The organism is Enterococcus sp. HMSC076E04 (genome assembly GCF_001814285.1).
Classification (GTDB): domain Bacteria; phylum Bacillota; class Bacilli; order Lactobacillales; family Enterococcaceae; genus Enterococcus_B; species Enterococcus_B lactis.
Map to the genome: position 1 here is coordinate 1 of NZ_KV815613.1, position 57671 is coordinate 57671.

Genomic DNA, 57671 nt, shown 5'->3' on the forward strand with positions numbered 1-57671 from the left:
TTCTTTTTTAACGACTCAGTTATCTTATCATGTCGTTAGCAACATGTCAATAACTTTTTTGTTATGTTTTTGAAGAAATATTTCCTTCTGTCTTTTGGACAAGTAATAATATACCAACTAAATTTATCTTGGTCAACGAATTTTTTGTATTTTTTCAAGTTTTTTTCAATAAGCGATTATTCATTACTTTTCTTTCTTTATCGTTCGCTTTCGGCTCCATTAATGTCTGCAATATTTGATAACAGCTTTTGAACATTCGTTGTTGTTTGTTGCTTTCTACATAGCAAAAGCTGCCTAAGGAGTCCCCTAGACAGCTTTTATTTGATTATCTCATTGTTGGGAATAGTAGAACGTCCCGAATGGATTGAGCGTCAGTTAGCAGCATCACTAATCTGTCAATCCCGATACCTAGACCACCAGTTGGCGGCATACCGTATTCTAATGCTTCCAAGAAGTCTTCGTCTACACCGTGAGCTTCATCGTTCCCTAGTTCACGTTCCTTTTCTTGTGCTTCAAATCGTTCTCTTTGATCAATTGGATCGTTTAGTTCTGTAAAGGCATTAGCAAATTCGCGTCCTACGATAAACAGTTCGAATCGGTCTGTGAATCGAGGATCTTCTGGATTTTTCTTCGCTAAAGGCGAAACTTCGACTGGATGTCCGTAAACAAATGTCGGTTGTGTCAACGTTTCTTCAACAAACGTTTCAAAGAATTCATTGATAACATGTCCGACTCCCATCGCTTCTGTTACTTCTACGTTATGCTTTTCAGCTAAGGCTAATGCTTCTTCCAATGTCATTTCTTTCCAGAAATCTACACCAGTTTGTTCTTTGATCGCATCTACCATATGGATACGTTTAAAGTCGCTTTCTAAGTCAACAGCTTGTCCATCATATGTGATTTTCGCTGTCCCTAGTACTTTTTGAGCTGCGTTACGGATAATACCTTCTGTCAGATTCATTACATCATTGAAATCAGTATATGCTGTGTATGCTTCTAACATCGTAAATTCTGGATTATGCGTAGTGTCAATCCCTTCATTACGGAAAACACGACCGATTTCATAAACTTTTTCCATTCCGCCGACAATTAGTCGTTTCAAATGAAGCTCCAACGCGATACGCAAATATAAATCAATATCCAGTGCATTATGGTGCGTGATGAACGGACGAGCAGCGGCTCCACCTGCCTCATTATGCAATACTGGCGTTTCTACTTCGATATAGCCATTGCCATCTAAATAACGACGGATCTCGCTGATAATTTGGCTTCGTTTCATAAATCGGTCAAAGCTTTCGCGATTACTGATCAAATCCAAGTAGCGTTGTCTGTAGCGTTGTTCAATATTCGTCAAGCCATGGTATTTATCTGGCAGTGGACGAAGTGCTTTTGACAAAATCGTGATTTCTGAAGCTTTGATAGAAACTTCGCCTGTGTCTGTTTTCATGATTTGTCCAGTTACACCAAAGAAATCTCCAAGGTCTGCATGTTTGAATACTTCATAGGCTTCATCACCTACTTGGTCTTTTCTCACATAAATTTGAATTTGGCCTTCACGATCTTGTAGATGCGCAAATCCAGCTTTTCCTTTTCCTCGGCGAGTCATCATACGACCAGCTACACTAGCGGTCAATCCCATCTCTGCTAGTTCTTCTTTTGTTCTTGGATCAAATAGTTCATGCAATTCTTCTGAGTTGTGTGTGCGTTCAAATCTTTTTCCAAATGGATCGATTCCATCTTCACGCAATTGTTCCATTTTTTGACGACGTACAAGCATTTGATCATTTAAATCTTCTACTTGATGTTGTTGTTCCTGTGTCACAAAAGTTCCTCCATTCTCATGTTAATCTCTTTCCTATAATGCCAATGAAACACAAAAAAAGCAAGCCGAACTTGGAATTTCGGCTTGAAAATTCACGAAAAACTTAGAAATCACAACGTTTGTTTCAATAGTACTTTTTCTGCTTTTTCTACAAATTGATCCAGCAGATCATTGATTTCTTGCTGATTTTCTGTCTGATTGATTGCTACTTTCACTTTTGCTGCTCGAGGAATCCCTTTTAAATAATAAGCCGCATGTGTTCTGAATTCTCTACATGCTATTTTTTCTCCTTTGAGATCTGCTAAGCGTTGTAAATGAAGTTTAGCTGTAGCAATCTTTTCGGCTGGTGTTGGCTCAGGAATCAGTTCTCCTGTTTCTAGATAATGCTGTGTACGATGAATCATCCATGGGTTTCCCAAAGCTGCCCGGCCAATCATCACACCGTCTGCACCAACATAATCAAGCATCCGTTTTGCATCTTCGGGTGTTTTGACATCCCCGTTCCCCATAAATGGGATGGTGAGATGTTTTTTTACTTCTTTTAATATTTCCCAATCTGCTTTTCCCTCATACATCTGAACCCGCGTACGCCCGTGCATAGCGATGGCACTTGCTCCAGCTGATTGTGCTGCTAATGCATTTTCTACAGCAAAGACGTGTTCTTCATCCCAACCGATACGCATCTTGACCGTTACAGGGATATCTACTGCTGAAGAAACAGCTTTAACCATTTCGTATACTTTCTCAGGATCTAAAAGCCACTTTGCCCCTGCTTCTGCTTTGATCACTTTGTTTACTGGACAGCCCATATTGATATCTATTATATCTGCAGCTGTGTTTTCTTCGACAAATTGAGCGGCTTCAACTAGGCTGTCTTTGTTCCCGCCAAATATCTGTAAACTTAATGGATGTTCTGTTTCTTCAATGTGGAGCATCTCTAAAGTTTTTTTGTTTCTGAAATGGATACCTTGGTCACTGATCATTTCACATACGACTAAGCCTGCACCAAATTCTTTGACAGTGACTCGAAATGCTGAATTTGTTATTCCAGCCATCGGCGCAACAACGACACGATTAGGGATTTCAACATTGCCGATTTTCCATTTATGTTCCACTTAAATTCCTCCTAAGGCTTCTTTCTTCAATCCAGCTAATTCTTCTTCACTATACTTGTATTTATTGTTACAGAAAGAGCATACCGCTTCTGCTCCATGATCTTCATCTATCATTGCTTGGATTTCTTCTGCACCTAGCGCGATAATTGCTTCTGCAAATTTTTCTTTCGAACAGTCACATTTGAATTGAACAGGCATTTTTTCTAAAACGTTCAGCTCTTCTGTATCAAGCAATCCCTTCAATATTTCTTCTGGTGTCTGTCCTTCATCTAAGAGAGTAGAGATTCTTGGTGTTGTTTTTAATTGTTCCTCAATCTTGCTGATTGTTTCTTCATCGGCACCTGGCATGATTTGAATCATGAATCCACCCGCTGTCTTGATACTGTCATCAGTATTGACCAGTACACTTAGTCCAACAGCTGAAGGGATTTGTTCTGAGATAGCGAGATAGTAAGTAAAATCTTCAGCGATTTCTCCAGAAACAATTGGCGTTTGTCCAGAAAAAGGTTCTTTTAATCCTAAATCTTTTGTGACAGTAAACATCCCTTGTGTCCCAACTGCTCCTCGCACATCGATTTTACCTTCACTATTCAAAGGAAGACTGAGATGCGGATTTTTGATGTAGCCTTTCACATCTCCCTTCCCATTTGCATCTACTACGATTCCCGCTGCTGGACCATCGCCTTGGATTCGAACAGTTAGTTTATCTTCTCCTTTAAGTGTTGCACCAAGCAGCAGACTGCCCACTAATGTTCGTCCTAAAGCAGCTGAGGACGTATGCCAAGTATCATGACGTCTTTGTGCCTCCGCTACGGTATTTGTTGCTTGAACGGCGTATGCTCGTACGAATCCGTCGTGAGCAAGTGCCTTAACTAGATAATCTTTCATTTGTTATGTACTCCTTTTTCCGTTTTTAAACTCATAGTGAATCATACTAGCAACTCCTGCTTTTTTCAACTTTGGAATGCTTCTTTTAAAAATAATTCAGAATCATCTAGAAAACAGGACATCATCCTATTTACATCTTAAATAAAGAAATCTCCCGAAAACCGGTTTTTGTTCCGGTTTTCGGGAGTCCTATCAGATCAATTGACCTATATTTTTTTATTTGTATCGATCGTCTGAATGATCATCTTCTGATTGTTGAGAATCTGAATCATGCTCTGCTTTATTTTCCTCATGCAGTTCATGTTTTGCTTCTTCAAAATCACGTTTTTCTTCTGCTTGTTTTTCAGCGTCTTTTTCTTCCAAAGCACGTTTTGCTTCTTCAAAAGTTTTCGCTTCTTTTTCGCTTGGATAATCATTTGACTCAGTACCTTCAGGCATCACACCGTGTTCGAATAACGATTTGATTGCTTTGGCATCCAATGTTTCGAATTCCAGAAGTTTTTCAGCAATCAATTTATGCTGTGCACGATGAGCTTCGATGATTTCATGAGCTTTGGCATGAGCTTCCATCAAAATCTTGCGTACTTCTTGATCAATTTCGAAAGCAACTTGTTCAGAGTAAGCTTTTGTTTGACCGTAGTCGCGGCCAACGAACACTTGATGATTGCCTTCATATTGAACGGGACCTAAACGATCGCTCATTCCATATTCTGTTACCATACTTCGTGCTAAAGCTGTCGCTTGTTCAAAGTCATTGGAGGCACCAGTTGATTGGACATTGAAGATGATTTCTTCAGCTGTACGTCCACCAAGCAAGCCTACGATTTGTTCAAACATATCTTCTTTTGTCATCAAGAACTGATCTTCTTTTGGCAAAGCGATCATATATCCACCGGCGCGTCCGCGAGGGATAATCGTTACTTTGTGGACGACCCGAGCGCGACTTAACACTAATCCGACAATCGTATGACCAGCTTCGTGATAAGCAACCATTTCGCGTTCTTTTTTGCTGATTACACGATCTTTTTTAGCTGGACCTGCAATCACGCGATCTTCCGCTTCATCGATATCAGAAGCATCGATTTTCTTTTTATTTCTTCTAGCAGCTACTAGCGCCGCTTCGTTCAAGACGTTTTCCAAATCTGCTCCGGCAAACCCTGGAGTCTGTTGAGCAACAACTTTCAAGTCAACATCATCGGCCATCGGTTTATTCCGTGCATGGACACGTAAGATTGCTTCACGTCCTTTTACATCTGGACGGCCAACTAAAATTTGACGGTCAAAACGTCCGGGACGTAGTAACGCTGGATCTAGTACGTCAGAACGGTTAGTTGCAGCAATGACGATTACTCCTTCATTTCCGTCGAAACCATCCATTTCTACAAGCAATTGGTTCAATGTTTGTTCACGTTCATCATGTCCGCCGCCCATACCGGCACCACGTTGACGACCTACTGCATCAATTTCATCGATGAAAATGATAGCCGGTGCGTTTTTCTTCGCTGTTTCAAACAAATCACGAACACGGCTTGCCCCGACACCGACAAACATTTCTACGAAATCAGAACCTGAGATCGAATAAAATGGTACGCCAGCTTCTCCGGCAACAGCTTTTGCTAACAAGGTTTTACCTGTTCCTGGAGGTCCTTCTAAAAGTACACCTGCCGGGATACGGGCACCTAATTCAACAAATCGGCGAGGATCTTTCAGAAATTCAACAACTTCAACTAGTTCTTGTTTTTCTTCTTCCGCACCCGCTACATCAGAAAAACGTACGCGATTAGCTTTTTTGTCTGCTTCTTTGGCTTTTGATTTACCAAAGTTCATGACACGGCCGCCACCGCCACCACCGCCGCCTTGTTGTCCCATCATCATGTAGAAGAAAAAGATGATGATCACGATCGGCAAGAAGCTAAGCAATAACGAAACCCATACGCCGCTGCTTGATTCTTCTTTTACTGTTGTAGCAACTTTGTTTTCTTTTGCCAGTTCTGTTACTTGGCTCAATGTTGTATCATTTGGCAAAATGATTGTTGTGAAATGGGTAGTAGTCGTATCTGTTGACCCCAAGATAGCTAACCCGCCGCTGTTAGCGACTGTCTGCTGTTCCTTGTATTCACCAGTGATCTTATATACACCATTTGCAGGCTGCACTTCAAACTCTTTGATTTTGCCTGCTTGTAGTTGTTCTGTGAATTTTGAGTACTCGATATCTGACGATCGCTGGCCGTTATTACCAAAAATGAAATAAACGACCATTACCATCGCTAAGATTACGAGGACATAATACAAGGCATTTTTCATCATGCCATTGTTCTTTTTGTTCATAGTTGCCCTCCCTAAGCGTCAATTTAATTTAACAGTTTTTTATCAATCCTGACCATTCTATTGTACCATAATTTAATTGAGATACAGCATTAATTTGATTGATAAACACTAGGTTTCAATACACCGATGTACGGAAGGTTACGATATGCTTCTGCATAATCCAAGCCATAACCGACAACAAATTCATTTGGTACGTTGAACCCAACATAATCTGCTTCGATGTTTACTACTCTTCCTTCGGGTTTGTCAAGTAATGTAACGATTTTGACTGATTTTGCTTTGCGGTATTTGAAAAGATCCACTAAATAAGCAAGTGTTCTTCCGCTGTCAATGATATCTTCAACGATCAACAGATCGCGACCTTCTACATTTGTATCCAAGTCTTTGACGATTTTTACTTCCCCTGACGAGACTGTTGCATTCCCGTAGCTTGAAACATCCATGAAATCCAATTCCAAATACGTATCGATAGAACGAACGATATCTGCCATGAATGGTACCGCTCCTTTTAAGACACCTACTACTAGGGGATTGGTGTTTTGGTAAATTTCTGTTAACTCTTTGCCTAGTTCTTTGCAACGAACTTGTATCTCTTCTTGTGAGATCAAAATTCTCTCAATATCCTTTTCCAACATCAGGTTCTCCTTCCAATTGCTTCTTTTTGATATTTGTAAAGAAGTATGTAGTGTATTTTATCAGTTTCTTCACGAATACTCAAATATGAAAAGGCAAAAGGTATCAAGCTATATATATTTCTTTTGGCATCTGTAATGATCCAAGCATGCTGCCTTTGTGAATTAGGTACTTTCTGATCGATAAAATATCTAGATACTTTTTTTGTAAGTTTCTCCGTTAATTGAATACGGTCTCCTGCTTTTCTTTTTTCGACATATAGTTGCACATCGGCGGGAACCCAAATGTCATGAGAAAACAGAGACCATGAATCTGTTGCTTTGATGTCCTCTGAATGTCCAGGTTTGACCAGACCAATCCATTCTGTTTCGTTCAACTGTATCCCTTGTTCTGGAATAAGCAACAAGCGCTGATCTTCTGTCTGAGCAGTGGCTTGTTTTTCTTTTTTAGCGAGTACAACAAAATGGTACTCTCTTTTCAGTACCCAGTTGCTGCCGATGCTAAGCTGCCATTGACTTTTTTTCTGTTGCCACTGCTCTAAAATCGATGTCATTTGCTGCTCTTTCAAAATGACCCCTGTTTCTGAGAATACTTTGTCGAAGAAGGAGTGGAAAAAATAGTATCGTTCCGCTTCTTCCATTTTTTCTATCATTTCTGCTGAAAATTGAAATCGATCCTTTAACTGTTCGACTTCCTTTTCGATTAACTGCCCCATACATTTTTGAATGACTTGGTCTGCCCATTGAATCTGTTGCGAAAACTGCTGAAAATGTCTCATCACCTGGGTGTTTTCTTGTTTTAACTGAGGAACAACCAAATGGCGAAGCCGATTTCTTTGGACATCTAATAATTGGTTCGTCTGATCCTCAAAGTAAACAAGCTGTGATTCTGCTGCATAAGCATATAATTCTTCTTTACTGAAACTCAGCAATGGACGAACAAGCCTGCCCGTAGCAAATGGTTGTACTTCTTTGATTCCAGAAAAAGTACTTAACTGTCCTCCACGAATGATTTTCATCAACACCGTCTCGATTTGATCATCTCCATGATGAGCAGTCATCAACGTATCATATTGTTCTTCTTCCATCACGCGAGTGAATGCTTGATAACGAAAGTTACGGGCTGCTGTTTCTATGGCCGTTTTGGCCGGATCTTCCCAAACACTTACATATAAAGGGAGATTCTTCTTTTCACAATATGAGCGAAGATAAGCAGCTTCTTCTGCTGATTCTTCTCTCAATTGGTGATTGATATGGACGACGCCCAAAGAAAAACCGATTTGGCGTTGCGCTTGCAAAAGCAAATGGAGCAAAACCATCGAATCAACCCCACCTGATACCGCTGCTAAAATCCTTGATTCTTTTTGCCAGAATCTTTGTTCATTCCCGTGCCGAATAAATGACTGCTGCAATAGCGGTACTTTTTTACCGTCTTTTTCAACGCTCATTCTTTCCACACCCTTTCTTCCTAAAAAAAAGAGAGCGGGAAAACGTCTAAAACGACAATTAACCTGCCCTCTGTTGATACTCTGACTAAAATAGTCGCATCATCATTATTTTCAGCTTTATTAGCTGCGGCGTCCGCCACGACCACCGCGTTTTCCTTCTGTGTTTCGCTTCAATGAAGATAAGCGGTCATCGCTATCTTTCAAAAATGAACTCATCAATGAATCGAAGTCTTCTTTTTGAGCTGAAGGCTGACTGCGAGAAAAAGATTTTTTCTGTGCTGGACGATTGCGGTTGTCACGGGAATCTTTTTGTTGAAATTTTTTAGGACGGCTTTCTTCTCCAGATTCTACAGGTTGTTCCTGCGCTTTGCGGATAGATAGTCCGATTTTCCCATCATCATTTACTGAAATAACTTTGACTGTTACTTCATCTCCTACACTTAAAACATCATGGATGTCTTTTACATATCCATTTGACACTTCGCTAATATGAACTAGACCCGTTTTTCCAGCACCTAGATCAATAAACGCACCAAAATTTGTAATTCCTGATACTTTTCCTTGCAGTTTTGCTCCTACCTCGATTGACATAAAAAAAATGTTCCTCCTAATTATTTCCCTTTTTTATATTCCTGCTTATTTTGCAGTTGTAGAACTAGTTGATTGATCTGTTTCATTTGTCGAGCTGTCTGTATTTGATTCTAATATAGGATAAACTTTTTCACCGTCTTTTGAGTAAAAGAATTTACTTCTGGCAAGTTTAGCTACATATTCATCATCTTTCAGCAATGAAACATCTTGGTGCAGCTGATCAACGTCTGCGTTGACTTCTTTCATTTCAGTATTTGCTTCGACTCTCAATTCGTTCAATTGATGCATCCTTTGCATATCATGGAAAATCTGCACACCTATTATCGCGAAAATGACCAAAGCACCAACAAAAATTGCAGCCAGTCTGCGTCTTCGAAAAATCAGTTGTCGTTGTTGTTGCTGAAATTCAGCATACTTTTTCTTTGCATATTCCGTATCTAGCGCAGCGATTTTATTGCTTTTTTTCGTCACTTGGATTCGCTCCAATCTTTTTTGATTGTCTTTCTCATTATACCAATATCATGAAAGCTTGTCTAATCTATTTCTCTAGTGTTTCTGTGCGATTTTCAGAAATAATTTCGTACATTTTTTGTGCATCTTCTTTTTTGGTCGATTCATGTAATTCCGTAATTTTCACTTCCAATGTTTTGTTGCCGAACTGGACTTTCAAAATGTCGCCTACTTTGACGTCACTGGAAGATTTCGCCAATTTTCCGTTGATTTGGATCCTTCCTTTATCAGCCACTTCTTTTGCTACTGATCGTCTTTTGATGATTCGGGATATTTTTAAAAATTTGTCTAATCGCATATCTTATTCCTCACTTTTTGATTTTTTTGTTTAATCGTAGAATTTTCTTACCAAATGGCAACATGAGCCACTCTCTTACTGTAAACAGACGGAGACGAATCACTGCATAAATGAACACAGATGCGCCAACCCCAACGCCTATCACACTGACAAAAAAAGCAGTGGAACGATGAGTTACAGGACCAAACACTATATTCAATACACCATAATACAGCAGCAGGACTGCTGTCATACAAAGAAGGCTGATAATCAACTTCCGCCCAAAATGTCGTTCTTTCCAAAAAGCATTTAGCTCTTTTGTTTCGATTCGGACAAAATACCAAAGCGTCACACCTAATCCTAAAAGGGTAGACAGGCTTGCTCCGGCTGTTCCTAATAAACCAGTTAGAAAAGAAGTAGTCAATCCTTTTACCAAGAGTCCCCATCCTGCTCCTTTTAAAGAAGGGCGAAAAGAGTTCTTGCTTTGAGCAATACTTTGATAGGCTTGGATGACTGCAGTAAAAGCAATGGAAAAAACAAACAATACAAGCGCTGCATTTCCTGCATAATCTTTAAACAACGCATAATTGATATAAGGAAGCAGTAAGGCTAATCCCAAAGATGCAGCTAATGCCAAAGCGGTCGTCAATCTAAGATAGATTTTGGCTGTCTGCAAAAACTGACGATAGATCCGATTGGTCAAATGACGGGTCAATGCAGGCAGAAATGTCGCACTTAATGCGGTGGCAATCACTAAACCTAATTGAACCAAAGGCTGCCCTCGGTCATAGACCCCTTTTGCTATCTTCGCACCATATTCCGATAGACCGTAAACTTCCAAAGCATTTTTTACAAAGAAAGAGTCGATCAGCTGAAAAAAGATGAGTAATCCGCTATAAATCGAAACCAGACCGCCTTCTACTAGAAAGCGTCGGATCAAAGATTTTGGTGGCTGTTTGAATAATGGGAACCGGCGGAAGCTTAATACTCCTCCATGAATCTTTTGTTCATAGTAGTGAAGGATTCCATATGCGCATAACCCGCCAAAAACGGCTCCACTCATCGCTGCCGTCCCTGTTTGGTACACCGTCCATCCGAGCTTTCTAAAAGCAAATGCACTACAGACGATTACAGAAACACGAACGAACTGCTCAACTACTTGAGAAACTGCCGTTGGTTCCATCAAAAATCTTCCTTGAAAATTCCCTCGATAAAAAGATAAACCAGGCATCAGCAAAAAGGTAAAAGAAACTACTTGGATCAGTGGTTTCAATTGTATATCCCCCATCATCCAAGCAATCCAACTGCTAAATGAAAAGACAAACAGCCACAGAAAGACGCCTGTCCAAAACACCAAGGGATAAAGACTTTGCAAAGCTTGCTTTCGCTCGAAAGGATTCTTTCTTTCTGCAATGTACTTTGATATGAACTGCGGAAGACCTGATAAAGCTAAAGTCATTGCTATACCATAAATTGGATAAACTTGCTGATAAACATAAAAACCTTCGTCGCCGACTAAGTTTTGGAGGGGAATTCGGTAAAGGGCACTTAATACTTTTGCTATGAAAGAAGCAATCGTCAGTACAAATGCTCCTTGCATGACGCGCCGCATTTCTTTATGATCCAAATCGTTGCTCCTTCCTACGCTGACAGATATTTTTGCTCACGCAATGCTTTGACAAACTTTTGGATTTCCTGAAGCCACACTGCTTCTTCCATTTGGTTTGGAATCGTCAAGCGTATCACCATCTGTTCTTTTTCAACGCCTAGACTGGCTTTTAGTTTCGTCGCCGTTAGTGCTTCGAATAATTGTTCCACGCTATAGCGTTTCGTTCCAACTTTGCTTAGAGTAAAGACGATATGCGGCTCCTGTTTCCTTATCGTTTCCAAGAGCGCTCGATCGCCATCCATTTTAATCTGTCCGATTGTCAGGAGGTGTGCTACTTCTTCTGGGTATTCTCCAAAACGGTCGAGCAGATCATCTTCCAGTTCATCTAGCATTTCTTGCGAATCAAGTTCACGAATTCGTTTATAGATCTCGATTTTCTGCCGCTGATCTGCCACGTATGTTTCAGGTAGATATGCGTCAACACCGAGGTCGATCTCAACAGTGGTCTTCTCCACTTGACTATTCTTTCCTTGTTTACGAGACACTGCTTCGCTCAGCATTTGAGAATACATATCGAAACCGACTGCATCAATAAATCCATGTTGCTGAGCACCTAAGAGATTACCTGCACCGCGAATGGAAAGATCACGCATCGCAATTTTGAATCCAGATCCCAGTTCTGTAAAATCTTTGATTGCCTGAAGACGCTTTTCACTGACTTCATTAAGGATCTTCTGCTGCTCATACATAAAGTAAGCATATGCGACGCGGCTACTTCTTCCTACCCGTCCGCGTAATTGATATAACGTGGATAAACCCATATAATCAGCGTTCTCAACAAACAATGTATTTGCGTTCGGGATATCCACTCCTGTTTCAATGATGGTCGTAGTGACAAGAACATCATACTGACCTTCAATAAATTCAAAGAGCGTATTTTCTAATTGCGCCTCTGTCATTTGTCCATGAGCATAGCCGATCCGCGCTTCCGGAACGAGTTCTTGGATTTCTTCTACTTTTTGTTCGATCGTTTCTACTCGATTATATAAATAGAATACTTGTCCACCTCGTCCCATTTCTCGATGGATTGCTTCGCGGATAGCCCCAGGATTTTTTTCCATAACATATGTTTGGATCGGATAACGATTCGCAGGCGGTGTTTCGATTACTGAAAGATCTCGCACGCCTAGCATCGACATATGCAAAGTTCTCGGAATCGGTGTTGCTGTCAGAGTCAAAACATCCACTTGTGCACGTAACTGTTTCAATCGTTCTTTATGTTTTACACCAAAACGTTGTTCTTCGTCAATGATCAATAGACCCAAATCGCTAAATTCAATATCTTTTGACAAGATTCGATGGGTTCCTACAACAATATCAACTTGACCTGTGCGCAGTTGTTCGATGGTTTCTTTTTGTTGCTTTCTTGTTCTGAAACGACTTAATAGCCCGATATTTACGGGGAAACCTTCAAATCTTTCCAGCATCGTTTCATAGTGCTGCTGTGCCAAGATCGTTGTTGGAACTAAAAAGGCTACTTGTTTGCTTTCCTTTATCGCTTTAAAGGCCGCTCGAAGCGCTACTTCTGTTTTCCCATAACCAACATCACCTACGAGTAGTCGATCCATTGGTTTTTCTTTTTCCATATCCCGCTTGATCTCCGCTGCACTTCTCAACTGGTCGTCTGTTTCAGAATAAGGGAAAGCATTTTCAAATTCTTTTTGGTAGGCGTCATCAGGACCAAAAGCATATCCTTTTTCTGATTCTCTTGCTGCGTATAGTTTGATTAAATCGTCAGCGATATCTTCGATTTTCGAAGATACTTTTCGTTTAGTTTTCGTCCATTCACTTCCGCCTAACTTATTGATGCGAGGTGCTTTGGCTTCCGAGGCGACATATTTTTGGATCAGATTCAGTTGAGTAACAGGAATAAACAGTTTGTCGTCGTTTTGATACAAAATAGTCATATAGTCTTGGTGAACGCCATCTACTTCTAGCGTTTCCATCCCAATGTATTTCCCGATACCATGATTGGCATGGACAACGTAATCTCCTGCTTTTAACTCATTATAGCTTTTCAATCGCTCTGCGTTTGTTACTGTTTGTCGTCTCGTTTGTTTTTTCGTCGTTTTTTGGAAAATTTCTTTTTCTGTGATAGCTACTATTTTTTCTTGAGGAAGTTCAAAACCAGCCTGCAAAGCTCCTTCAACTAATTGTACCTGTCCTCTGATCAATGCATTTTTTTCTGTTTCTACTACTAATATATCTTCATCTCGAAGCATTTGTTCTGCTTTACGTATTCTGTCCTTTGTCGGAATAAAGATCACAACAGTCTGTTTTTGCTTGCGCCAACGATCCATTTCTGTTTTCAGCAATGGCATTTGTCCGAAGAACTGTTGCATCGTCCGATATTGAAAATTATGGATTGCTTGGAAACGAAGATTTCCCATCCCTTTTTGGAAGAGTGAGAAAAAGGTTGTAGTAAATTTTTCCTTTTGAACGATTCTTTGTACATCTGCTGAAAATGACTGCTCAGAAAAAACCCGCAATTCGCTGATTTTTTGAGTATGCCATTCTGCCGCTTCCCTTTCGATTTCCCGATTTGTTTCCATGATCCGCTGGTAATCATCAACGACTAGTAAACTATTTGAAGGAAAATAATCCAAGATCGTTACAAATTCTTGGTAAAGAAGATCTGAGTAGAATTTTGCTTCTTCTGTCGGGATACCTGCTTGCCAACTTGAAGTCATCTGACCGAAGTAATCTTGTAAAAACTCGCGGTCTGCTTCTTCTGTGGTCGCAGCAAGCCGTTTTTCTAGCATTTTTTGCATTTGCTCTATTCCATGTTCCAGATCCTCTGGTCCATAGACTTGTTCACTCGTTGGAGAAACCCAGATTTCTTCCGTTTTTTCGATTGAACGTTGTGTTTCTGCTTCAAAATACCGCATAGAATCTATCTCTACATCAAATAATTCTACACGAATAGGATAGTTTGTTGTTAATGGGTAAATATCGACGATGCTTCCTCGAATACTGAATTCTCCGGGTTTTGCGACCATTTCTTCTCGTACATAGCCCATCAAAGTCAATTGGCGAGGAAGATTTTCCACATCTATCTCATCACCAACATGCCAATTCAATTGCGCCTGTAGCCAAGTTTTCTTATTCGGCAGCCGCTTGTGCAAAGCTGCGACTGGCAACAAATAGATACCTGCTTTTTTTTCTTGAAGTGCGTTGAGCGTTGCGACTCTCTCGCCTCGCGCTTCGGGAGAAGAAAAGGCCATTTCAGCAGAAAGCACTTCATCCACTGGAAATAAATGGATCTGATCCTGCGGAATCACATGTTGCAGATCTTCTGCTAACTGATTGGCATAATACAAATTTGGCATCAGAATGATCATATTTTTATTTGTTTTCTTAAATGCTCGAGCAAATAGAAGCGTCTTCGCTGAGCCAGCTAATCCTGTGATTAGTTGTCTAGGCATTTTTTCTTCTAAATTGCTGATCCATTCTTTTACTTGCGGATCTTTTCCGACTAATTGAATGATATCCATTCCTTTTCCTCCTTTCTCAATTGAATTGATTCATCGCATCCACGAACGAATGCCCTTCTATGAGATATTCGACTACTTTAACAGATTGAAATATGCTTTCTTCTATCAAAGGCTGGTTTTCTTTGCTGAAAGGACTAAGCACATGTTGGACCACTGTTTTTTTTCCTTCTGGTCTGCCAATTCCCACCTTGATTCGATCAAAGACATTCGTATTCAAATGGGAAATGATACTTTTGATACCATTATGCCCGCCGGCACTCCCCTTTTGACGGAGCCGGATCTTTCCTACTGCCAGATCCAAATCATCGTAGATGACGACTAATTCTTCTGGATAAATCCCAAAATAAGTCATTAACGGTCCGACTGCACGACCAGATTCATTCATGAATGTCTGTGGTTTGACTAGAAGGATCTTTTCTCCATTATGAAAAAATTCGGCAACTTCTGCTTCGAATGGATTTTTTTTGAAAGTAGCTTGATGTTCGCGTGCAATTTGATCCACGACCATAAAGCCGATATTGTGTTTAGTATATTGGTATTTGGTACCTGGGTTTCCTAACCCGACGATCATTTTCATTTTTGTTTTTCCACCTAATTCTAAAAACAGCACAAAAGGCTGGACTGCTAATTAGCGGTCCAGTCCATCGAGCTTTTTTTCTTTTTTATACTGTCAATGTATAGTATACCACAAAACAAAGCGTTTCGGCTAAAAGAGAATCGTTAATAAATGATAAAGAAATTAAAAATTTCTTCAAAGTTTAATGAAATAATTGATTTATAAAAATAGTGAAATAACGCACATGTAAGCTTTTACATATAATACAACCTTGTTATCTGTTATATTTTATAGCCAAATAGCGTGACATGGGGCTTGAGAAATGTTAGCATAAGCATGGGAAAAAACAAATCAATGGAAGGATTGATACTAAATGACTGCAGCTGCAGAAAAAAAAGATCATCAAAAAGTTATTCTTGTTGGAGACGGCGCCGTAGGTTCTAGCTATGCCTTTGCTCTAGTTACTCAAAATATTGCTCAAGAAGTAGGTATCGTGGATATCAATACTGCTAAAACTGAAGGAGACGCAATTGACTTGTCTCACGCTTTGGCATTTACTTCACCTAAAAAAATCTACTCTGCTACTTACGCAGACGCACATGATGCTGACTTAGTTGTTATTACAGCTGGCGCACCACAAAAACCAGGTGAAACTCGTTTAGACTTAGTAAACAAAAACTTAAAAATCAACCGCGATGTTGTCACACAAATCGTTGAATCAGGATTTAACGGTATCTTTTTAGTTGCCGCTAACCCAGTAGATATTTTGACTTACTCAACTTGGAAATTCTCAGGTTTCCCTAAAGAACGCGTTATCGGTTCAGGTACGTCTCTTGACTCTGCTCGTTTCCGTCAAGCACTTGCGGAATTAGTTGACGTTGATGCACGTAATGTCCATGCTTACATCTTAGGTGAACACGGAGATTCAGAATTCCCAGTTTGGTCACATGCAAATGTTGCCGGCTTGCAAATCTATGAATGGGTGAAAAACAACCCTGAAATCGATGAAGAAGCTATGGTTAACCTATTCTTCGGCGTACGTGACGCTGCTTACACAATTATCGAGAAAAAAGGCGCTACTTTCTATGGTATCGCAGTAGCATTAGCACGTATCACTCGTGCCATCTTAGATGATGAAAATGCTGTTCTTCCTTTATCAGTCTTCATGAATGGCGAATATGGATTGAACGACATCTACATTGGTGCACCTGCTGTTATCAACCGTCAAGGTATCCAAAAAGTAATCGAAATTCCTTTAAGCGACAGCGAACAAGACCGCATGGCTGCTTCTGCTAAACAATTAAAAGAAATTCTAGATGAAGCTTTTGCTAAACTAGACGCTGAATAATTTTTGAATATGACGGAAAACATCTAAACGGTGTTTTCCGTTTTTTTATTTTATCACTCTTCTGGTTTCTAAATTTTTTCATAAAGAAGAGATAACCTTCGTCTTTTCGTCTAAATTATGCTATCATGAGACCGTTCCACCCTAAACTTTTACTTAAGGAGTTGTCGATATGACAAGATCTTCGCATCGAAAAAAATCGAAACATGTTGCTTTGCTTTCAGCTCTTGGTGTTCTCTTAGTGCTGATTAGCTTTTATACCTATCGCAGTACATACTACACAAAACATTTTTTGCCGAATACGGAAATCAACGGAATAAATGTCAGCGATCTAACAGTCGAAAAAGCAAATGAAAAATTAAAAGAAGCTTATTCCGATAAAAAATTAGCTATTAAAGAAGATGGAAAAGTCTGGCAGGAAGTACCAAAATCTGAGCTCGGCTATAAAGATGATTTCACTTCTGAGCTTTCTCCGATCCTAAATGAACAAAACGGATGGACTTGGGGAATGACTTATGTTTCAGCAGCGGAAAAACAAGAAATCGATCCTATCAGTCAAGACCACCAGAAACTGGATACTACCGTTCAGACATTGACAACTAAACTGACTGATCTGAATAAAGACCGGACACCTACAACTGATGCAACAATTGAAAAATCAGGCGACTCTTTTGTTATCAAGCCTGAAGACAATGGAAATACCATCAACGTCGATGCTGCGGTCAAACAAATAAAAAGTGCAGTAAATTCCGGTAAAGATACGATTGAATTAACTGAGTTCAAAGAAAAACCAAAAGTAACCTCCGGAGACAGTTCACTGAAAGAACAGCTCGAATCCATGAATGCTATCGCAAAAGTAAAAGCTACTTACAGTATAAACGGTGAGACTTTCCAGATTCCATCAAGTGATATCATGAGCTGGCTGACCTACGACGGAAAAGTCGATTTAGATACAGAACAAGTACGTCAATATGTAACAGATTTAGGCACAAAGTATAACACAAGTACGAATGACACAAAATTTAAAAGTACAAAAAGAGGAGAAGTTACGGTCCCAGTTGGCACTTACAGCTGGACGATCCAAACAGATAGCGAGACAGAAGCGTTGAAAAAAGCTATTCTGACAGGCCAAGACTTTACTCGTTCTCCGATTGTGCAAGGTGGCACAACCGCTGATCATCCATTGATCGAAGATACGTATATCGAAGTTGATCTAGAGAACCAGCATATGTGGTATTATAAAGACGGAAAAGTAGCCCTTGAAACAGATATCGTTTCCGGAAAGCCATCTACACCTACACCTGCTGGGGTCTTCTATGTTTGGAATAAAGAAGAAGATGCAACTTTAAAAGGAACAAATGACGACGGAACGCCTTACGAGAGTCCAGTAAATTACTGGATGCCGATTGACTGGACAGGTGTTGGTATCCACGATTCTGACTGGCAACCTGAATACGGCGGAGATTTATGGAAAACCCGCGGTTCACATGGCTGTATCAACACTCCGCCAAGTGTAATGAAGGAATTATTCGGGATGGTCGAAAAAGGAACACCAGTATTGGTCTTCTAACAAAAAAGAATTGATAAAAAGAACGCACCTGTACGAATCGTACAGGTGCGTTCTTACTTATTATCTCAACTAGGCGCTTTCTTACATTTCAGCAGCAGTAAAGACTTCTGAGACATCATCATCGTCCTCTAGCTTATCTACTAGACGTTCCAATTGCTCCCGTTGTTCCTCATTTAAATCGATCGTCGTTTGTGGGATCATCGTCAATTCTGCTTGCGCTAAAGTGAACTCTTTTTCCAGCTCATCTCGTACAGCAGCAAAATCTTCTGGTGCAGTATAAATCTCGAACACTTCAGGAGAAGTTTGCAGATCTTCTGCCCCCGCCTCTAATACATCTTCAAACATCGTCTCTTCATCAACAGCCAACCCATCGCGTTCAATGACGATATACCCTTTGCGATCAAACAAGTAACTGACTGAACCCGTTTCTCCCAGTGACCCGCCGTTTCGAGTAAAAGCTACTCGGACATTTGTCGCTGTCCGATTACGATTATCCGTCAACGCATGGACTAAGATTCCTACTCCACCCGGACCATATCCTTCATACGTGATTTCATCGTAATTTGTTTCATCTACGGCACTGGTAGCCTTTTTAATCGCCCGTTCTACATTGTCGTTTGGCATATTTGCAGCTTTTGCTTTGTCCACAACAAGCCGCAGAGCTGGGTTCATGGATGGATCAGGACCGCCTGCTTTAGCTGCCATATAGATTTCACGAGAAAGTTTCTGAAAGACTTTTCCTCGTTTCGCATCTTGGGCATTTTTTCTTCCTTGGATATTATGCCACTTACTATGTCCTGACATGATTTTTCCTCCCTTGTTCTTTTGAGAATACACTTCTATTCTAGTACTATTTCACAAAAAAACAAAGCCACAGCCAATCTATAAACGCTTCTTGAATGCCGCAAAAAGCACACATAATACCACAGCAGTCAGAGCACCGATCGAATCCAACATGACATCTTGGAACATAGGCGTTCTTCCACCGGTCATCATCTGATGGAATTCGTCCAAACCTGCGTATCCTGTTGCTGAAAGCCAAGCAAGGATCGCTGTCAGCCACCAAATTTTTAGTTTAGGGAAAACACCTAAAAACAAGCTGCCACCCAAAACAAAATAAGTACCAAAATGTGCGCCTTTTCTTAAAAAGAACTCTACAAATTTGGCGTAGCCCAGATGGTCGATACTCACGATACTTCCACCATAATTAAAACGTATACCTGCTAATGTGTCCTTAAATGGCTGATTAGGAAGCCAGCTTTCTAATCGCGAAACTTGTGATTGCTGTCCGTAAGTTTGAGAAGAACTGTAAAATAAGATGGCAACGACTATAAGTGCGATCACTAAATAAATATTTCCGTTTTTCAGTTGTTTTTTTGAAGAATTCATAAGTCACCTCTGTATTTATCTTAGACTTTTTTTGAAGAAACAACAATCATTTTCATAGAGACTTCTTCTATAAAAAAGTGCTATACTTAATTTTGTATTACAATATGAAGGGAGTTTTTTCATGAGTTATTCATTAAATTGGGATCTAGATTCTATTTTCCCCGGAGGAAGCCATTCTGATGCTTTGAATCAACGGATGAAGCAATTGGAAGACCAAACGAACGAATATTATCAACGTGTAACAAAATGGTCACCTAGTTCTGACAAGGCAGAGCAGCTAAACGCGATTCTTCAATTGCAAGAAACGATTACGAACGGCTTTACCCAATGCAACAGCTATATTACTGCATTGCTTTCTGCCAATGTCAATGATTCAGATGCAAAGATCTTATCAGGTAAGCTTTACGCCTTGCTTCCTCGTCTACAATCAGCCGAAACAGTATTGTCGAAGAAATTTGCAGAAATATCTGACAATGATTGGAATCAGATGCTTTCCCATGGTTCGTTTGAAACAATCGCGTTTCGTTTAAACGAGATCCGTCGTGACGGTTCACAATTATTATCAGAAGCTGAAGAGAACATTATCAACACGCTCTCATTAGATGGTCTAAATGCCTGGAGCAGTCATTATGATACGATTGTAGCCAGCATTTCGATTCCCTTCGAACAAGATGGTCAAGTTGTCGAATTATCTGCTGGCCAAGCCTTCAATAAGATGATGGGCGATCCAGATCCAAAAGTCAGAGAAACACTTTTCGCAGCATGGGAAAAAGCATGGAAAGAAAAGGCTCCCCTCTTCACAGATACTTTGAATCATTTAGATGGTTTCAGACTTTCTAACTATGAACTTCATGGCATCACAGATTTTCTGCAAAAACCATTAGAATACAACCGTTTGAAAAAAGAAACATTGTCTGTCATGTGGGAGACGATCCAAAAAAACAAACAACCCCTTGTTGATTACTTGACTAGAAAATCCAATCTTTTCGGTAAAGAAAAAATGGAATGGCAGGATCAAGATGCACCTATTATTTTAGGCGATTTGAAAGAAAAAACCTTTAGTTTTGACGAAGCAGCTGCATTTATTATCGAAAACTTTAATAAATTCAGTCCAAAAATGGCTAAATTCGCACAATCTGCTTTTGAAAAGAGCTGGATCGAAGCAGAAGATCGTCCTGGAAAACGTCCTGGTGGCTATTGTACTGAGTTACCAGAAACAAAAGAATCAAGGATCTTTATGACCTACAGCAATTCTGTTAATGAGGTTGCGACACTTGCTCATGAATTGGGTCATGCTTTCCATAGCAGCACGATGTGGGACTTGCCTTCTTTAAATCGCGAATACGCAATGAATGTCGCAGAAACAGCAAGTACATTCGCAGAACTGATTGTAGCCGATGCTACATTAAAAGCCGCAAAAACAAAAGAAGAAAAAATCAATTTGCTAGATACAAAACTGCAAAATGCTTTAGCTATGTTCATGAATATCCATTCTCGATTCATTTTTGAGAATCGATTCTATGAAGCACGGCAAGAAGGATTAGTCTCAGAAGATAAGATCACAGAGATGATGGTTGAAGCACAAAAAGAAGGCTACCAAGGAGCTTTAGCCACTTATCATCCATATTTCTGGGCTGCAAAATTACATTTCTTTATTGATGACGTACCGTTTTATAACTTCCCATACACCTTTGGCTACCTGTTTAGTTTAGGCATTTATGCTTACGCTAATCAAAAAGGGGCAAATTTCGAAGAAGAATATATCCATTTACTACGTGATACTGCTTCAATGACGACGGAAGAGCTTGCAAAGAAACATTTGAATGTCGATCTCACTCAACCAAATTTTTGGCAAGCAGGTATCGATATGGTGATGGAAGATATCCAAACGTTCATGGAATTGACAGAAGAATTCATCTGATTTCTATTTTCTCTTAATAAAAAAAGAGTTAGCCCTTTTCTGGACTAACTCTTTTTGATTAATCATTCTTACATGCTGACAGCAAAGTCAGGTGCAAACCATTGAACTGAACCAACTTTTACGCTTTCGCCTGGTTGAGGAGCATGGATATATTGTCCTCCGCCTAAAGCAATCGCTACGTGGTAAGTTCCGCCTGGTGAACCCCAGAATAATAAGTCTCCAGCTTTTGCTTGAGAAACTGAGATTTTTGTTCCAGCTGATTCTTGAGGAACTGTCCAACCACCAATGTCACGACCAGTTACTTGCAAGTAAACATAGCGTGTGAATCCTGAGCAGTCAAATCCACTTGGATCTTTACCGCCCCAAACATATGGAGTACCGATATATTTGTAAGCTTCTGCTACGATTGCTGCACCATTCACACTTCCAGAAGGTGTTGGTGTTGGTGTTGTATTAGTTGTGTTATTAGTTGCATTACTACCAGTACTGTTCCCAGGATCAACACTTTGATCTGTTGATGGTGTTGTAGGCGCAGGTGTTGTTGATTCTTCTGTTGAAGATTCAGGTACAGTTGTTGACTCTTCTGTTGTTGAAGATTCAGGTACAGTTGTTGACTCTTCTGTTGTTGAAGATTCAGGCACTGTTGTTGATTCTTCTGTTGTTGAAGATTCAGGCGCTGTTGTTGATTCTTCTGTTGTTGAAGATTCAGGCACTGTTGTTGATTCTTCTGTTGTTGAAGATTCAGGCGCTGTTGTTGATTCTTCTGTTGTTGAAGATTGAGCAGCTGATGATGATTCTTCAGTCGTTGAAGATTGAGCAGCTGATGATTCTTCTGTTGCTGAGCTTTGTGCAGCTGATGAAGCTTGAGTAGCTTGTGCTTCAGCTTCTGCTTGTTCGCGTGCTTCTTTTTCAGCTTTTTCTTGTGCTGCTTGTTGACGTGCTTGTTCTGCTAGACGTTGTTGTTCACGAATGCGTGCTTGTTCTGCTTCAGCTTCTGCTTTTTGGCGGTTCAAGTCAGCTTTCTTGTCTTCAGCAGTTGCTTGTTCAGCAGCTAATGAAGTTTTCAGTACGTTCAAATCAGCTTGTTTAGATAAAAGATCGCCTTTTTGAGATTCCAAAGCAGCTTGGTTTTCAGCTAATTCTTTTAGTTTAGCATCGTTTTCAGCTTTTTTGTCTTCTACAGCTTTTTTATCTTGTTTTTGTTGTTCCATCAAGTCGTTGTTTGCTTTTACCATCGTTGTCATTGCTTGAACGCGTCCGATAGCATCTGCTAATGAATCAGCATTCAATACAGCGTCAATATAGTTTGAGCTTGTATTGCTTACTTGTGCTTCACGTGCTTGTTTTTGGATTGTATCTTCACGTTTTTCAATACGTTCTTGTAAATCTGCAATATCTTTTACTAATTGTGCAGATTCTTGACGCAATGTGTCTTGTTTTGCTAATAGATCTTGTGCTTGTGTGTTGATTTCAGAAACTTGGCTTTCTAGGGCATCGATTTGTGATTGTGCATCTGCTTGTTGGTTTTTCAAGTCTGCAATCTTTTGATCTTGTTGTTGTATCTGAGAATCAAAATCGTCCGCCGCGGCAGCGATCGGTGATGCTACGGCAGTCAAGGTCATTGAACATACCATTACTGCTGATATTAAACTCTTTTTCACTCTTCATTCCTCCGACTGGCTTAATTTAATAAATATCTAAATATATTTAAGTCTTTCTTAACGATATAAAAATTGTACCATAGCAGTATGTCAGCGATATAATAGTTATGTTACAAAAATGTTTCAAAACAACCTCTAAAAATGACAAAACTGTTCGTTTCAGAAAATGATCATGAAAAAGGCATGCTAAGACGGGCTTTTTTTAAGATAACAACAATTCTTTTTTGCTTTCAGAGGAAAAACAAAAAAAGAAATTATTCATCACTGAATAATTTCTTAAATGGAAAAATGAATAATACAAAAATAATCATGTTCAACAGCAGTGTAGGCCCTAAGAACCTTGTAATAAAATACGTGTTATTTACTACTGCTAGTTTAAAAATCAATTGGACCACCATCGTAAACAGTTCATACCCCGTGACAAAGATAATCATACTGAAAAATTCAGTAAAGATGTTGACGTGGATGACATCTTTCATTACGTACATCAACCATACGATCAAAGGGAGAGCTACGGCATAGATACCGATAACACCGATATAGTAAACATCATAGACTGCACCGAGAACAATCGTGGTGATTAGCAAATAGCGTTTTTCAAATGCCATACTGCAACATAACAATGCCAAGATCAGAAAGTGGGCATTTGACATATAACTGCCTTTCGACCACTCTCCTAGCATTCTTGTTAAATGGCCATCTATCAACATCAAAAAGAAAAGAACGATTGGCAGATAGTACTTCATTGTTTCTTTTTTCAACATGGACTAATCCTCCGCTAGCCGTTGGACAATCGTCACAACTGACACATCATACATTTCTGCATAAGGTTTCACATAAACTTCCCGATCCAGGCCATAACTGTCTGGTTTCGTTTTGATAACCGTACCGATCGGCAAGTTAGCTGGAGAATTTCCTCCAAGACCGGATGTCTGAACAACATCCCCTTCTTTGATATCCGTATCACCAGTCAATTGGGTCACCACTAATGCATGGAGTTTTTCATCATAGTTTTTAAGCAAACCGAATGCTTCGCCATTAGCCGAAGATACCCGTACTGGAAAATGATTGGAGCTTTCGTTAGAGGATGACAGTAATTCGATTTTAGACGAAGCTGTATTGACTTCGATCACTCGGCCGATCAATCCTTTTTGCGACATGACTGCCATATTTGCTTCGATACCGTCTTTAGAACCCTTGTCTACGATCAGCATGTCCTGCCAGCTATCTGGTGAACGAGTAATGACATTTGCCGTTACTTTTTCGTAACTCGTCAGCGTCTGGTTCAAATCAAGTTCTTTTTTCAAAGATTCGATTTCTCTCTCGTAATTCTTGTTTTGCTGTGCAACGTCATCATAGCTATCGATTTTTTCTTTTAACCGCTCATTTTCGGCATAAGTTGAAAAAAGATTATGGACAGAATCTACTCCGTTTCGCACCCACCGTACTGGGGCAGAGATTGTTTTATCAACCATTGCAACACTGTCATTAACGATGGATTGGAAGAAATTAGGCTTTCCTTCATTCGCTCGCTGTGCAGCGGTCACACTTAGTATCGTCACCACGATGATAACAATAACCAAGGTAATAATAATATTTTTATTAGGATTGAACTTCTTCACAAAGACACCTCGAATTAATTAGACTCTTGTGTTCAATTTTATCACTAAATGCCGGGAAACAAAAGGCAAGTTGCTCCTCTTAAGCTTTTTTTTAGTAAATAATAGATTCTGTCATTTTTAGCCTGAAAGACAAAACTTTTCCTTTTGTTCATTGGTCAGTCTTTGCTTTGAATAACTGCAATCATACCATCTGAAAAAGAAAATTCAGCGGTATCTGAAAGAAACTCGTTACTTGCATAAGATGTCGGGTATTCAACTGCTTTATTTTCCAATACATACTTACTGCCTTTCAATGTAAGAGCCGAGACGGGCGTCAAACAGCAATAAGCTAGATACTTCATACTTGGAACCTGTCTTACTATATGCTTTCCAGGCAAATAATAAGCCAAATAATTTTGACGATCTCTAATAATAAGCTGATGGGCAAACGGTTTGAATCGAGGTTCCAGACCTAACCAGAGATTGGCTAAAAGATGATCCAATCTTCCGCCTGTGGCGCCGATCAAAGTGACTTCAGCTTGCGGATAACGTTCAAATGTCTTTAAGATCCCCAATTGTGTATCTGTATCGTCTTTTTCTGCGGGTGAACGGGCATACTCTTTGGCTTTTGCAAATACTTCCTCCTGCTCTTCGTTCGACAATGAATCAAAATCACCTACTGCCAGATCTACTGGGTAGCCTGCTTGAAGCAGATACAGCGCACCACGATCTATTCCGATATAGGCATCGTATTTGGTCAGTAGAGGCTGCGGCCAGTTTTCCGGATTACCTCCAGCAGCTAATAAAATTTTCATTTAATCTAATGCCTCTTTTAACCGTTCGATTTGTCCGACTGGATTTTCGGCTCCATAGATATATGATCCTGCAACAAAGACATCCGCCCCTGCATCTTTACAGATTTTTGCTGTTTCTGGAACGATTCCGCCATCTACTTCGATTGCATAAGACCAATTGTTCTCTTTACGTAGATCAGCGAGTTCTGTGATTTTTTCTACCGTTTCTTCAATAAAGCTTTGTCCGCCAAACCCAGGATTGACAGTCATGACCAGCACTTGATTAGCCAAAGGCAAAACATGTTTGATCATGGAGACTGGTGTCCCCGGATTAATAACTACTCCAGCTTTGACACCTAAGCTTTTTGTCATTTGGAGTGCCCGATGGATATGAGGAGTTGCTTCTACATGAACAGTAATGATATCTGCTCCAGCTTTCGCAAATGCTGGAATGTAATTTTCCGGATCAACGATCATCAGATGGACGTCTAGCGGTAATTTAGTGACAGGTCGGATTGCCTGAACAATATTTGGCCCTAATGTGATATTTGGGACAAATTGGCCATCCATGACATCTACGTGGATGTAATCTGCGCCTCCTTTTTCTACTAACTCAATATCTCTTTGCAAATTGGCAAAATCTGCGCTCAAAATGGATGGTGCTATTTTCATTCTTGGTTCCTCCTATTTTCGTTTACCTTCTTTTTTCGTATACATGGGTTTTCTTTTCTCGATTTCTTGTAAGAATTGCAAATAATTATCGTAACGTGTCTGTGCGATACCACCTGTTTCTACTCTATGTTTCACTTCACAGCCAGGTTCTTTGGCATGCATGCACTCTCTAAATTTGCAATGGGCAGAAGCTTCCACAAATTCCGGAAATTGTCTTGGCAATTCTCCTGCTTCGATAGTCAAAAAGTCAATCGAGCTGAATCCTGGTGTATCTGCTACTAACCCACCGTAGATAGGGAGAAGCTCCACATGCCGTGTTGTATGCCGCCCTCTTCCAAGTGCATCAGAAATCTCTCCTGTTGCTAAATTCAGTTCTGGAGATATTTGATTCAGTAGTGTTGATTTTCCTGCTCCAGACTGTCCCATGAAGACCGATAGCCGTTCTGGAAAATAACGGATCAATTCTGTCGTGTCACCTGCATGATTAGGTACAATCACTGGGTAGCCTATCTTAGTATAGGTTTGCTTGATTTCTTCGATTGTTTTCGGATCGTCTGACAAGTCGGTCTTCGTCAAAAAAATGAGCGGTTCGATTGATTCATATTCCAAGGTAACTAGAAAGCGGTCAAGCAGATTATAAGAAAATGCAGGTTCCACGATACTTGTGACAATGATTCCAAGATCAACATTTGTGACTGGCGGGCGAACTAATTGATTTTTTCTCGGCAAGATTTCCAGAAGATAGCCGTCTGTTTGATTTTCACTCTCAAAGATTACCTGATCTCCGACAAGCGGCGTGATTTTCCGATTCCGGAAATTCCCTCTTCCTCTTGTTTGATAGGTCTCTCCGTCTGCGTATACATAGTAAAAACCGCTGATTGCTTTTCTGATTTGTCCTTTGATAAGTGCCACCTCCGTTTTTGTTTATTTTACCATATGAAGAGGAAAGTAGGTGTCGTTCCACGCAAACTTCTCAAAGTAAAGGGCTTGAAAACTAATCAAAAGGGATAGAAAACACAAAAAAGGGACTGCGGCACAGTCCCTTCGAATAAACGGTGTTCCAGAAGTAGCTTCTGTCACAACCTCTTTGTTCTATTTTATTAAAAACTTATTTTGAGCTTTCTGAGGTACTATCTGATGAACTTGTGGTGCTGGAAGATTCTTCTTTGGAAGAGCTGCTCGTACTGCTAGAGCTACTTGAGCTGCTAGAACTGTCTGAAGAATCTTTCTCAGAACTAGAAGACGCTGGATCTGGTCCTTTAGAGTAAATCACGTTTACAACCATTCCTTTGGTAATCGTCGTACCTGCCCCTGGCACTGTACGGATTACTTTGTCCTTATCCACCGTGCTTGAATATTCAGAAGTCTCATGACCGATATATTCTGCACCAATACTAGCCAAATAACTTTGTGCTTCGCTTTTTGTATAGCCGGAGATGTCATTCAGTTTAGGTTCTGTTCCTTGGCTTACGACAAAACTGATGTAAGTTTCTTCTGCTACAACTTCACCTGAGACTGGATCCTGACTAATGATCGAACCCGATGGCACAGTGTCGCTATAGTCATAAGTAGCACTAATATTATTGATATTGAATCCTTGTGTAACAAGCCAATTACGGACAGTTTCGTAGTTTTCTCCTACATGACTACTCAAAGTCACTGTTTCTGGTCCTTTGCTGACTGTGAAAGTAATCGTGTCTGTTTTAGGATCGACTTCTGTATCTTCTGATGGAGATTGCGAAATGATCATTCCGCTTTCTACCTCTGAACTGAATTCCTCTTCTTTTTGAATCAAATCAGCAGAAAATCCTAATTCTTTCAAACTTGCTTCAGCATCTTCATAACTTTTACCACTGTAATCGTCTAATTTGATTTTTTTCGTGCCACTGCTGATATAAAGAGTGACTTCGCGTTTTTGCTTGACTGTCGTTCCCGCTGCAGGGTCTGTCTTCACCACATTGCCTTCTTCGATTTTGTCATCTGCAATTTCTTCTGTTTTTGTTGCTACTTCTAATTTCGCTTTTGCGAGTGTTTCTCTGGCAGAAGCTTCAGAAAGATCAGAAACATCAGGAACAACAACTTCTCCTCGTCCGCCAGAAGCAAAGAATACAGCTGTTCCGATTCCTAAAACAGCGAGGACAGCTAACAGGATCAGCCACCATTTTTTCTGTCCTTTCTTTTTAGGGTCAGGCAGAACTTCTTCCTCTTCCGGCAATGTTTCGTTTCTCGGTTCGTCTTTTGGCAGAGGCATAGATTTGAAAGAATCCGGCATTGGTGTATCTGCCGCAAGCGGTGTGATAACTTTTGTTTCGTTATCCATCGCATGAGGTTGCCATTTTTCTTCGTTTGCACGAGCTGGTGATAATACTGTAGAAAGATCATCAGACATTTCTTCGGCTGACTTGTAACGGTCTGCAGGTTCTTTAGCCGTCGCCCGTAAAATCACATTTTCCAGTGCTTGCGGTACATTTGGATCAAGTGCCTTTATGGATGGAAGATCATCTTGGAAATGTTTTAAAGCAATCGTCACAGCAGATTCGCCGTCAAACGGCACGCTACCTGTCAGCATCTCATAAAGAATGATCCCTAAAGCATAAATATCTGACTGCTTCGTTGCCATACTCCCTCTTGCTTGCTCAGGAGATAGGTAATGAACAGATCCCAACATCGTATTCGTCTGTGTGATCGATGTTTCAGATAAAGCAATAGCAATCCCGAAATCCGTGATTTTTACTACACCTTCGTTATCGATCAATACGTTTTGGGGTTTCAAATCTCGGTGGATGATTTGATGGTTATGAGCTAAAGAAATAGCAGAAAGAATCTGCTGCATAATATTTACTGCTGTTTCATAAGGAACAGGATAATGTGTTTGGATATATCGTTTCAAGTCCATTCCTTTGACGTATTCCATCACTAGGTACTGCATATTGTCTTCTTCACCAACATCGTAAACACTGACAATATTTGGATGAACGAGTTCTGTTGCTGCTAAAGCTTCTCGCTGAAATCGTCGAATCGCGGTTTGATCATTTTGAAAGTCGAATCGTAAGACTTTGACTGCTACATCTCGATCCAAGATCAAATCGTGCGCCAAAAATACATTAGCCATACCACCACTACCGATATTCCCCGTGATTTGATAACGGCCATTTAATTTTTTTCCCAACTCGATCATACACTGTCCTCCTTATATTCGATAAGAAGAACGGTGATATTATCCGCTCCGCCTGCTTCATTGGCACGATCAATCAGCTCAGTTACTTTATGGGATAACGGGCCTTCTTGATTAATGATCGTTCCTATTTCTTCTTCAGATAGCATATTCGTCAAGCCATCTGAACATAACAGCAAGCGATCTTTTAGCTGCCAAAGATGAGTAGAAACATCTACTTCGACTGTTCCTGGCATGCCGACAGAACGTGTTAAAATATTCTTTCTTGGATGGTTCACTGCCATTTCTTCGCTGATTTCCCCTGATTTGACTAGTTCGTTAACTAAAGAATGATCCTCTGTCAATTGCATGATTTTATCTTCGCGAATCAAATACGCTCTGCTGTCGCCAACATTCGCAATCGTGAACCAGTCATCTGACAGAGCTGCCGCTACGATTGTTGTTCCCATACCGTTATATTCCGGCTGTTCTTGTCCTCGCTGATAAATCAGCACATTTTCCTCTTGAATCGATTGAATGAACCACTGGGCGATTTTTTCATCGTCGGCAGCTTCTTGTTCTTCCCAAGCTTCGCCTAGATTTGTTACCGCCATTTGACTGGCAATGTCTCCAGCACGGTGCCCACCCATCCCATCTGCTAATACAGCAAGCTTGAGACCTGAACGGCTAGTAAATACACTGGCATAGTCTTGATTGGTGTTACGTCGTCTTCCTACATCTGATTGATATTCAATCTGCATTTTTTCACCTCATTACTTTTTGCGCAAACAACAAATGAAAAATCCATCTGTGTAAAACTGATGCGGATACAAAGTCAACATTTTCTCTACGATTGATGATTGTAGCATAGGATCGGTCAAAACATCAATCCTCTCAAAATCAGGGTGTGTTTCCAAGAAAGCAGAAACAACGTCTTGGTTTTCTTCTTTTAAGATCGTACAAGTACTATAAGTCAGAATACCGGAAGACTTTAAAGCTGGTGCGCAGCTTTCTAAAATTTCCAATTGGATTTTTGGTAAATTCGCTAATTCATCCGGCTGTTTTTTATAACGGATATCTGGTTTTCGCCGAAGGAGCCCTAGACCTGAACAAGGCGCGTCTACTAAAATCCGATCGAACTGCTCTGGTTCAAACTGCTTGCTGACTTCTCTAGCATCCATCTTTTGAGCGTAAACAGCAGAAGAGACACCCAGACGTGTTGCATTTTCTTCAATGAGTTTGACTTTGTGTTCATGTACATCTAAAGCAATCACTTCCCCACCACATGAGGGATCCAAAAAAGAAGCAATATGTGTCGTCTTACCTCCGGGTGCTGCACAGGCATCTAAGACATGATGTTCATGCTCGATTTGCATAGACGGCGCTACAAGCATCGAACTTTCATCTTGGATCGTCATGACGCCATCGTGGAACAATGAGCTAGAAGCTAAATGCCCTTTTTTCGCTACTATACCGCATGGACTGACTTGGCTTTTTTCAGCTGTGATCTCTTCTTCTTGCAAAACAGTGATGGCCTGATCTCTGGAAAGTCGGCGTGTATCTACTCGGGCACTAGCATGGCTAGGCTGATATAGCGATAAACCGAGCTTTTCAGTTTCTTCGTAACCGATTTGATCCACCAACCGCTTCGTCATCCATAGAGGCAGGCTGATTTTGACAGAAAGTCTTTCGATAGGATCAGCAATGCCTTGCAGATCTGGTGCTCCTTGACGCTGATAATTCCTCAAAACACCATTTACAAATTTTCCTGTCCCAGGATTTCCTTTTACTTTCGCGATTTCGACCGCCTCGTTTAAAATAGCATGTGCAGGGACTTTATCTAAAAATTCTAATTGATATACAGAAAGATAAAGAAGCGTCTTGACCCAGTCATCCACTTTTTTTGCTTTAGCGATCAATGGTGCAACGTAAAATTCCAATAGTCGCTGATGGCTAATCGTACCGTAGATCAATTCTGTAAATAGACCCACATCTTTTTGATTTAGCTCGCTTTGTTTGATCATCTCATTCAACAAAAGATTCGAGTAGGCGCCACCCTTGTTCACTCGCTCTAATGTCAGTAATGCCATATATCGTACAGATTTTTTCATTTTTTTAGGGATTTTTTTCATTATTTCACCTGCTGACCAATCTGAACTTGCTGACCGCTTCCGTTAAGAAAATCGTGTACGGCTTGTTTTCCTTTACCAGCTGGCTGTAATTCATTGATGGCTAATACAGTCTGTTTACCGCAAGCAATCCATAGATTTTTTTTGTCTTTTCGGATGATCGTGCCTGGTGCTTCGTCTGTACTTTCTGCCAGTACTTCAACTGATAATAATTTCCAGCGTGTACCTTCATAAGTCGTGAATGCAATCGGCCAAGGACGCATCCCGCGTACTTGGTTGTCGATTTCTTCTGCAGTTTTATGCCAATCGACCGCTTCTTGTTCACGTGTGATGTTTGGCGAAAAAGTGGCTTTTGACTCGTCTTGAGGAACTGGTTTTTGTCCATTCAAAATATTAGGCAATGTTTCTAGCAATAGCTTTCTTCCTAAAAGGCTGAGCTTTTCAAACATCGTCCCCACATCATCTTGTTTAGTGATTGGCATGCTTTCTTGCGCATAGATTCCGCCTGCATCCATTTTTTTGATCATTTCCATGATCGTTACACCAGTTTCTTTCTCCCCATTCATGATGGCATAATGAACAGGCGCACCTCCCCGATATTTAGGAAGTAAAGAAGCATGGACATTGATTGCCCCTAATTTTGGCACTTGCAATAACTTTTCAGGCAAGAACTGGCCAAACGCCGCAGTGACGATCAAATCAGGTGCCAATTCAATGATTTCTTCCATTTCTGGCGAACCGGAGATTTTCTCTGGTTGCAACACACGGATACCGTGCTTTAGAGCAGCTTCTTTTACCGGTGTCGGCGTAATTACTCGTTTCCGCCCAACTGGACGGTCGGGCTGTGTGACTACTGCCTGGATCTCGTAGCCTGATTCTATCAGCCCTTCAAGAATTGGCACAGAAAAAGCAGGTGTGCCCATAAATACTAACTTAGTCATCAAGATGTTCCTCCATATATTCTTCAAGTTCTTCTTCCGGGATCTGCTGTACCATTTTCTCAATGAACAGAATACCGTCTAAGTGATCGATTTCATGCTGGAAGGCACGGGCTAAATAGCCGAAAGCTGTCACTTCTATCTCTTCTCCATCTCGGTCATAATAGCGTACAGTCACTTCATCTGCTCGCTTGACTGTTCCATAGACATGCGGAATACTGAGACAGCCTTCTACGTCCATGCTTTCACCTTTTGCTTCAATGATTTCTGGGTTTATCAGTTCGAATTTTTCGCCTTCATCTACTTCGATCACAGCGATTCTCTTGTTTTTTCCTACTTGAGGAGCAGCAATCCCTATTCCGTCATTCGCAATCATCGTCTCATATAAGTTGTCTAACAAAGCAATCGTTTCATCCGTGATCACGTCGATTGGCTGAGCAGGTCTTTTTAATTTATCATTAGGGTGGATCAATATAGGATAGCGCATAAGTTGGTCCTTTCTTAAATAAAGTTTAATGGTTCGTTGTCAATTGCCACAAAAAGACCTTGCCGCTGTTCTTTCTGGCTTCCATTCAAGATTTCATCCAAAACATGAGGAAGATTCGGCTCATGTTTATATTTGATGATCAGTTGATAATAGTATCGATTTTTCACTCTCAAAATCATGCTGGGTGTTGGTCCTAGTAACAAACTTTGAGGACTTAATACTTCTTTTAGCTGATTGGCAATCTGAAAGATTTTCTTTGCCGCCACTTGTTCTTCAGGATGGCTGGCAGTTATTTTCACAGTAAAGTAATACGGAGGGTAACCTCCACGATGCCGTACATGCATTTCCTGCTGATAAAACTGTTCATAGTTTTGTTTTTTAGCCAATTCTATAGCGTAATGCTGAGGATTGAACGTTTGGATCACGACTTCGCCTAGTTTTTCCGCTCGTCCTGCTCGTCCTGAAACTTGGGTCAGCAATTGGAATGTATGCTCGCTAGAACGAAAATCCGGTAAATTCAGGGAGGTATCGGCATTCAACACGCCAACTAATGTGACTTCTGGAAAATCCAAGCCTTTAGCGATCATTTGCGTCCCTAATAAAATATCTGCTTCTTTTGCACCGAATTTTTGTAAAATCTGTTCGTGTGCCCCTTTTCTTCGGGTGGTATCTACATCCATACGCAAAATCCTAGCTTGCGGATAAAGTTCTCGGAGTTCCTCTTCTACTTTTTGGGTGCCTGTCCCATAGTAGCGGATTTTGTTGCCCCCACAATTGGGACAGCGATTAGGAATAGGTTCTTCGTGTCCGCAATAATGACAGCGCATCGAACGTGTATCCATATGCAAGGTAAGAGAGATATCGCAATTAGGGCATGGGAGAACAAATCCGCAGTCTCTGCACATCACAAAAGACGAATATCCTCGACGATTGAGCAGTAGGACAGTTTGTTCTTTTTTGTCTAACCGATCTTGTATCTTTTCCTGCAAATTAGCAGAAAAAGTAGAGGTCCGATGATTCTGAAACTCTTCACGCATGTCTACGATCTCAATAGCTGGAAGTTGTGCAGCTACTTTAGCTCGGTGGTTCAACTGCAATAACTGATACACGCCTTTTTGAGCTCGTGCTCTTGATTCCAAAGAGGGTGTCGCACTTCCAAGGACTATTGGGCAATGATGGTATTTACTGCGCCAAATAGCTAAATCTCTCGCATGATAACGCGGCGTCTCATCTTGTTTATAACTTGATTCATGTTCTTCATCGATAATGATCAATCCTATATTTTTCAGCGGAGCAAAAATAGCAGAGCGCGCGCCTACTACTACTTGTGCTTCTTCCCGCTCGATCTTGCGCCATTCATCATATTTTTCACCTTGGGAAAGTCCGCTATGTAAGACCGCAACTGATTCACCGAAGCGTCCTTTGAATCGCTCGACCATTTGCGGAGTCAATGCGATTTCAGGCACTAACATAATAGCCGTTTTATTTTCTGACAAAACATCAGCGATTGATTGAAGATATACTTCTGTTTTTCCACTACCGGTGATTCCCTCTAGCAAAAAGACCTGATCTTTTTGTTGCTGACCTGCTGTGATGATTTGTTCGACAGCATTTTTTTGTTCTGCATTCAGTTCCAATGCCGTCGTTTGGTCAAATACTCGGTCTTGATAAGGGTCTCGATAACGTTCTGATTCTACAAACTCCAGCCAGCCCTTTTCTTTTCCTTGATTCAAGACAGCAGTACTGATTTCTTTATCTTTGAAATAAGCGATTGGTTCTTCTTGGCTCAGTTCAGATAAACACAAAAGAAGCTCTTTTTGTTTCTTGGCATTTTGCCGTAATTTTGCCCATTCTTCTTCGATTTGTTTTTCAGTTAATAGGGAACGGACCAAACGAATCGTTTTTACTTTATTTCGTGTATGGACTTCGTATTTGATATCTACTAATTGCTCTTGGCGCCAACGAATCAACTGAGAAAGGCTGCCTTCTTCTTCTGCTTCTTTCCAGGAAATCACTTCCCGTTGACCAAACAATGCCTGAATTTCTGGTGTATCTGCCAAAGGATAGATCAATTTATCATATTCTGCTTTCATCACACTCGGAAGCATCGTTTGTAGACAAGTGATTTTGAATGCATAAGTGATCTTTTTCATATAATCAGCTAATGAAAGTAATTCTTCATTGACCACTGGGGCAAGGTCCAGCAAACGGATCACTGCCTTCAACGATGGGTTAGCTGATTCTTCTGATTTTTGGATAGCCATAACAAATCCTTGGACATGACGATTGCCATTACCAAAAGGGACCTCTACCCGCATCCCGACTTGCAAAGCTGTTTCCATTTCAGAGGGAACCAGATAGGTGAATGGCTGATCGGTCTGCATAGTAGGTACGTCCACAATGACTTCAGCTGTTAATGTCATGGTTCGTTTCCTCCTTTTTTTGTCTTTTCATATCAAGCGACAAAAAGTTCCTTGCCTATTTTACTAGAGATCGCTGGATTTGTCTTATTTTCTGCCAAATCCTAACAAAAAATTAACAGCGGATAAGAAAAAAAAGAACTGTGTCAAAAAGTTCAGACACAGCCTTTTCTACCAGACAATAAGAGGCGAATGTTTGAAAAGGAAACAGCTGGGTTTGCTTTTCTTTTTAGATGCTCGCTCTACTTTTCTTTATTACATTTTTTGCTCTTCGCGGATACGTGATTCCAATTCGTGTTGTTCACGCTCTTTTTGAGCTTGACGTTCCTCTTCTTCCATCTTCAAACGTTCACGTTTTAATTCAGGATGGGGATCATTGACTACATTCCCTGCATCGATTTCTTCTAAAGCTTGACCAACGCTTTTTACTGAATCAAAAGAATCTAGTGTAGGTTGTGCACTTGCATCCAACTCATGCGCGCGTTTGCTTGCTAAAATTACTAGAGAATATTTTGAATTTACACGATCTAATAGTGAGTCAATTGAAGGTTTTAACATCATAAGACTACATCTCCTTTAACATTTTAATATATTTACCGATTACGCGATCTACTCGAAAATGTTCACTGGCAATAATGTGTTTGATTCGTTCAACTGCTAGCGGCACTTCATCATTTACAACAGCATAGTCGTAAAGAGCCATCATTTCGATTTCTTCTTTTGCAACTTTCATTCGTTCTTCGATTACTTCATCTGCATCTGTTCCTCGGCCTACGATCCGTGATTTTAATTCCGCTAAATCTGGCGGAGTCAAAAAAATGAATACACCATCGGGCACTTTTTCTTTGACTTGTTTTGCTCCTTGGACTTCAATCTCCAAGAAAACATCTTTTCCTTCATCCAATGTCTTGTTGACATATGACAAAGGCGTTCCATAATAATTCCCGACATATTCTGCGTATTCCAGCATCTCTCCAGCTTCGATCATTGATTCAAACTCTTCTTTGCTTCGGAAGAAATAATCAACGCCTTCGACCTCCCCTTCACGCATTTTACGGGTAGTCATTGAGATTGAATACTGAAAATCATTATCCTCACTCTCAAAAATTGCTTTTCGTACTGTGCCTTTTCCTACACCGGATGGACCAGACAACACGATTAATAATCCACGCTCTGACATGACGACGTCCTTTCAACTAGTCTTTTTGTACTTATCGTTTATTTTGCACTTTTTTTCTGCAACTTTCAAGGTTATCTTTAATTATAGCTAGAAATTGGTAAAAAAGCTACCCTGTACCAAGAGGTCGTAAAAAAGCTGCCCTGCATCAAGTAATAAGAACAGCCAAATAAAAATGGCTTCTCACATTTTTGCATAAATTTAGCTTCATACCGAGAAAATGGTTTTTGAACATCACTTATTCAAAATAAAAAAAGGTTGTGACACGAATTTTGTCACAACCTTTAAATGTATTCCTAGAGCAAAGAAGCTAAGCGTAGAAATGCAATTCTGATTATTTATTGTATTTCTTTGTTCAGCATCCTTGCTAAAAGCCCATATTGGACAAAGTATTCACTACACCCATGATCTCATCTTTTCGAGAACGTGCTTTTTCTGTCGGATCTTCTACCTCTTCTGTGTCGATTCGAACAATAAATTTCCGATTCATCGTCACGTAAGCACCGTCGTTGATCAAAATAAACAGTTCGTTCTCAGTATAGTCTGCACAGGCATCTTTCCATACGTCAAAGCCGTTTTTTTCAGAAGGGATATCCCGTTTAACAACAGTTTTTCCACTTAATTCGTGGAACGTTACGTCATAGTATTTCATTGTCTCTACCTCTTTCGTCATTCAATATTTTGGACCTGTTCTCTGATTTTTTCTAAGATCGTCTTGGATTGGACGACTTGATTTTTAATTTCGATTGCATTTGATTTGGAACCGATCGTGTTGATTTCCCGATTCATTTCCTGGATCAAAAAATCTAATTCTCGCCCTACAGGACATTGCGCCTCGATAAGTTCATCTAGTTTTTGGACATGGATTGCCAAACGGTCCAGTTCCTCGTGGATATCTCCACGTTCCAGCAAGATAGCCAACTCCGTCAGCAACCGTTGCTCATCCACTTTCGCTCCAAGAAATTCCTCCAGCTTTTTTTGATACCTTAATTGAAATTCCTGTTCATAGATGTCTACAAAACTATTGAGTTTTTTTAGTACTTGTTTGAATTCTTCCGTGTTCTTTTTCAGCACTGAAGCTAAGGCTTGTCCTTCTTTTTCTCGACTGGCTTCAATAGAATCAAGTGCACTTTTCAATGTATCTAGAGCTAACTGTGCCAATTCTTCCATGCTCTCTTCCGGTTTTTCTTCTACCGTTACGAAGTTTTCATCCAGCGCGAAGCGTTCCGCCAGCCGACGAATTGACACTTGATTTTGACTCCCGTATCGTTGTTGAATCCCGTCTGTCAATTGGGTGATAAGTGAATCAATCAATTCCCAGTTGATGACGATCTGCTTTTCATTTTTGCCAATATAAGCTAGATTCACAAATACCTCGATCCGTCCGCGGCTTAACTGCTGTTTGATAAGCTGACGAAAATCGTTTTCAATAAAGTTCAGGATTTTAGGACTTCGTATTTGGACATCTAGAAAACGCTGATTGACACTTTTTATTTCGATATCTAGCTGATATGCTTTTGTTTCGCGGATGGCTTTGCCAAAACCAGTCATACTTTTCATTCGACAGGGTCCTTCCTCATTACATATTTTCTATTGCTTTTTGCAGTTGTTCAAACTCTTCGTTCGTCAGTGTCAGCCCTTTCCCCATCTTTTCATGGTCGGGTGCCCAATCTCGAAGATCGAATTTTGGCGGACGACCATTCCAGCTGACTAAGTTCAGCTCTTTACGCCATCCTTTGTTGTTTTCTGATAAAACAGCGATTTCTTCTACGATTTCATATGAAAATTCTTGTGCCATGGTTGTTCCTCCTTGAGATAATATAAATATAGGATCAGTAATGTGTCAACTGGCTGTTCAAGCAGTTCACGCTGCAAACGATCCTTACATTTTTCTTGCAGCAGTTTTTCAAAATAAACGGCTTTCGTGCGTTCATTTTGTATTTTCTGCTGATATTTTCGATACCTCCGCCATTCTTCTGTACTTAATTGACCAACTTGTGCCAATAAATCGTCTGGCATACTTTTTCTATCTTGTTGGCAGATCATTTGAAACATCCAATCTACTTCATAGACTTTGTTTGGCAATAAAAAATGTTTTTTTGCTAAAAGTTCCAGCATCGCCAGTCCGCATGTTTCTGGTTCGACCCTGTTCTTATATATATTACGCAGTTTTTGCCAAAATTTTATGGTTTTGAAAAAAGATAGCTCTAACTGAAGTTCTTTTATTAAGTAAGATAAAAATCCACGCCAGCATGTTCCTGCTTGTTTGACAGAATCAAATGTATACCAATTCCCGTAGTAACAGCCTAATCGTTTTTTCATTTCCAGATAGCCTAATTGTAAATTTAATTGGTTTCTTTGGCTATCAAAAAGCAGAAAGCTGCCAAGCGTCCACAATGTTTGACATTTCCAATGGATAAACGTATCTGGCACACGGATTCTTTTCGCTGGCCCTGGTCCTTGCACATCCACGACAAACGCCTCTGTTGCGCCTTCGTTAATCGCGATATCAATAGGAATTTTGTTACGATATCCACCATCTGCATATTTATTTTTTCCGATCTTTCGGTAAGCCATAGCAGGATAAAATGAAGCAGAGGCAAGTATCCAATCTGGTATTTCTTCTGTTTTTGTTTGTTGGATAGCAGTCACTACTTCCGCTAGTTCTGGCAATTTAGTAGACACCGTGTATAAACGTATTTTGGAATTGTATTTGAGCAAAGACAAATCTAAATTTTCCTTGACCAGCTTTTCCAATGGCGCAGACGAAACCCCACCTTCAACTAGTGCCGTTTTCGTCATTTGGCGTCTTTCTTGATAGAAACGTTCACGCAAGTCTTCTACGTCAGCCATTTCTGGTAACGCAAGCACTTGTCTGGTTGATAGCTTTTTCCATAAACCCAGAGCTTTTTCCATGTCTCCTTGTAAAATCAATGCGCCGTTCAGCGCACCTACCGAGGTCCCAGTGATGATTTCAAATTGGATGTTATGTTCCTTCAGCGCCTGCCATACACCAATCTGATAGGCACCGTGTGCTCCCCCTCCTCCTAATACAAGTGCTGTGTGATAGACCAGCTTTTTATTTAGTTGCATGGTTCCTTGATAGCCGTTTTTATGAAAAATACGCAACCATTCTTCTGATAGAGGAGATTGAAATAAAAAACAACAGTTTTCTTTAATAAAAAAACGAGCGCAAGCTTCCATATGCTGAAAAAGTTTTTGCCATTCAAAAGTTACGCCTTCGATCAGCAAGTTATTAAAAATAACATCTTCTCTACTTTTATCAATAGTAAAATAGATGGTATATTTTTTTGATACTGCTTCAAAGGCACATTGCTTTTTTGCAGAACGCCAAAATGCTTCTCTACTTTCTTGATGGCTTTGAAAAAACGGAAGAGGTTGTTTTGCTTGGTTGATACGCGAATACAGCGACATTTTCTGTGAAAAGTAAACTTTTTTTATCTCCATCGCTTTCTCCTTTTTCTTCAAGTATACCAGTACGTCGAAAAAAGTTCATGAGTATCGTATTCGACTTTGGATATTCCATAAGAAAACAATTCATAAAACCACCTTTAAATAAAAAATACAAAAATTAATTGAAAATGAGAGTATTTTCAATGAAAACGTGATTTTGTAATGGAATTTTAAAATAAAAGAAACAAGCTTTTTTTATGCAAATGTTGTAAAATAAAAGAGATTAAGAGGAAATAAGAGGAGGAACATGATGACTGAGTCAGTTTATGTACATATTGATACCACAAGTAATGCTGTTTTAACAAAAGGACTGACTGCTACTGATTTTGCAAACAGTATCGTGCATTTTCCTCAAAACTTGCTCTTGCTTGATCCATCTGCTTCTGCTGGAGAATACGAATCTCATACAGGACTGAAAGTAATCCGTGGTACAGAAAATATCCAGCGTTTCTTTTCCTCTTCTCGAAACAGGCGTGGATTCGATGAATTGAAATGGATCGACTTTACTGATTTAACGATGCTGAAAGAATTGACACCTTTAGAAATTTCAGAATTGTTATATTTTGGCCATATGAAAACACACCTCCACTCACCATTTTTTTATAAGCTACAAAATAATTTCGTGTACTTCGATCTGAACGATCAATTGAACCGAATTTATTATCGCTATTTAGATGAATTTTACAGGATTTTTGCTAGTAAATTAAGTTCTATCCTGTCAGATAAGATCAATGTAAAAAAATCCTTTTTTAAAAAGGAAACTCCTGTTGAAAAAATCAGTGTGGAATTATTGAAAGAAATGCGTAATTTAATGCAGGAAGGGATCATTTTTTCTTTTGATCAAGTTGGTTTGATCGATGACGAATACCGTATTCCTATTTATGTGATTGAGGACTATATTTGGAAATTGAAAGGTACTCGGTATCGGGAAGAAGAAGTCGTCGCTACTTTAATCTACTCTGGCAACGATCGACGCTGGCAATTGGTAGAAGATGCCGGTCTTTCTTATCTGCCATTGAAGTGAATCTATTTCTTACCGAAAAACAAAAAGGAAACAAGGAACTTAGGACATGATTCTGTCTCAAGTTTTTTGTTTCCTTTTTTATTTAAAGATTCTGTCGTTTATCTGGCACAAAAAGCGATGGAATCGTTTGTTGGATCCCTAATAAAACGATCATCGTCACAATCGCTGTGCTCAACCCGCTAGCACCATTCATTACGAAAGAAAAGAGCCAAGGATTCATCCCCCATAGTGCATAGGCTCCCCAGAAAACAACTCCCGCAATAAAATGCCAAAAATATCTGGAAAGTGCGCCAATCAATGCACCAAACACTATGTTTTTTCTGATTTGTTTCGTATTTCCATCTGCATAGCTTTTTTGGACATTTGAAGCCATGAGCCCTGCTGCACCTGCAAAAGTATAAGCAATCGGATACTCAATCAACACTTGAACGACACTTAAATAATAAACTTGTCCCAACGGAAAGTGTAAGATCCCCCAAATGAAACCTGCTAGCATCCCTGCCTTTGCCCCTCTTCTTAACGCAAAAAGCGTCAACGGAATCTGCCCTAATGAAATAGAAAAACTGCTGCCGATCTGGATTGGTATCAATGACAGCACCATCGCTAACGCTGCAACAATCGTTCCTTCTACCCAAACTCTATTTTTTCCCATAAAAAAACTTCCTCCTTTGAATAAAAAAGTCACAAAGGAGGAAGCAGCTTTCGAAAATTTTCAAACAGCTGTTTTTTCACAATTCCTACGCTCGCATAACCGAAACAGGTACGAAGGGTTTAGAAATAGATTCAATCTCAGCCCAATTGGACTCCCCTTTGTGAGTTTATTTATTATTTATTTTTTGTTTCAAATAATGGACTAACTGGTTTGTTTTCATGGATACGTTTGATTGCATCTCCCATTAGTCCGCCAACACTTACTTCATCGATTTTATCGATTTTACGATCTTCTGGAAGATAGATCGAGTCTGTGACAACTAGTCGCTCGATAGCTGAATCTTCTATTCTTTGTAAAGCAGGACCAGATAATACTGGATGGGTACATGAAGCATACACACTTGTTGCACCAGCTTCTTTCAAAGCATTGGCAGCCAATGTGATCGTACCTGCTGTATCGATCATATCGTCGATCAGTACACAAGTTTTGCCTTTGACTTGACCAATGATGTTCATTACTTCTGCAACATTTGCTTTTGGACGGCGTTTGTCGATGATCGCAATCGGAGATTTCAAGAATTCCGCTAATTTACGTGCTCGTGTAACGCCACCGTGGTCTGGTGAAACAACGACAACATCATCGCCTTTGATTCCTTTTTCCAAGAAATAATTAGCAATAAGTGGCGCACCCATCAAATGATCGACGGGAATATCAAAGAAACCTTGGATTTGGACTGCATGAAGGTCCAAAGTCAGCATTCGTGTTGCACCGGCTTTTTGGATCATGTTTGCTACTAATTTCGCTGTGATTGGTTCCCGTGCACGTGCTTTACGATCTTGACGCGCATAACCATAATAAGGCATGACTACGTTGATTGTTTTTGCACTTGCTCGTTTCAGTGCATCAATCATGATCAGCAACTCCATCAAGTTATCATTGACTGGGCTGCTCGTTGATTGGATCACATAGACATGCGATCCACGAATACTTTCTTCAATGTTTACTTGAATTTCTCCATCACTAAATTGAGTAACAGATGATTTTCCTAACTCGACACCGACTGCTGCTGCAATTTTCTCTGCTAATGGGCGATTGGAATTTAACGCAAAAATTTTTAATCTTGGGTCAAAGTAATGTTTTGACATGGGGACCTCCACTTTCTTTTTCACAACTCTAGAATTCTACCTAATAAATAGTAGTCATATTTTTTAAATAAATCAAGTGATTTTGCAAAAGTCTTAGTTTAGATAAGGGAGTTTTTTTGCATATCCTTCTTTATTGACTTGTCTTGCTCTCGCAATTGCCAGCGCATATTCTGGAATATCGTCTGTAATTGTTGACCCGGCAGCAATCGAACTGTTTTTAGCTACCTCGACAGGTCCGATGATATTCGTGCTAGAACCAATAAAGCTGTGGTCGCCGACAGTCGTATGATGCTTGTTCTTTCCATCATAGTTGACAAAGACAACACCACATCCGACATTGATCTCTTCTCCCAACGTAGCATCACCAACATACGTCAAGTGACCGACTTTCGTTCCTTTGCCGATTTGAGCATTTTTCACTTCCACAAAGTTTCCGATATGGACGTTTTCGCCAATTTCAGCTTTTGGTCGTAAATGTGCATAAGGTCCCACATCTGCATGTTTCTTGACATGGCTGCTTTCAATGACTGAGTTTTCAATGACGACGTGATCCTCAATCCTACTGTCTACGATTTTTGAATGTGCCCCGATGACACAATCAGAACCGATGACTGTATTGCCTTGGATTTGTACACCTGCTTCAATCAATGTGTCTGGACCAATCTCTACGCCTGCATCGATGTATGTCGTTGCTGAATCGACAAAGCTTACGCCATTGACCATATGCATCTGGTTGATCCGCTTTCTCATGATCTCATTTGCTTTAGCTAACGCGATCCGATCATTGACTCCCATTGATTCTTCGAAATCATCTGTTTGATAAGCAGCAACTGTATTGCCTTCTTCTTTTAAGATTTCGATGATATCTGTCAGATAGTATTCACCTTGAGCATTGTTTGTTCCGACTTTGCTTAACGCATCGAACAAAGCTTCGTTGTCAAAACAGTATGTTCCTGTATTGATTTCTTGTACAAGTGCTTCTTCTGGTGTTGCGTCTTTTTGTTCCACGATTTTTTCTACGATCCCAATATGGTCACGAATGATCCGACCATATCCTGTTGGGTTTTCTGCTTGTGCCGTCAAGATCGTCGCACTTGCATTTTTTCCTTGGTGATATTCAAAAAGATTGTTCAGCGTTTCAGTAGTCAATAATGGTGTATCGCCACTGATAACTAACGTCGTTCCTTTTTTTCCTTCCAAGAAAGAAGCGGCTTGCAAAACAGCATGTCCTGTTCCCAATTGCTCCGCCTGTAACGCATATTTACTGCGTTCTCCTAGTTGTGCTTTGACTTGTTCTGCTCCGTGTCCAACGATGGTAATCACTTCATCTGGTTTCGTTTCACTGACCCGATTGATGATATGTTCTACCATAGGTTTACCAGAGACGGGATGTAAAACTTTATATAATTTTGACTTCATGCGGGTACCTTTCCCTGCCGCCAAAATAATTGCATAACGTGCGTCCAACTGCGTCACTCCTAAATATAGTTTGCTGATTTCAGTTTATCCCAGTATACCCATTTTTTCAACAAAACAAGTGATTTTCTTTCATCACGGTGTTCTTTGGATAAAAAAATAGATAGACCATAAAGGGCCTATCTATTGGGTAACCGGCGCTCTCCTACCAACCCCTCAGTCACAAGTCACACTACTCATAAAACATGAAAAGCTGTTTTTTGAAATCGTTTCTTGTGACTTAGAGTTAAACGGTAGGCTTACAACCTCTAGATAAACGGTGTTCAAAAGCCAGTTTCTCGGTATTAAGCCAAATTTATGCAAAAATGTGGAAAGCCATTTTCACAAAATTTTTCTTAATACTCGAAACTAAGCGGCTTTTTCACAACCTCTTATTCTGAAAAATAATTTCCCGGCACAACCGTGATATTTTTCGTTTGAGTATCTACATCTTTGACATAAAGCAGTGACGTATAATCATCGATAGCGCGATGTCCGTTGAATTTCGATTCGGCAAATACAGTGATGCCAACAAGTTCTGATTCGAATTCTTCGATCAAGCTCTTCATTCCGTTGACTGTTCCGCCGCCTTTCATGAAATCATCCACTACAAGGACACGTGAACCACGTTTCAAGCTTCTCTTAGACAATTCCATTTTTTCAATTCTTTCAGAAGAACCGGACACATAGTTGACACTGACTGTTGATCCTTCTGTTATTTTTGAGTCTCGGCGTACAATAACGAATGGTGCATTCAGATAATAGGACACAGCTTGGGCAATAGGTACGCCTTTTGTGGCCACAGTCATTACAGCATCGATTTTTTCACCAAGGTATTTAGAAGCAATGATTCTCCCAACTTGACGCAGCAGTTCAGGTTCTCCTAACAAATCAGAGAGATAAACATATCCTCCTGGAAGCAGACGATCTTGTTCTGATAGACGTTCTGCTAGAGATTCAATATATTTTTTCGCCTCTTCATATGAAATTTCAGGGATGAACAATACACCACCTGCAGCACCTGGGATTGTTTCCAAGGTACCATACCCTCGTTCTTTAAATGTTTTCTTGATGATTCCCAAATCTTCACTGATGGAAGATTTAGCAGATTCATAACGTTCGGCAAAGCTTGTTAAGGAAATCAATTCATGCGGGTGATTCAATAAATACTGTGTCATGTCAACCAGACGTTCACTGCGACGTACTTTCACCTATTCCAACTCCTTTTAAGAAATTTTATCGTTTTACATTATATAAGTTTTTCTTCAAAAATTCGAGCATTTTATGAAAAAATAAGAAAATAGTTCGGTATTTATTAAAATAAAAAGAAGCCTATAAAAAATTTTTCGTTTTTATCAGGCTTCTTTTCTTTATCATTCAGTTATTTTTTCTTCTAAAGGCAACCAATATTCGTTTGATGATATTTACAATCAGGAACAAAGCAATAAAGACTAATGTGATTGTTGCTCCTGGAGGGGTATCTAGATAAAACGAGCTAGTCAATCCTGACAGCATCCCTAGAAATCCGACACAAACACTGATAGCAATCACAACATTGAAACTTTTACCTAACCGCATACCGATTGCTGCAGGAAGAACCATGATTGCGGATATCAAAAGTGCACCGGCAATCGGGATCATCACAGCAATAGCTACACCAGTAATCACATTGAACATCATTGACATCAAATGAACGGGTAATCCATCCACATGGGCGGTATCCTCATCAAAAGTCAGAACATACATCGGACGTTTGAATAAAAAGAACAATATACCGATCGCAACGAATAAGATTCCTAAAAAGATGACTTGCTCCCAAGTAATGGTCACGATCGAACCAAACAGATAAGATTGGATGCTTGTTGCAGAATTCCCGCCACTCAGATTCATTAATACTAAAGCTAGCGCTAAACCGCCAGCCATTAAAATGGCAATGGAGATTTCCGAATAGGTTCGGTAGATCGTTCGCAGATATTCCAATATCACAGCTGCTAGCACAACGACTAGCATGGTCGTAAGTGTAGGATTAAGGTTCAAAAAGAATCCTAACGCTACCCCTGCTAAAGAGACATGAGAAAGTGTATCAGCCATCAGCGATTGTCTTCTGATCACTAAAAACACACCTAGCATCGGGGCGATCCCCGCTATGAAGATAGCCGCAAGAAAAGCTCTTCTCATGAATTCATATGAAAGCAACGCCATTGAGAATCCTCCTTTCTCACCAGTCGGATCTGTCTGTCCGCATACTGTTTGATATCTTCATGATCATGAGTGATCATTAGAACTGATTTCCCATGGACATGGGCACTATGTCGAAGAAGGCGATAAAACTCATTTCGAGACTCTTCATCCATTCCTGTTGTTGGCTCATCAAGGACAAATAAGTCAGGATCAGTAGCAAAAATACGTGCTAAGCTGATCCGCTGCTTTTGTCCGCCAGACAATTCACCTATCCGCCGGTTTCGCATATCCCACATCCCAACAGCTTCTAGAGCCCGCTGTACATGTTGATGATCTTTTTCAGAGAGACGCTTGAACCAGCGGCCTCTTGGGTATCTTCCTGATCGGACTAATTCGATCACCGTACTTGGAAAACCTGCATTGAAAGATGCAACTTGTTGGGGAATATAGCCGATACTTAATTTTTTTCCCTCTTGATTTTTCTCAGCAATCTTTATCGTTCCTTTTGAAGGTTTCAGTAATCCTAACGATGCTTTCACCAAGGTTGACTTGGCTGCTCCATTTTCTCCAGTCAAAATGACAAATTCACCCGCGTCTACATGATAGGAGACATCTTCTAGTACTGGTTCATCATCATAATAAAAGGTCAAATCAGATATTTCGATGTAACGCACCTTATAACCTCCATTCTAGACTTAATTGATACTTTCTTTTAAAGCTTCCAGATTTTTTTCCATGACAGAAATATAATTTTCGCCTGCTTTGATTTGTTCATTGGTCAAGCTTTCTAAAGGATTCAACACCTCTAACTTCACACCCGTTTCATTCGATAATGTCTCTGCCACCTTCGAAGAGGCATTTTCTTCAAAGTAAATCACTTTGATGTTGTTTTTCTTCACAAATTCTTTTAGTTCAGCTAAGCGGCTTGGTGTTGGTTCCTGATCTGGCGAAACACCTGAAATCGCCACTTGTTCTAAGTTGTATTGATTCGCTAAATAGGCAAAAGCAGCATGCTGAGTGACGAATGTGCGGTTTGTTGCATTTTTGAGTTCTTCGGAGTATTTTTGATCCAGTGCTTCAAGCTTTTTGATATAAGCATCAGCATTCTTCGTAAATATTTCCTTTTTATCTGGATATTTTTCGCCTAATTCTCCAGCAATCGTTCTGACTTCTTTTATAGCTAATACCGGATCGAGCCAAACATGGGGATCATATTCATGCGCATGATCATGTCCTTCTTCTGATTCTTCGTGTTCGTCTGCTTCTTGAGATTCTAAGCGGTCAATTCCTTTAGCTGCTTCGATCATCAAGGTCTGTTTGCTGTCCACTGAATCCTTCAACGAATCCACGAAAAATTCCATGTCTGAACTATTATACACGAAAACATCTGCATCGGAAATTTCTGCTCTTTCTTTTGCGCTTGGTTCAAAATCATGAGGCTCCGTTCCGGCAGGGATCAAAAGTTTCACGTTTCCTTCGTCCCCTACGATCTCTTTTGTAAAATCATATATCGGATAAAATGTCGTAACGATCGTCAAGTCTTCTTTTTTATCTGCTTCCTTATTCGTATTTCCACATGCTGCAAACAATAAAGCACCTATCATTACCGTAGCTGTCAAAAGATATTTTTTCATCTATATGCTCCTTTCAAATAAACAAATCGTAATTTTACGATTTATCAACGTGAATTAATGTATCAAAATAAAAAAACGCCGTCAATAGAAATCCATCAATTTCTGATTTAAACATGGATATTCTGATTAAATCGTAAAATGGATGAGTTAACACTCATGTTTAAGCTGTTCATTACAATAAAAAAACTGAAGAATCCCATTTTAGGACTCCTCAGTCTTTTCTTACCTGTTTTACTTCTTCTATTTTTATTGCAAGGTTCGTACTAAATAAACTTCTTCACAAAAACCCTTTAACCCATTATATACTCTCTGCGCTCTTGAATAATGTTGGCACAAGGCAAAAACGGTTGGTCCGCTTCCACTCATCAATGCAGCATCTGCTCCGTACTTGACCATACGCTCTTTGATTTGATGGATGACTGGATGCCGGTTTCCCGTTACATCTTCTAAACTGTTTCCCATTTTTTTGATCATCTGCTGATAATCTTGCTCTCGGATGGCTTCAACAAGTCCGTGGATATCTTGATGTTGGATAGCTTGCGTATCTACTTCCCTAAACACTGTACGTGTGGAAACGCTCATTCTTGGTTTGACCAACACAACCCAGCACTGCGGCATAGAAGGTAATACTTGGATTTCTTCCCCTTTACCTCCGACAAAAGCCGTACTTCCATATACACAGTAAGGAACGTCTGTACCAACTTCCAAACCAATCTCTGCTAGCTCTTCTAATGAACAGCCTAGATTCCATAATTGGTTGAGCCCTCTTAAAGCAGCTGCACAGTCTGTACTTCCTCCGCCTAATCCAGCGGCTACTGGAATATTCTTCTTAACAAAGATCTTGACACCGGTTTTGATATTGTATTTGTTTTTTAATAATAAAGCAGCTTGATAAACATTGTTACGCTCATCTACCGGTAAAAATGCTTTATTTGTTTCTACAATGATTTTGTCTTCTGCTATTTCTTCAAAAAATAGATGATCTGCCAAGTCTACGCTCGACATCACCATTTCCAACTCATGATACCCATCTTGCCGTCTATATAATACATCCAGTCCTAAATTTATCTTGGCTGGCGCTTTTTCAATCAATTCCATCCTCTCACCCATTCGAAAAGTCTAAGTCGCAAGTATTCTATCATAGGGAAAAATAAAAGTATAGCTTATGTCCGCCTAGCTGTTGATTTTGTCATCGTTTCAACAGCTTTCATAGAATTTTCTCTTCATAATCCACATAAACTCTAGTGATTCTTATAATTCTGTGAGCACTTCTTCTGCCAAACTCGGCACATTTCCTTTTTCTTTCCCTATCAGACTGAGCAGCTGCATGGTAGCAAATCCGAAATTACTTCCTTTACGATATGCAAAGTAGCGACCTTCCCAATGATCGACATATTTTAATTTCTTTTCATAAGCAGACTGGAAGGAATAGAAAAAATTACCATAATTATATACGATATGCATGACTTTTTCTTGAAAGAAAGAAAAATCTGTTTCTCCAACATTTGCTAAAGGAGCTAATCCTAGATTTGCTTCCAGATAGCCCATTTTCTCGTATACAATGAACAAATTAGCTAATAGATAATCCGCTAATTCTTCAGGCTCTTCAGGCAAGATTCGCAGCAAATCATACCCCGCTTGTTCTTTCGTCATCGGTTGAGCGGTGATGAAGCCTACGACTTTTTGATCTTTACGGACAATACCGACGCCACTAGACAATACATAGGATTCATCGAATCGTCCCACAGAAAAGTATTTTTCTCGTGCCCCGTGAAGCCATTTTTGTGAAACTTCATTTACAGCTTGATGTAATTCTTCTGGTAGTTGGTCGTACCAAGTGAAATGGTATCCTTCTTTCATCAAACGTTGATATTCAAGTTGCTGACTCAGCCGAGACAAGTCTTCTGTCGCTAGATCAACAATTCCTGCTTCACCTACTTTCGTGAAATGAAAGCCCAATTCGTGAAGCATCACTACGTAGCTTTCTGATATCTTATAAAAAGCAAGCTGATAACCTAAACAATCTGCTCGTTTCATGAACTGATTCGTTGCTGCCCGCATCATTTTGGGATTACCAATTGGATCTCCTAAAACAAAGCATTTGTTCCCTTTGATTTGATAGCCAAAAACGACTTGGTCTTGGTCGTCTTTTTGGTAATAAAAATAACTGTATCCTGGCAAGCGAAGCTGATGGCTTGTAGCTGTGCCTCCATATGTTTCCAATAAACGGTCAAAACGTTCTTTTTCGTACTCAATGCCAAGCGTCGTAGGATCTTCTGCTAAGTATTGATAAAGCGCCACTAAAGCTAGCAATGAGATGCCCAAACCAATGAGCCCTGAGAACCACACATCATCTGAAGGAAACAAAATAAAATGGTTACCTGTTATCCGTCCAACTAAAAAGCGTCCACTATGATAACCTGCAATTGCGTAAACAATAAACAAGAAACCGAACAAGCTAGCATCAAAGAGTATAGCTCCCCAAGAATAAACGAATTTTGTTCGATAAAATTCTTTTCTAGATAACCACACAGCCAATAGAATCAAGACATATACCAATAACAATTGCCAAGATAATGTACGTGTGATCGTATTTAAAATACCAAAAGCTAGTAAAGCGATCGTAGGCAGAAATGCCTTTTTGACTTTTACTGAAAGTGCTCGAGCAAGACCGAGCAATAAAAAGCCCACTAATAGGTTCAATGTCTGGTCTAAAAAGTTGAACGAGAACGGCAATAATACCTGAAACAGCCGACTGATTGCAGACAGATTAGTGATCGTTGACAGGAGTACCATCATGATCCCTGCAAAATATACAGCACTTACGAGCACGATATGCGCAACCTTTTGGAAAAATAATCGCGGTATATTATCTAAAAATCGATTGATTTTGACTCCTGTATGTGTGATGAACAATAGAAGTCCCGTCAAAAAAGGCAGGACATAATAAAACAACCGATAATATAACAACCAAACTACTGCTACGTCTTGCCGAACAGACAATTGACTCATTCCTAAGATCATCAAAACATCAAAAGTCCCCATTCCACCTGGGACCATTGTCAACATTCCTATCAGCGTCGCAATCATGAACATAGGATAGATCGAAAACATGGAAATATCTATTCTCATCAACTTGCCGATAGTCAGAAATACTGCAAGTGCCCCCGTCCATTGTCCAAAGGATGCCAGTAGCAGACCAAGTAAGCCTTTTGGATAAAACTCAGAGAACAAGGTCTTTCTCTTTAGGTAAGCAAAAAAGAAAATGACTGGCGCTAAAAAACTACCGCCGAAAAGCCAGATCCAATAGCTCCGAAAAATACTTTCTGACTGAATAAAAAAGACATCAATAAATGTAAGAAATGACCATACAGACAAACCAGTCAGCATAAATAGTGCGACTTTTGAAACAGTCACTAAAACCATTTTCCTATTTGTCTGCTTTCCATAAAAACTAGCCCGAAGACTTGCTCCTACCACACCACCAAAACCGGCGAGATTGTTGATCGTGTTTGTTACCCACGCAGCAAGAAGAAACTCTTTTCTTTCCATTTTTGGTTTTCCTTGTTTTTCTAAGACTCTGATCGTCACCCAATCATACAACAACATCGGAGTGACACCCAGCAGTCCAGCCAGAATCATGAGCAGGATCGTCATATGGCTTTGTTGTCCCATCCTTTGCCAAATATCTTGCCAACTCATGCCATTAGCAATATTTGCGACTTGATTTGCCACAAAGACTAACACGGAGCCGAAAAAAATCAATTTTAAAATCAGACTATGTTCCTTTATCCATTGCAGCATCAAGTATCGTTTATTTTTCACATTTTCCCATTCCTAACTTGTATACTTTTGTGTTATACCCCAATGTTATCTTATTTATTTTAATTTTTCCACTTTAGACCTGTTCTTTGCTTGCGATCATAGAAAAAGAAAGATATCCTAATGCTAAAGGAGAGGATAACATGAAAGTAGGATTTATCGGTACAGGGAATATGGCACAAGCTATTATTGATGGTTTATTGAAAACAGGAACAGTCTCGAAAGAAGAAGTGTTCGTTTCCAGTGGTCATTCTGAAAATGCACAAACATTCGCTGCTGAAACTGGCGTCCATGCGTGCAAAAGCAACCAGGAAGTTGCATCAAAATCAGATATCGTTCTTTTAGCCGTGAAACCAAAAATCATTGAAAAAGTATTGAAAGAACTAAAAGAATACAGCCAGAAGGTCTTATTCATTTCTATTGCTTCAGGAAAATCATTAACAGATTTAGAAACAGCGCTTGAAGATCCTCAGGCCTCCATCGTACGTGTGATGCCGAATGTCAATGTCAGCGTAGGAGCAGGCGTTTCTGCGATTTGCAAAAATGAAGCTGCTACGGATGAACAGCTTCAACAAGCCACGATAATTTTTGAAGCAATCGGTAGCGTCTATCCTTTAGCAGAAGCAGATTTCAGTACATTCATCGGACTTGCTGGCAGCTCGCCCGCATTCATTTATATGCTGATCGATGCGATGGGACGGACTGGTGTATTAAATGGTTTGTCCAAACAAACAGCAACTGAAATTGCTGCAAAAGCAATCATGGGTTCTTGTCAAAAATTCCTTTCAAGTGATAAAAATCCATGGGAACTTGTAGACCAAGTTTCTTCTCCTGGTGGTACGACCGTTGCCGGTGTAGTTGCCCTAGAAGAAGCAGGATTCATCCCAGCAATCATCAAAGGAATCAATACGACGATCGAGAAAGATCTTGAGATGTTGAATAAATAATAATGATAGCAATGTTTTTTCGTGCCTTACAAAAAAAGAAGAGCTGCGGCTTTTGCCGCGACTCTTCTTTTTTGTTTACTCTTATTTAGCATAATCAGTTGCGCGAGTTTCCCGAATAACGATTACTTTGATATGTCCAGGATAATCCAGCTCTTCTTCGATTCGTTTACGGATATCGCGTACTAAACGAACAGCGTCCAGATCCGAGATTTCTTCTGGTTTGACCATTACCCGAACTTCGCGTCCAGCTTGAACGGCGTAACTTGATTCTACACCGGCGAAGCTGTTCGAAATATTTTCCAGACTTCTTAAACGACGGATGTAGTTTTCCAATGATTCACTTCGCGCACCAGGTCTTGCTGCAGAAAGCGCGTCTGCTGCAGCTACAAGGACAGAGATAACAGAAGTCGCTTCCACATCGCCATGGTGAGAAGCGATTGCGTTGATGACTACTGGGTTTTCTTTGTACTTGGCAGCTAATTCCGCACCGATCTCAACGTGAGATCCTTCAATCTCATGGTCAAGTGCTTTTCCAATATCATGGAGCAATCCGGCACGTTTTGCTAATTGGATATCTTCGCCAAGTTCTGCTGCTAAGATACCAGCTAATTTTGCAACTTCGACCGAATGCTTCAAGACGTTTTGTCCGTAACTAGTTCTGAATCTCAGACGTCCGATGATCTTGATTAGATCTGGATGAAGTGTATGGGCACCGACTTCAAATGCTGCTTCTTCCCCGTATTCACGAATACGTTCATCCATTTCTTTACGAGATTTCTCGACCATTTCTTCGATTCGTGCTGGATGGATTCGTCCATCTTGTATCAGTTTTTCCAAGGTCATTCGTGCGATTTCTCTTCGGATTGGATCAAATCCGGAAAGAACAACTGCTTCAGGTGTGTCATCGATGATCAAATCGATACCAGTCAGCGTCTCAAGCGTTCGAATATTACGACCTTCTCGTCCAATGATACGACCTTTCATTTCATCATTCGGAAGGGTAACGACTGAAACAGTCGTTTCTGAAACTTGATCTGCTGCGCAGCGTTGAATCGCTAATGATAATAAGTTTTTCGCTTTGCGATCTGCTTCTTCTTTGGCACGCTGTTCAGATTCTTTTACCATTAGAGTTAACTCATGATTCAGCTCTTCTTCAGTCGATTTCATGATGACATCTCGTGCGTCCTCTTTTGATAAACCAGCAATTTTTTCTAGTTCTTTTTGTTGATCTTCAATCATTTTTTCAACGTCTTTTTCTCGCTCTTCAATTAATTGCTGTTTTGAACTAAGTGCTTCTTCTTTACTTTCAAGTGAGTTCTCGCGTTTTTCTAACGAGTCATCTTTACGATTCAGCGTTTGTTCGCGTTGAATCAAACGATTCTCTTGAGATTTTAATTCTAACTTACTTTCTCTCAGCTCACTTTCAACTTCAGAACGGTATTTCTGATTTTCTTCCTTAGCTTCTAACAATGCTTCTTTTTTTAGAGTTTCTGCTTCTTTCTTTGCACTATCGATGATCCCAGCAGCTGATGATTGTGCACCAGCTATTTCTTTCTCGTGACGTGACTTTGCGACCATAAACCCTAAACCAAGACCGACAATTAAACCGATGATAGCGAGGAGAATGTTGAATACCATAAAATCCACCTCCATACTATCTTTTTCATTTTTATCATCTATACAGCTTCTATGATAAATTATTCTAAACTTGTCAATATGCATCTTCGCATATATGTGTACAAAAAACATGCACAACTTTATTCTAATGTTTGTACCCCGTAGTGTCAACTTTAAATAAACAAAGAAACGGCTTTCCGTTCATTCATTAAACGGTGGTTTTTAGAATAAATGACACTAGTTTCATATAAGTAAACCTTTAAGTTGAGAAACTTTTTCACTAAATTACTTTTTGTAGTCGAATAGATATTTTTTATTTTATGTAGCTACTCGTATGATTAAATAGCTCAAGATTTCTTTGTTCTTTATTCAATAAAAAAACGGCAGGTCAAGGAGAGTATCTACTCTTCAGACCAGCCGTTTTTATTTATGTTGTTTATTATTATTCTTCTAAAGGTAATTCTTCTTGGCCTTTTGTATCTTCTGGGACAGCCACTTCTTCACCAATGCCATAAGCTGCTCTAACTAGAGCAGAAACTTCTGCCATCATTTCAGGATGATTAGCCATATAGATTTTAGCATTTTCTCGTCCTTGGCCAATCCGATCTTCTTTATAAGAGTACCAAGCACCGCTTTTATCAACGATGTCTTTTTCTACTGCCATGTCTAGAAGTTCTCCTTCTTGTGAGATCCCTAAACCATACATGACATCTACTTCAGCGATTTTGAAAGGAGGTGCTACTTTGTTTTTTACGACTTTGATCTTTGTACGGTTACCAACAATATCTGTTCCTTGTTTCAATTGTTCTGCACGACGTACTTCTAAACGGATCGTTGCGTAGAATTTCAATGCGCGTCCTCCAGGAGTGATTTCTGGATTCCCAAACATCACGCCTACTTTTTCACGGATTTGGTTGATGAAAATAGCGGTTGTTTTTGTTTTGTTGATCGAACCAGAGAGTTTACGCAATGCTTGAGACATCAAACGTGCTTGTAACCCGACATGTGAGTCACCCATTTCGCCGTCGATTTCTGCTCGTGGAACTAAAGCAGCAACTGAATCGACTACTACGATATCTACAGCCCCACTTGATACTAAAGCATCAGCGATCTCCAGACCTTGTTCTCCTGTGTCAGGCTGTGAAAGAAGTAGTTCATCGATATTCACGCCTAATTTTTGTGCATATTGCGGATCTAACGCATGCTCAGCATCAATGAAAGCGGCCGTTCCGCCATTTTTTTGTACTTCTGCAATAGCGTGTAGCGCCACTGTTGTTTTACCTGAACTTTCAGGTCCATATACTTCGATGATACGTCCACGGGGGTAACCGCCGACACCTAAAGCGACATCTAACGCAAGAGAGCCACTTGGAATTGTAGAGATTTGTTGGTCGATTTTTTCGCCCAATTTCATAATAGAGCCTTTACCATAGCTCTTTTCAATTTTTTTCAGTGCAGCATCTAAGGCTGCTTTACGATCATCTGCCAATACGATAATCCTCCTTATATTTACAAATCAGAGCAACATTTCATTATCCTTATCATATCGTTTTTAGTAATAAAAAGCAAGAAAAAACCGAACAAATATTCGCATTTATCATTTTCTTAAAAGCTGTTTTCTCAAAAGATCAAATCCTTGCATAACCGCATTATATCTGATAGCCGCACGGTCTCTGGCAAAGTGATATTTTTCTGAAACCACGCCATCTTTAGATGAAATTGCGATCCATACTGTTCCTGCAGGGTGACCTTCTAATGTGTCCGGTCCAGCCACTCCGGTGAAAGCTACACTGTAATCTGTTCTTGCTATCTCACGTGCTTGAATGGCCATCTGCTCCACACATTCTTTGCTGACTGTTCCATATTTTGCTAATAGCTCCGGATCAATCTCCAGAAAACCAGCTTTTGTTTGGAGCGAGTAGGTAACGAAGCCGCCTGGAAATACATCAGATACACCAGCAATATCGCCCAATGCGGCTTGGAAGGCACCGGCTGTCAAGCTTTCCGCCGCTGTTACAGTCTGCTTGTTTGCTTTCAGCAGTTCCACTACGACTTTTGCTAACGAATTATCATCGCCATATCCATAAAAATATTCTCCTACTCGTTCTTGAATCTTTTCTTCCAATGCTAAAAGAGCTTGATTTCCTGCCTGAACATCCTTTGTTTTCACTGTTAGACGCAATGTCACTTCATTTGGTTTGGCATAAGGAGCGATCGTTGGATTGATCTGTGTCTCGATCAGATCTTTTAGTTCAGTGACCAGTCGCGATTCACCAATCCCATAAAAGCGCAAAACTTTAGAAATCAGTTTTTCTTCAGAAGGAAAACGTTCCTCTAGTAATGGACGTACTTGTTCCACAAACATTGGTTTCAACTCATTAGGCGGACCGGGAAGAAGGATATATGCATGTGTATCTGTTTGATAAAAAGTCCCTAAAGCAAGCCCTGTACGATTTGGTAGAGGAACCCCGCCTTCGATGATTTGAGACTGTTGCAGATTGTTTTTGGTCATTTTTCGATGGGTTGTTTCAAAATATGCCAATAATTTTTTGTATCCTTCCGTATTTTGTATGAGAGACTTACCGAGGTGAGCCGCAGTTGCTTCTTTTGTCAGGTCATCTTCTGTCGGCCCTAATCCGCCACATAAGAGTATGAGTTCACTTCTTGTTTCAGCTAGAGCAATCAACTCTTCTAAACGCTGCTGATTATCTCCTACGACTGTCTGATAATAAACTTCGATACCTAGATCAGCTAGCTGTTCTGACAAGAAAGTGGCATTCGTATTCACGACTTGTCCTAGTAAAAGTTCTGTTCCGACAGCTATTATTTCTGCTTTCATTACTTCCCGCTCCCTTATATAGTATACGCTGTACTTATATATTTTTTTATTTAAAAAGAGGGCAAGGCTGATCCATGGACCAGCCTCTCCCCAGTTCTTTTTTCATTATATGATCAAATTATTTTCGCTTTATCAAGAACCGACGAATCTGACCATCCACAAAACAATACCTACATTGATCCTTTGAACACGCCGCTATTTTTGATGAAGTAATCCGCACCTGAATAGATAGTAAAGATCAGACAAGCATAAAGCATGATTTGGTCTACTGGAATACCGATCAGATTGAATGG

Annotated in this window: 50 protein-coding genes and 1 riboswitch (1 of these 51 running past the window's edge); of the genes, 5 read left to right on the plus strand and 45 right to left on the minus strand. The window is 40.0% G+C overall.

Translation table 11 applies throughout. The features are described 5' to 3' along the window. Positions 1 to 325 precede the first annotated feature (325 nt). The 12 genes from lysS to pth all read right to left on the minus strand — a co-directional run bounded on the left by lysS (position 326) and on the right by pth (position 15351). Complete coding sequence (lysS, locus tag HMPREF2961_RS09245; protein ID WP_002290948.1) at positions 326 to 1822, minus strand: lysine--tRNA ligase; 1497 nt, start codon at positions 1820 to 1822, stop codon at positions 326 to 328. A gap of 110 nt (positions 1823 to 1932) precedes the next feature. After that, positions 1933 to 2937 (minus strand): tRNA dihydrouridine synthase DusB, encoded by a 1005-nt coding sequence (gene dusB, locus HMPREF2961_RS09250; RefSeq protein WP_002315909.1) that lies wholly within the window; start codon positions 2935 to 2937, stop codon positions 1933 to 1935. Continuing rightward, on the minus strand, positions 2938 to 3825 hold the full coding sequence (gene hslO / locus HMPREF2961_RS09255) for an Hsp33 family molecular chaperone HslO (RefSeq protein WP_002310401.1): 888 nt from the start codon (positions 3823 to 3825) through the stop codon (positions 2938 to 2940). A 216-nt stretch (positions 3826 to 4041) separates the two neighbouring features. After that, positions 4042 to 6153 carry an ATP-dependent zinc metalloprotease FtsH gene (gene ftsH, locus HMPREF2961_RS09260; protein ID WP_002290943.1) on the minus strand — a complete coding sequence of 704 codons (2112 nt, stop codon included), beginning with the start codon at positions 6151 to 6153 and terminating at the stop codon, positions 4042 to 4044. A gap of 89 nt (positions 6154 to 6242) precedes the next feature. Beyond that, positions 6243 to 6788 carry a hypoxanthine phosphoribosyltransferase gene (gene hpt / locus HMPREF2961_RS09265; protein ID WP_002287415.1) on the minus strand — a complete coding sequence of 182 codons (546 nt, stop codon included), beginning with the start codon at positions 6786 to 6788 and terminating at the stop codon, positions 6243 to 6245. Continuing rightward, a complete protein-coding gene (gene tilS / locus HMPREF2961_RS09270) occupies positions 6788 to 8233 on the minus strand; it encodes a tRNA lysidine(34) synthetase TilS (protein ID WP_002315908.1) in 1446 nt (481 codons plus the stop codon). Before tilS ends, hpt begins: the two co-directional genes overlap by 1 nt. Positions 8234 to 8353: 120 nt before the next feature. Continuing rightward, positions 8354 to 8824, minus strand: coding sequence for a S1 domain-containing RNA-binding protein (locus HMPREF2961_RS09275; protein WP_002290937.1), 471 nt, complete (start codon positions 8822 to 8824; stop codon positions 8354 to 8356). A gap of 45 nt (positions 8825 to 8869) precedes the next feature. Beyond that, complete coding sequence (locus HMPREF2961_RS09280) at positions 8870 to 9295, minus strand: FtsB family cell division protein (protein WP_002287409.1); 426 nt, start codon at positions 9293 to 9295, stop codon at positions 8870 to 8872. Between the two features lie 67 nt (positions 9296 to 9362). Continuing rightward, positions 9363 to 9632, minus strand: a complete 270-nt coding sequence (locus HMPREF2961_RS09285) for an RNA-binding S4 domain-containing protein (protein WP_002287407.1) — start codon at positions 9630 to 9632, stop codon at positions 9363 to 9365. A gap of 10 nt (positions 9633 to 9642) precedes the next feature. After that, positions 9643 to 11238: a putative polysaccharide biosynthesis protein gene (locus HMPREF2961_RS09290; RefSeq protein ID WP_083314221.1), complete on the minus strand. Its 1596-nt coding sequence runs from the start codon at positions 11236 to 11238 to the stop codon at positions 9643 to 9645. Positions 11239 to 11252: 14 nt separating this feature from the next. Further along, entirely contained in the window at positions 11253 to 14774 is a 3522-nt protein-coding gene (gene mfd, locus HMPREF2961_RS09295; RefSeq protein WP_070704638.1) for a transcription-repair coupling factor, read from the minus strand. A gap of 16 nt (positions 14775 to 14790) precedes the next feature. After that, entirely contained in the window at positions 14791 to 15351 is a 561-nt protein-coding gene (gene pth / locus HMPREF2961_RS09300) for an aminoacyl-tRNA hydrolase (protein WP_070704693.1), read from the minus strand. A 352-nt stretch (positions 15352 to 15703) separates the two neighbouring features. Between pth and HMPREF2961_RS09305 the strand changes: the two genes are divergently transcribed. Beyond that, on the plus strand, positions 15704 to 16678 hold the full coding sequence (locus tag HMPREF2961_RS09305; protein ID WP_002287399.1) for an L-lactate dehydrogenase: 975 nt from the start codon (positions 15704 to 15706) through the stop codon (positions 16676 to 16678). Positions 16679 to 16847: 169 nt separating this feature from the next. Beyond that, a complete protein-coding gene (locus HMPREF2961_RS09310; protein WP_002315905.1) occupies positions 16848 to 18245 on the plus strand; it encodes a L,D-transpeptidase family protein in 1398 nt (465 codons plus the stop codon). Positions 18246 to 18326: 81 nt separating this feature from the next. On the opposite strand, the gene HMPREF2961_RS09315 is transcribed toward HMPREF2961_RS09310, so the two are convergent. Together HMPREF2961_RS09315 and HMPREF2961_RS09320 are read right to left on the minus strand one after the other, a co-directional pair. Beyond that, positions 18327 to 19049, minus strand: a complete 723-nt coding sequence (locus HMPREF2961_RS09315) for a YebC/PmpR family DNA-binding transcriptional regulator (protein WP_002290927.1) — start codon at positions 19047 to 19049, stop codon at positions 18327 to 18329. 78 nt (positions 19050 to 19127) lie between these two features. Then, a complete protein-coding gene (locus HMPREF2961_RS09320) occupies positions 19128 to 19634 on the minus strand; it encodes a VanZ family protein (RefSeq protein WP_002315904.1) in 507 nt (168 codons plus the stop codon). A gap of 121 nt (positions 19635 to 19755) precedes the next feature. On the opposite strand from HMPREF2961_RS09320, the gene HMPREF2961_RS09325 reads away from it, so the two are divergent. Next, positions 19756 to 21555 carry a M3 family oligoendopeptidase gene (locus tag HMPREF2961_RS09325; protein ID WP_002315903.1) on the plus strand — a complete coding sequence of 600 codons (1800 nt, stop codon included), beginning with the start codon at positions 19756 to 19758 and terminating at the stop codon, positions 21553 to 21555. Positions 21556 to 21623: 68 nt separating this feature from the next. On the opposite strand, the gene HMPREF2961_RS09330 is transcribed toward HMPREF2961_RS09325, so the two are convergent. From HMPREF2961_RS09330 to HMPREF2961_RS09415, 18 genes are all read right to left on the minus strand, one after another. Continuing rightward, the gene (locus tag HMPREF2961_RS09330; RefSeq protein WP_070704641.1) at positions 21624 to 23216 is read right to left on the minus strand and encodes a C40 family peptidase; all 1593 of its coding nucleotides are present in this window, start codon (positions 23214 to 23216) and stop codon (positions 21624 to 21626) included. Positions 23217 to 23470: 254 nt separating this feature from the next. Then, positions 23471 to 23980: a rod shape-determining protein MreD gene (mreD, locus tag HMPREF2961_RS09335; RefSeq protein WP_002315901.1), complete on the minus strand. Its 510-nt coding sequence runs from the start codon at positions 23978 to 23980 to the stop codon at positions 23471 to 23473. Positions 23981 to 23983: 3 nt separating this feature from the next. Further along, positions 23984 to 24838, minus strand: a complete 855-nt coding sequence (gene mreC / locus HMPREF2961_RS09340; RefSeq protein WP_002293051.1) for a rod shape-determining protein MreC — start codon at positions 24836 to 24838, stop codon at positions 23984 to 23986. 155 nt (positions 24839 to 24993) lie between these two features. Further along, positions 24994 to 25632: a thiamine diphosphokinase gene (locus HMPREF2961_RS09345; RefSeq protein ID WP_002315899.1), complete on the minus strand. Its 639-nt coding sequence runs from the start codon at positions 25630 to 25632 to the stop codon at positions 24994 to 24996. Further along, positions 25633 to 26283 carry a ribulose-phosphate 3-epimerase gene (gene rpe, locus HMPREF2961_RS09350; protein WP_002315898.1) on the minus strand — a complete coding sequence of 217 codons (651 nt, stop codon included), beginning with the start codon at positions 26281 to 26283 and terminating at the stop codon, positions 25633 to 25635. A 12-nt stretch (positions 26284 to 26295) separates the two neighbouring features. Beyond that, positions 26296 to 27195: a ribosome small subunit-dependent GTPase A gene (gene rsgA, locus HMPREF2961_RS09355; RefSeq protein WP_002315897.1), complete on the minus strand. Its 900-nt coding sequence runs from the start codon at positions 27193 to 27195 to the stop codon at positions 26296 to 26298. Between the two features lie 196 nt (positions 27196 to 27391). Continuing rightward, a complete protein-coding gene (gene pknB / locus HMPREF2961_RS09360) occupies positions 27392 to 29461 on the minus strand; it encodes a Stk1 family PASTA domain-containing Ser/Thr kinase (protein ID WP_002315896.1) in 2070 nt (689 codons plus the stop codon). Beyond that, a complete protein-coding gene (locus tag HMPREF2961_RS09365) occupies positions 29458 to 30198 on the minus strand; it encodes a Stp1/IreP family PP2C-type Ser/Thr phosphatase (RefSeq protein ID WP_002315895.1) in 741 nt (246 codons plus the stop codon). The genes pknB and HMPREF2961_RS09365 overlap by 4 nt, the downstream gene beginning before the upstream one ends. Positions 30199 to 30210: 12 nt before the next feature. Beyond that, positions 30211 to 31569 carry a 16S rRNA (cytosine(967)-C(5))-methyltransferase RsmB gene (rsmB, locus tag HMPREF2961_RS09370; protein ID WP_002315894.1) on the minus strand — a complete coding sequence of 453 codons (1359 nt, stop codon included), beginning with the start codon at positions 31567 to 31569 and terminating at the stop codon, positions 30211 to 30213. Further along, positions 31569 to 32507 carry a methionyl-tRNA formyltransferase gene (gene fmt, locus HMPREF2961_RS09375; protein ID WP_002293059.1) on the minus strand — a complete coding sequence of 313 codons (939 nt, stop codon included), beginning with the start codon at positions 32505 to 32507 and terminating at the stop codon, positions 31569 to 31571. The genes rsmB and fmt overlap by 1 nt, the downstream gene beginning before the upstream one ends. Beyond that, positions 32500 to 32991: a peptide deformylase gene (def, locus tag HMPREF2961_RS09380; RefSeq protein WP_002315893.1), complete on the minus strand. Its 492-nt coding sequence runs from the start codon at positions 32989 to 32991 to the stop codon at positions 32500 to 32502. The genes fmt and def overlap by 8 nt, the downstream gene beginning before the upstream one ends. Positions 32992 to 33005: 14 nt before the next feature. Further along, positions 33006 to 35414: a primosomal protein N' gene (gene priA, locus HMPREF2961_RS09385; protein WP_002315892.1), complete on the minus strand. Its 2409-nt coding sequence runs from the start codon at positions 35412 to 35414 to the stop codon at positions 33006 to 33008. A gap of 252 nt (positions 35415 to 35666) precedes the next feature. Beyond that, on the minus strand, positions 35667 to 35972 hold the full coding sequence (gene rpoZ / locus HMPREF2961_RS09390; RefSeq protein WP_002287365.1) for a DNA-directed RNA polymerase subunit omega: 306 nt from the start codon (positions 35970 to 35972) through the stop codon (positions 35667 to 35669). Positions 35973 to 35976: 4 nt separating this feature from the next. Further along, positions 35977 to 36591 carry a guanylate kinase gene (gene gmk / locus HMPREF2961_RS09395; RefSeq protein ID WP_002293062.1) on the minus strand — a complete coding sequence of 205 codons (615 nt, stop codon included), beginning with the start codon at positions 36589 to 36591 and terminating at the stop codon, positions 35977 to 35979. Between the two features lie 364 nt (positions 36592 to 36955). Beyond that, positions 36956 to 37240: a hypothetical protein gene (locus HMPREF2961_RS09400; RefSeq protein ID WP_033650092.1), complete on the minus strand. Its 285-nt coding sequence runs from the start codon at positions 37238 to 37240 to the stop codon at positions 36956 to 36958. Positions 37241 to 37257: 17 nt separating this feature from the next. Then, positions 37258 to 38148 carry a YicC/YloC family endoribonuclease gene (locus tag HMPREF2961_RS09405; RefSeq protein ID WP_002315890.1) on the minus strand — a complete coding sequence of 297 codons (891 nt, stop codon included), beginning with the start codon at positions 38146 to 38148 and terminating at the stop codon, positions 37258 to 37260. Positions 38149 to 38167: 19 nt separating this feature from the next. Then, a complete protein-coding gene (locus HMPREF2961_RS09410) occupies positions 38168 to 38386 on the minus strand; it encodes a YdbC family protein (protein WP_002293064.1) in 219 nt (72 codons plus the stop codon). Further along, positions 38356 to 40056, minus strand: coding sequence for a patatin-like phospholipase family protein (locus HMPREF2961_RS09415; RefSeq protein ID WP_002315889.1), 1701 nt, complete (start codon positions 40054 to 40056; stop codon positions 38356 to 38358). The genes HMPREF2961_RS09410 and HMPREF2961_RS09415 overlap by 31 nt, the downstream gene beginning before the upstream one ends. Before the next feature lie 256 nt (positions 40057 to 40312). On the opposite strand from HMPREF2961_RS09415, the gene HMPREF2961_RS09420 reads away from it, so the two are divergent. Further along, the gene (locus HMPREF2961_RS09420; RefSeq protein WP_025477350.1) at positions 40313 to 41086 is read left to right on the plus strand and encodes a hypothetical protein; all 774 of its coding nucleotides are present in this window, start codon (positions 40313 to 40315) and stop codon (positions 41084 to 41086) included. An 82-nt stretch (positions 41087 to 41168) separates the two neighbouring features. On the opposite strand, the gene thiT is transcribed toward HMPREF2961_RS09420, so the two are convergent. From thiT to mprF, 9 genes are all read right to left on the minus strand, one after another. Further along, entirely contained in the window at positions 41169 to 41738 is a 570-nt protein-coding gene (gene thiT, locus HMPREF2961_RS09425) for an energy-coupled thiamine transporter ThiT (RefSeq protein ID WP_002315887.1), read from the minus strand. Between the two features lie 65 nt (positions 41739 to 41803). Then, positions 41804 to 41906, minus strand: a riboswitch (TPP riboswitch). A 5-nt stretch (positions 41907 to 41911) separates the two neighbouring features. Then, complete coding sequence (locus HMPREF2961_RS09430) at positions 41912 to 42883, minus strand: ribose-phosphate diphosphokinase (protein ID WP_002287347.1); 972 nt, start codon at positions 42881 to 42883, stop codon at positions 41912 to 41914. Positions 42884 to 42976: 93 nt separating this feature from the next. Next, complete coding sequence (gene glmU / locus HMPREF2961_RS09435; RefSeq protein WP_002315886.1) at positions 42977 to 44350, minus strand: bifunctional UDP-N-acetylglucosamine diphosphorylase/glucosamine-1-phosphate N-acetyltransferase GlmU; 1374 nt, start codon at positions 44348 to 44350, stop codon at positions 42977 to 42979. Between the two features lie 380 nt (positions 44351 to 44730). Continuing rightward, positions 44731 to 45549 (minus strand): pur operon repressor, encoded by an 819-nt coding sequence (gene purR, locus HMPREF2961_RS09440; RefSeq protein WP_002287345.1) that lies wholly within the window; start codon positions 45547 to 45549, stop codon positions 44731 to 44733. 166 nt (positions 45550 to 45715) lie between these two features. After that, positions 45716 to 46540 (minus strand): metal ABC transporter permease, encoded by an 825-nt coding sequence (locus tag HMPREF2961_RS09445; RefSeq protein WP_002287344.1) that lies wholly within the window; start codon positions 46538 to 46540, stop codon positions 45716 to 45718. Next, positions 46513 to 47193, minus strand: coding sequence for a metal ABC transporter ATP-binding protein (locus HMPREF2961_RS09450; protein WP_002315885.1), 681 nt, complete (start codon positions 47191 to 47193; stop codon positions 46513 to 46515). Before HMPREF2961_RS09450 ends, HMPREF2961_RS09445 begins: the two co-directional genes overlap by 28 nt. 21 nt (positions 47194 to 47214) lie before the next feature. Then, positions 47215 to 48153 carry a metal ABC transporter substrate-binding protein gene (locus HMPREF2961_RS09455; RefSeq protein ID WP_002293072.1) on the minus strand — a complete coding sequence of 313 codons (939 nt, stop codon included), beginning with the start codon at positions 48151 to 48153 and terminating at the stop codon, positions 47215 to 47217. 246 nt (positions 48154 to 48399) lie between these two features. After that, complete coding sequence (gene ispE / locus HMPREF2961_RS09460; protein WP_002315884.1) at positions 48400 to 49251, minus strand: 4-(cytidine 5'-diphospho)-2-C-methyl-D-erythritol kinase; 852 nt, start codon at positions 49249 to 49251, stop codon at positions 48400 to 48402. 153 nt (positions 49252 to 49404) lie between these two features. Further along, positions 49405 to 51978 carry a bifunctional lysylphosphatidylglycerol flippase/synthetase MprF gene (mprF, locus tag HMPREF2961_RS09465; protein ID WP_002315883.1) on the minus strand — a complete coding sequence of 858 codons (2574 nt, stop codon included), beginning with the start codon at positions 51976 to 51978 and terminating at the stop codon, positions 49405 to 49407. A gap of 140 nt (positions 51979 to 52118) precedes the next feature. Here mprF and proC point away from each other — a divergent pair, with 140 nt between their 5' ends. Next, positions 52119 to 52922 (plus strand): pyrroline-5-carboxylate reductase, encoded by an 804-nt coding sequence (gene proC, locus HMPREF2961_RS09470; RefSeq protein ID WP_002315882.1) that lies wholly within the window; start codon positions 52119 to 52121, stop codon positions 52920 to 52922. Between the two features lie 81 nt (positions 52923 to 53003). Here the strand turns inward: proC and rny are convergent, their stop codons facing one another. The 4 genes from rny to pgsA form a co-directional block, all read right to left on the minus strand. Beyond that, positions 53004 to 54560: a ribonuclease Y gene (rny, locus tag HMPREF2961_RS09475; RefSeq protein ID WP_002287336.1), complete on the minus strand. Its 1557-nt coding sequence runs from the start codon at positions 54558 to 54560 to the stop codon at positions 53004 to 53006. A gap of 421 nt (positions 54561 to 54981) precedes the next feature. Then, complete coding sequence (gene recA / locus HMPREF2961_RS09480) at positions 54982 to 56028, minus strand: recombinase RecA (protein ID WP_070704644.1); 1047 nt, start codon at positions 56026 to 56028, stop codon at positions 54982 to 54984. Positions 56029 to 56136: 108 nt separating this feature from the next. Next, positions 56137 to 57378 (minus strand): competence/damage-inducible protein A, encoded by a 1242-nt coding sequence (locus HMPREF2961_RS09485; protein WP_002315881.1) that lies wholly within the window; start codon positions 57376 to 57378, stop codon positions 56137 to 56139. Between the two features lie 170 nt (positions 57379 to 57548). Then, a protein-coding gene (pgsA, locus tag HMPREF2961_RS09490) for a CDP-diacylglycerol--glycerol-3-phosphate 3-phosphatidyltransferase (protein WP_002293081.1) crosses the window boundary here: on the minus strand, positions 57549 to 57671 show its 3' end. 456 nt of this gene lie beyond the right edge of the window; only the last 123 of its 579 coding nucleotides appear in the window; its start codon lies off the right edge, out of view — the gene reads right to left on this strand; it ends in the stop codon at positions 57549 to 57551.

Excerpts from the sequence above, each read along its gene's own strand:
- hslO (WP_002310401.1), bottom strand. The coding sequence starts at position 3,825 with ATGAAAGATTATCTAGTTAAGGCACTTGCTCACGACGGATTCGTACGA.
- ftsH (WP_002290943.1), bottom strand. The coding sequence starts at position 6,153 with ATGAACAAAAAGAACAATGGCATGATGAAAAATGCCTTGTATTATGTC.
- hpt (WP_002287415.1), bottom strand. The coding sequence starts at position 6,788 with ATGTTGGAAAAGGATATTGAGAGAATTTTGATCTCACAAGAAGAGATA.
- tilS (WP_002315908.1), bottom strand. The coding sequence starts at position 8,233 with ATGAGCGTTGAAAAAGACGGTAAAAAAGTACCGCTATTGCAGCAGTCA.
- HMPREF2961_RS09275 (WP_002290937.1), bottom strand. The coding sequence starts at position 8,824 with ATGTCAATCGAGGTAGGAGCAAAACTGCAAGGAAAAGTATCAGGAATT.
- HMPREF2961_RS09285 (WP_002287407.1), bottom strand. The coding sequence starts at position 9,632 with ATGCGATTAGACAAATTTTTAAAAATATCCCGAATCATCAAAAGACGA.
- mfd (WP_070704638.1), bottom strand. The coding sequence starts at position 14,774 with ATGGATATCATTCAATTAGTCGGAAAAGATCCGCAAGTAAAAGAATGG.
- pth (WP_070704693.1), bottom strand. The coding sequence starts at position 15,351 with ATGAAAATGATCGTCGGGTTAGGAAACCCAGGTACCAAATACCAATAT.
- HMPREF2961_RS09305 (WP_002287399.1), top strand. The coding sequence starts at position 15,704 with ATGACTGCAGCTGCAGAAAAAAAAGATCATCAAAAAGTTATTCTTGTT.
- HMPREF2961_RS09310 (WP_002315905.1), top strand. The coding sequence starts at position 16,848 with ATGACAAGATCTTCGCATCGAAAAAAATCGAAACATGTTGCTTTGCTT.
- HMPREF2961_RS09315 (WP_002290927.1), bottom strand. The coding sequence starts at position 19,049 with ATGTCAGGACATAGTAAGTGGCATAATATCCAAGGAAGAAAAAATGCC.
- HMPREF2961_RS09320 (WP_002315904.1), bottom strand. The coding sequence starts at position 19,634 with ATGAATTCTTCAAAAAAACAACTGAAAAACGGAAATATTTATTTAGTG.
- HMPREF2961_RS09325 (WP_002315903.1), top strand. The coding sequence starts at position 19,756 with ATGAGTTATTCATTAAATTGGGATCTAGATTCTATTTTCCCCGGAGGA.
- mreD (WP_002315901.1), bottom strand. The coding sequence starts at position 23,980 with ATGTTGAAAAAAGAAACAATGAAGTACTATCTGCCAATCGTTCTTTTC.
- HMPREF2961_RS09345 (WP_002315899.1), bottom strand. The coding sequence starts at position 25,632 with ATGAAAATTTTATTAGCTGCTGGAGGTAATCCGGAAAACTGGCCGCAG.
- rpe (WP_002315898.1), bottom strand. The coding sequence starts at position 26,283 with ATGAAAATAGCACCATCCATTTTGAGCGCAGATTTTGCCAATTTGCAA.
- pknB (WP_002315896.1), bottom strand. The coding sequence starts at position 29,461 with ATGATCGAGTTGGGAAAAAAATTAAATGGCCGTTATCAAATCACGGGG.
- HMPREF2961_RS09365 (WP_002315895.1), bottom strand. The coding sequence starts at position 30,198 with ATGCAGATTGAATATCAATCAGATGTAGGAAGACGACGTAACACCAAT.
- rsmB (WP_002315894.1), bottom strand. The coding sequence starts at position 31,569 with ATGAAAAAAATCCCTAAAAAAATGAAAAAATCTGTACGATATATGGCA.
- fmt (WP_002293059.1), bottom strand. The coding sequence starts at position 32,507 with ATGACTAAGTTAGTATTTATGGGCACACCTGCTTTTTCTGTGCCAATT.
- def (WP_002315893.1), bottom strand. The coding sequence starts at position 32,991 with ATGCGCTATCCTATATTGATCCACCCTAATGATAAATTAAAAAGACCT.
- priA (WP_002315892.1), bottom strand. The coding sequence starts at position 35,414 with ATGACATTAACAGCTGAAGTCATTGTGGACGTACCTACTATGCAGACC.
- rpoZ (WP_002287365.1), bottom strand. The coding sequence starts at position 35,972 with ATGATGTTAAAACCTTCAATTGACTCACTATTAGATCGTGTAAATTCA.
- gmk (WP_002293062.1), bottom strand. The coding sequence starts at position 36,591 with ATGTCAGAGCGTGGATTATTAATCGTGTTGTCTGGTCCATCCGGTGTA.
- HMPREF2961_RS09400 (WP_033650092.1), bottom strand. The coding sequence starts at position 37,240 with ATGAAATACTATGACGTAACGTTCCACGAATTAAGTGGAAAAACTGTT.
- HMPREF2961_RS09405 (WP_002315890.1), bottom strand. The coding sequence starts at position 38,148 with ATGAAAAGTATGACTGGTTTTGGCAAAGCCATCCGCGAAACAAAAGCA.
- HMPREF2961_RS09410 (WP_002293064.1), bottom strand. The coding sequence starts at position 38,386 with ATGGCACAAGAATTTTCATATGAAATCGTAGAAGAAATCGCTGTTTTA.
- HMPREF2961_RS09415 (WP_002315889.1), bottom strand. The coding sequence starts at position 40,056 with ATGGAGATAAAAAAAGTTTACTTTTCACAGAAAATGTCGCTGTATTCG.
- HMPREF2961_RS09420 (WP_025477350.1), top strand. The coding sequence starts at position 40,313 with ATGACTGAGTCAGTTTATGTACATATTGATACCACAAGTAATGCTGTT.
- thiT (WP_002315887.1), bottom strand. The coding sequence starts at position 41,738 with ATGGGAAAAAATAGAGTTTGGGTAGAAGGAACGATTGTTGCAGCGTTA.
- HMPREF2961_RS09430 (WP_002287347.1), bottom strand. The coding sequence starts at position 42,883 with ATGTCAAAACATTACTTTGACCCAAGATTAAAAATTTTTGCGTTAAAT.
- HMPREF2961_RS09445 (WP_002287344.1), bottom strand. The coding sequence starts at position 46,540 with ATGGCGTTGCTTTCATATGAATTCATGAGAAGAGCTTTTCTTGCGGCT.
- HMPREF2961_RS09455 (WP_002293072.1), bottom strand. The coding sequence starts at position 48,153 with ATGAAAAAATATCTTTTGACAGCTACGGTAATGATAGGTGCTTTATTG.
- ispE (WP_002315884.1), bottom strand. The coding sequence starts at position 49,251 with ATGGAATTGATTGAAAAAGCGCCAGCCAAGATAAATTTAGGACTGGAT.
- proC (WP_002315882.1), top strand. The coding sequence starts at position 52,119 with ATGAAAGTAGGATTTATCGGTACAGGGAATATGGCACAAGCTATTATT.
- rny (WP_002287336.1), bottom strand. The coding sequence starts at position 54,560 with ATGGTATTCAACATTCTCCTCGCTATCATCGGTTTAATTGTCGGTCTT.
- HMPREF2961_RS09485 (WP_002315881.1), bottom strand. The coding sequence starts at position 57,378 with ATGAAAGCAGAAATAATAGCTGTCGGAACAGAACTTTTACTAGGACAA.